We start from the raw sequence: 57,671 nt of genomic DNA, 5'->3' as shown, positions 1-57,671 counted from the left end.
TTAGAACGGACTATGTAACATTTTTGATTTTATATAGTCAAGATGAATGCAGCCGTTTTTTGTTTGCCAAAAAATATACATTTAGAGGCGGCAGCAACAATCCGTTCGATTACGGATTCAAACGTTCTGCCAATTTCGCAGCCAAACATAAACAGAATCTTATTGGCTGCTTTTAGGCTTTTTAAGCCAGGGAAAACATGTATTTTTTTTCACAGGACTTAACCCAATATTTTCTTAACCCGGCAGATAATCCGATATGATTTGAAAATCATGTATATTCTTTAAATATTTGTACAAACATATGTTGAGCAATGCTGATTTTTTCAGATTTTGCAAATGGTACAGGATTCCTTAATTGATATAATATGGAATAAACTAAGCGAAAAGAGCCAATGTTCACATATTTTTCATTCTCTATATATACATTTGTCAAAGAGAATTGACAAAAGCACATTTTTATAAAGTAAAATGAAATTATATTGTATTGGTTCATCCTGATCATATACTCATGACCGGTTTCAAAGATTTATCCCATTCAAAAGGAGGAAATAAAATTGTTATTTGAAGACCCCGTATTCAGCAGTCGAATGCTGACTATCCTTACACTTTCTTTTCACGCTATTTACGCAACCATTGGGGTAGGCGTTCCGTTGATGATCATGATTGCCCAGTGGGTTGGGATCAAAAAAAATGACGAACATTATCTTTTAATGGCTAGACGTTGGGCGCGGGGGTATGTCATCACCGTAGCTGTCGGCGTTGTAACAGGAACTGCGATTGGACTCCAGCTGTCATTGCTCTGGCCGAATTTTATGGAACTTGCCGGAAATGTGATCGCATTGCCACTTTTTATGGAAGTATTTGCTTTTTTCTTTGAAGCAATCTTTCTCGGAATTTATATGTACACTTGGGAACGATTTAAAAACCAGCGGAAGCACCTGCTCTTTCTGATTCCTGTCTCCCTTGGCGCCACCTTTTCTGCCTTTTTTATTACCATCGTCAACTCTTTTATGAATGCGCCACAAGGGTTTGACATTGTAAATGGTGAACTCATCAATGTCAATCCGCTGGGTGCGATTTTTAACCCGGCCATGCCGACAAAAGTCGCACACGTAGTCGCATCCGCCTTTATGACAGCCGCCTTTACGCTGGCATCTATTGCAGCATTCCAATTATTAAAAGGCTCCAACCATGTTTATCATAAAAAAGCCTTGTTTTTAACTATGAAAATAGGACTGATTTTCTCCATTGCAACAGCTGTTATCGGAGATTTTTCCGGCAAATATTTAGCTGAGTACCAGCCAGAGAAATTGGCGGCAGCGGAATGGCATTTTGAAACAGAAGGAAATGCTCCTCTAGTCATGTTTGGTATTTTAGATGACGAACAAAACATTAAATATGCACTTAAATTCCCATATTTGCTCAGTATTTTGGCGCATGGAGATCCAAATGCAGAAGTTATCGGACTAGACCAATTTTCAAATTTTGAATCTCCTCCGCTTTATATTCATTATTTTTTTAATATTATGGTATCCATTGGCGTTTTCATGATTTTATTAGCACTTATCTATTGGATTGGAGTGAAGCGCGGATGGGCTTTCATCAACCAAAAATGGTTCCGCATGCTCATTGTGCTCGGAGGGCCTCTATCTTTTATCGCGATTGAGGCTGGCTGGTGGTTGACTGAATTTGGCCGTCAGCCTTGGATCCTTCGCGGAATTATGACAACGAGTGAAGCAGCAACTTCAAGCGGCCATGTAGGTCTTATGCTCATTCTTTTTGCCATTTTGTATTTGATTTTAGGAATCGGCACGATTGTGATTCTTCGCCGGTTGTTTAAAAATAATCCGGTGGAAAGAGAGCTTGAAAATCGATTAGGCGGTGAGCAGTCATGAGCTTGGAGATTATTGGGATATCCGTCCTTTGGATCTTTTTGTTCGGCTATGTGATCGTTGGATCCATTGATTACGGCGCTGGATTCTTTAATGCTTACAGCATTTTGAGCGGCAAGCAGCATATATTGTCCAAAATTATTCAACGCTACCTGTCTCCCGTTTGGGAGGTAACCAATGTATTTTTCGTTTTCTTCTTTGTTGGGATTGTCGGTTTTTTCCCAAAAACCGCATTTTATTATGGGACAACTCTCCTTGTTCCGGGAAGCATTGCGATTATTTTGCTTGCCATTCGCGGGTCTTATTACGCATTTGAAACGTATTCATCAAAAGGGCATAAAGGGTATGCCTTTATGTATGGATTGTCTGGATTATTGATCCCTGCATCATTATCTGTCGTCTTAGCCATTTCTGAAGGCGGATTTGTCTCGATGGTGGATGGGCATCCAGTTTTAAACTACGTAGCATTGTTTAAAAGCCCATTATCTTGGAGCATCGTCGTTTTAAGTATTACGGCCGTCCTTTATATTTCAGCTGTTTTTCTTACATGGTACGCGAATCAAACTGGTGATACAGACGCAACGAATTTAATGAGAAAATATGCTCTTTTCTGGGCATTTCCTTTAATCATAACAGCTTGCGGCATCATTTATGAACTGAGCTATCACAACCAAGAGCATTTTGAACGCATCCTTAATTTATGGTGGATGTTCGCTTTATCGTTTCTTTTATATGTCGGGACTGTCTGGCTCATTTGGAAAAGAAAAAATTATGGATTGGCATTCGGATTGTTAGTAGGTCAATTTCTGTTAGCTTTCTTTGGATATGGAATCTCCCATTATCCGTACTTGCTTTATCCATATTTGACCATTTATGACAGTTTTACAAACGAAGCTATGGCCATTTCCCTGATCATCGTTTTTATTTTAGGATTAGCCCTTTTGCTCCCTTCCCTTTATTTACTAATAAAACTGTTTCTGTTCGATAAAGATTATGTGAAAGGGCAAAACGCAAAATAAGGAGTGTGGAACGATGAAGACTTTTTTAATTACGTTTGCCCCCTTTCTCGTGCTATTCGCTGCTGTAGCTTTATCATTTTGGACAGCAGTGAAAGATGAGCTCATATCCAAAAGAGGATAAAAATTGAAGCAAGCTTAGAAATCAATCGAAAAAAGCCGACAGTTTGCTCCATGTCGGCTTTTTTTAATTTGCTGTAAAGACACTTTGTTCAATTTGCTTCATTTGATAAAAGTATCCTTTTTTGTTCATCAATTCTTTGTAGGTTCCCGCTTCTACAATAGCTCCTTCATCCATAACGATAATTTGATCCATGTTTTCCAGACCGGCCAGACGATGACTAACAAGGATGACGGTATCATTTTTAGCAGCTTCAAACAGATGATGATAAATAGACTGTTCCGTTAAAGCATCCAAAAATGATGTCGGTTCATCAAGTATCCATAGCGGAGCTTTTTTCAACAATACCCTGGCGATCGCCAGTCTTTGCTTTTCCCCGCCTGATAAATTTCCTCCTCTTTCTAACAACGGATCGGCCAAAGAAAGATAGTCAAGCTTCACCTTTTTCAGCACATCTTCCAAGTCTTCGTCATCCACTACATCTTTAGCAATCATTAGGTTATCGCGAACGGTACCGTAGAAAAAGTGGTTGTCCTGCAAAATAACGTTCGCATTTTTCCAAAGGCTTTCTTCATCTAATTGATCGACCGGGATGCCGTTGATCCGAATCACCCCTTGATAGTTTTTATAAATTTTTAATAAAAGGGCCAGCAAGGTCGATTTGCCCGAACCACTAGGTCCGACAATGGCTGTTTTCGATCCTGCCGGAAATGTAATTGAAACATTTTTTAAAATTTCACCAAATAAATGAAAGGTGACATTCTCCATGACAATTGATGGAGCTTGTTGACCGGGAAGCTCCTTCATTTCTTTCTCATCAGACGTTTTTACAGAAGAGTCTTGATGCGTGGCGTCTGATAGTCTTGCAGCAGCTTGGCGGCTGTCCTCTAAATAACTTGGAAAAGCAGCCATCGGTGCCGCATGTTCAAAAACAGTTAATGAAATCATTACAAGCATGGCAAGAAAAATACCATCTAATTGACCGCCTGCAACGAAATAGACGCCAAGCAAAAGAATAATCCAAGAGACAATTAAAGATACAAACGTATTGACAGATTGACTGAAGAGGTTATAGATTGCTTCACGTTCCTGTTCTTTCAAATAAGCATCGGAGCGTTGGGTAAGCTTCTCTTGTTTATGCTCAAGCTGTTGATAAATTTTTAAATCGCGAAACCCATAAAAAAACTCCGTCACTTCTGTCGATAAATTCCCGCGGCTTTGTCGAACATGACGCTCTACTTTTTTTAGTCTGAAAGCAAAGTAAGCCGGAATTAGGACAGTGGTGAAAATCAAACCGATACATAACACCAAGGCAATATAAAAGGAAAAGAACGAAGTGAAAAAAATGGTCCATAAAAATATGAGAGTGGATACGATCGGCGGATAAAAAACACGCAAAAAGAAGTTTTGCAGCGTTTCCACATCGCCGACAATTCTGGAGAGGAGATCTCCGCTCCGATATTTAAGAAAAATCGCGGGCACCAATGGCTCCAGCTTTTCAAAAAAAGAAACTCGCAACCGGCTTAATATATTGAATGTGGCGCGATGAGAAAAATAACGCTCCCCGTAACGGCTGCCTGCACTGATAAACCCTAACAGTTTTATACACGCTATGAAAACAGTCAGCGTGTAAATTGGCGGTGCAAGAGCTGCTTTAGAAATCAAATAGCCGCTTGAAGCAAACAAACTCACTGTTGCGATTCCTGTTATAAATCCGAAGAGAATGGACAAAAAAAGATCTTTCTTTTCAGTTAATGTCAGCTTTGTAATAAATAGCAAATCTTTCATTTTGCCATGCCTCCTTGTTGGAGCGTTGTCATTTTCCTGTACGTTTCAACTGATTCCAGCAATTCTTTATGTGTTCCGGATGCGATGAGTTCTCCATTTTCCAAAAAAAGAATTTTATCCGCATTTATAATGGTATGAAGCCGATGAGCGACGGTAATGACGGTGGAAGATTGAGCTAATTCCTTTATGGAATCCTGCAAAATTTGTTCTGTTTGAAGATCCAGTCCAGTCGTCGGCTCATCAAACAATATAATGGATGGTTTTTTCAAAAACGCTCGTGCCAGTGCAATTCGTTGTTTTTCTCCTCCGGAAATTCCCCTTCCTCCTTCTCCAATAGGTGTATCAAAACCATTTTCAAGTGATTGGACAAGCTTTAAAATCCCTGCCTTTTCGGCTGCTTGTTCGATTTCCTCTTTCGTTGCATCGAGTTTTCCTCCCAAAGCGATATTTTCCGCAATCGTTCCAGAAAAAAGATACGGATTTTGCGAAATATAGCTGATTTCATCGAACCAGCTCTTTTCGTTCAAATCAGACCGCCGAATTCCGTTCACATAAATTTCCCCTTCAGTAAGCGGAACAAGACCTGCAATCACATGTAATAAAGTCGATTTCCCAGCGCCGCTCTTTCCGACAATTGCCACTTGCTCAAACGGGCGGATTTCAGCATTTATATTTTTTAAGGCAAACCTATCTCCCTCGTAACGAAATCCCGCTCCTTCTATGCGAATGGTCGGCGGTCCTTCACCTTTTGGCAAAACTGCCTTCCCCCATTTTACTGGCTTTCCGATTGCGTTTAGCTCCTCTTCAATCTTTCTTGCCGCCCCCATACTCCCCCTGCCTGCATGAAAGGCGCTTCCTAAATCTTTCAGTGCATTATAAAACTCAGGAGCTAGAATCAGCATGAAAAACGCGGTAAAAAAAGAAATGTTTTGAAAAATAATTAAGCGAATCGCCACATCAAGGGCAATCAATCCCATACTAAGCATGGAAATGAACTCCAGCATAAAAGAAGAGGTAAAAGCAATTTTCAATACTTCCATCGTCGCATCCCGAAAGCCATGGCTGCTTTTTCTGATCGCTTCTTTCTGCTGTTTCGCACGGTTGAACAGCTTAAGGGTTGTCAGCCCTTGCAAGGTGTCAAGAAAATGTCCCGATAAAGCGGTCATTTTCTCCATTTGCTCCTCCGATTTCTTTTTCGTTTTGTAGCCAATGATGATCATGAATATCGGTATAAATGGCGCTGTAATCACCATGATTAATCCAGTAAATGGATGGCTAGCAAACACAACGAAAAGAATGAGAAGAGGTATGATCGACGTTTGAACTGCCTTTGGAATATAAATGCTAAAGTAGCTGTCGATTTCATCTACCGCATCCAGCAATACACTTGCTTTTTGTCCTGTTTTCCCTTGCAGCGATACTTGCAGCGGGTTGCTTGAAAATTTATTTAATAAAGATTGGCGAAGATCTTTTTTCACTTTGGACGCTATTTTAATTCCTGTTAAACCGCTGAAATAATGGGATGCAGTTCTGGCCAAAAGAACAATGAACAAACCTAAAAGCAACTGGAAAACATCAGCAAAAGACTGTTTCTGTAAAAAAATGCGATCGACAATCGCCGCAAAAAAATAAGCTTGTCCAATAATGGCAGCACCAGAGATGAAAGCAAGCACGATTAGCAACATCAATTTTGTTTTCTGCTTAAAAGCCAATTTTTTTAGCTGAACCATCCTTTCATGCCTCCCAAAAAAACACGTCTATAGATACGTTTGATGAAACTTGAAGAAACTCTTTTAACATGGCAGTCCAAACGTTTTACAGTTCGCAAATACTTTCAAACAAGTATACATGATAAAATATATTCAAGTAAAACAACGGCCTCACCATTTTTTTAAAGTCTTCTATTCTTAGTTTACAGCATTGTAATAGTTGAATAACATGCTTAGATGAAAGAAAAATTTTTATTCGTTTATATAGAAAAGATATCAAATCGTGAAACTAATTTGATTTTCTATCGTATATAACATTGAAACTGAGTTCACAAAAATACAAATACTTTCATACAGGGGGAAGTCGAAATTGAAAAAATTATTAGCAGCTTTGTTTGCTTTCGCGCTTATTTTTTCACCTGTTGGAAATGTTGTTTTTCAAGATCATCCAACGATTGTAGAGGCGAAGTCATACAAATCAGGGAAAAAAAGCTTCAATTTGAATAAAAATACCACAACGAACAGTTCGAATTTCCAAGATAAAAAGGCAAACACTCCAAAAAATCAATCTGCCGCCTCCAAAGGCACATTCTCATCAGGAGGATTTTTCAAAGGCCTTATGTTAGGAGGGCTTGCCGGATTATTATTTGGCGGACTGCTAGCAAACATGGGTATATTCGGTTCAATTTTAGGTTTATTCATTAATTTGCTGGCAATCGTTATTCTCATCTCGATCATTCGCAAAATTTTCGTCCTGATCAAACATAAAAAAGAAAAAGAGGCTGCAAATCCATGGAAAAGCTGATCATTCCGGAGCAAGATATTATTAATGCCATCTGCGTGTACATTTCCCGAAAAAAACAAATAAAGCCGGAAGAAGTTGTTGTGGAGCTGATGTATGACGACGATTACGGCTTTTCTGCCGAAGCGTATGTAAACGACCGAAAGCAAGTACTTATTACCGCAAACATCATCGAAGCTCTGCGTCTTTGGCTCGATGAATTTTTAAACGAAGACCCGTACGCTGGGATTGAACTTGTGTTGGATGATGAAGAAGGAATTATTGCCATCGTCAAAGGAAGATAAACGAACAATCTTTAAAAATAATCAGCACAAATTCGGCTGACTATGGATTGCGCTGGAACATTATGAAAAATGTTTCGGCGCTTTTTCATGTTTCCAATTAAAATCCACTCTGAACTGTAGATGAGCAAATTCACTAACATAAATTTACATCCGAACAAAAAAGGAGACATGAACCCGATTCCTTGATTAGAATAGATGTGTCACCAAACCATTCTCAAGGAGGTTCATGTCTCATGAATAGACTACCACATCACCAAGGAATCGACAAGTTTTTCGCAATGTTGGGGCTGGCCCTTTATTTCTCTAAGCCGGTCATGAAGCATCTCGTTCATATTATCGATGCGCTGACAACGAAAGGATTTGTGGGAACCTTGACCGATCTGCATCATGAGAGCTTTCATCCCAACCATCGAACGACACTGAGCCATTTTTTCACGAAAAGCCCTTGGGATGAAGAAATCTTGCTTCGCAAACTCCAGCAGTGGATGCTTCGTCATGTGGAACGAACGGCCAAGCGAGAGAATCACCCCATTTTTGTTTCGATCGATGATACGATCTGCCGAAAAACGAAGCCTTCGTCACAGGCGAAACACGCTATTGAAGGGTGTAATTGGCATTATTCTCACGCGGACAAAAAGTCGATTTGGGGACACTCTCTCGTCTGGCTCATGGTTCATACGATGACGCAAGCCTTTCCCTTTGCGTTTCGCCTCTACGACAAGGCGGATGGGAAAAGCAAGGGTCAATGGGCCATCGAGATGCTTTCTTCTTTGGATGTGCACGGTTCTGTTTATGTGCTGATGGATTCTTGGTACCCATCGAAAACACTCGTGGAAGCCTGCCTGAAAAAAGGATTCCACGTCATTGCGATGCTCAAGACGAATCGGGTTCTTTATCCAAAAGGCATCGCCATCCAAGCCAAACAGTTTGCCCGCTATATCGAACCGAACGACACCCATCTCGTCACGGTGGGAGAAGAGCGTTATCGCGTGTATCGCTACGAGGGAGCGCTGAAAGGTCTCGATGATGCCGTTGTGTTGTTGGCTTGGAAAGCCGATCAGCCGATGACACCTGAACATCTTCACTGCGTCTTGAGCACCGACCGGGAGCTAAGCGATGAAGAGATCTTGCGCTACTATGCCCAGCGTTGGTCGATCGAATGCTTTTTTCGACAAGCGAAAGACCAGCTGAAGCTCGATGGGTACCGCGTTCGCGGGCGTCGGGCGGTGAAACGGTATTGGATCTTGGTGCAACTCGCTTATGTGTACAGTATGGTCGAATCCAACAGCGATTTCTCTACCGGGCTTGACTTCCTTCGAAAGAAGAAAGGACATAGCCTCGTGGAGTTTATTTACGATGCAGCGAAACAAGATATTCCCATTGATGTCGTTAAAAAACAGCTTCATGTGGCATAAGGGGTACTCCGTTTGTCTCTTTTTACATGGTAATTATTGTAATGAAAATTGCTCAACTACAGTCTGAATTTAAAAAAACTCTATTTTATTGATTTTTTAAAATGCGATGAATCTCTTTAATCTCTACCCCGTATTCAACTGAACGTGCTGACAATTCCTCAATCACACGCTGCTGACGTGCTACAAATTGTTCTAAATTCTCATAAGTTTTAGGGATTCCTGTAATTTTTCGTTCGATATTTTCCATTTTTACTTCTAATCGGGATTGTCCTTCTTTTAGTTCTTTCATCCCTACTTTTAGCTCTTTCAACTCTTCTTTTACACCTTGTTGTTCGACTGCCAAACGGTGTTGTCCTTCTTTTAGTTCTTTCAGCTCTTCCTTCATATCTTTTTGCTCAACTGCTAAACGAGACTGACCTTCCTTTAGCTCTTTCAGCTCTTCCTTCATACCTTTTTGCTCAACTGCTAAACGAGACTGACCTTCCTTTAGCTCTTTCAGCTCCTTCTTCATATCTTTTTGCTCAACTGCTAAACGAGACTGACCTTCCTTTAGCTCTTTCAGCTCTTCCTTCATACCTTTTTGCTCAACTGCTAAACGAGACTGACCTTCTTTTAGCTCTTTCAGCTCCTCCTTCATACCTTTTTGCTCAACTGCTAAACGAGACTGACCTTCTTTTAGCTCTTTCAGCTGTTCCTTTACACCTTGTTGTTCGACTGCTAAACGGGATTGTCCTTCTTTCATTTCTTTTAGCTCTGATAATATTAATTTTAACGCTTCTTCCATCATATGAAACCTCCATCATGATTCATTTTATAATAACAAATATCTATCCTCTAAACGTTTCTATATAAAATAATAGAACAAATGTTTGGTTTTGTGAAGAAAAAGTTTCGTTTTAACTTCTGCTTTTATGATGATTATAATACACTTTTCTCTGACAGAAAGGTCTTAACACCACCTTTTTTCCTCGATTAATCTTTATTAGGAAATTTTCGAAAGCACCGATAAAAAATAAAAAAATTTCACATTTTCTCAGATCATTCATTTTTTTCCCTTTTGAATACTAAGTTTGATTTTTCCCCATTCCGATACATCAGCTCCTCCAGGTTTTGTTTGATTTTTTCTTGTAGTTTGTTCGATTCTTCAAATTGTTCGAGCAACCGTTTCGTTAGTTCGGCTATTTTTTGCTCAAAAGGAATGTCTTCTTCTTCTGCTGCCTCTGTTCCGACGTACATGCTTGGTGTCAGTTTGTAGTCGTTTTGTTGTACTTCTTCAAGTTTTGCAATTTTACAGAAACCTTCAATATTTTCGCAGATTTTTGCATGTTCATATTTAAATGCTCGATAAACTGTTGCGATTTTATCAATTTCTTCTTTAGACAATGCTTTTTGCTTGCGGCTGACGGGCTTTCCCATTTTTCGGGCATCGATAAACAAAATTTTGTTTCTTCGAGCACGGTAACCGTTTTTTCCATCGCGATTTTTACTTAAAAAGAACAAACAGCACGGTATGCCTGTTGTGAAAAACAGTTTTTCCGGCAATTGGACAACGCAATCGATGTACCCTTCATCCACCAATATTTTCCGCACTTCCTTTTCTTCCTTAACATTCGTTGTCATTGCGCCATTTGCCATCACAAACCCTGCTGATCCTGCATCATTTAAATGGTATAAGAAATGCTGCATCCACATATAGTTTGCATTGCTGTTTGTAACAGGCCCGATCAAGCGCGGATCGCTTTTCGATATTCTGTCCGCCCCCCAATCTTTTTGATTAAACGGCGGGTTGGCAATCACATAATCAGCCTTTAATTCAGGAAACTGATCGTTCAACAGCGAATCTCCCAGCCGTATTTCCGCATTGATGCCATGAAGCAATACGTTCATTTTTCCAAGACGTACTGTCGTGACGACATTTTCCTGTCCGTAAAATAAAAGAGACTTTTTATTCGGCGCATACCTCCCGCTTTGAATAAACATTCCACCGCTTCCACACGCTGGATCAAACACGATACCTCTTTTTGGTTCAAGCATCTCCACCAGCAATTCCACAATACAGGATGGGGTAAAAAACTCGCCGCCTCTGTTCCCTTCTGACGAAGCAAATGAACTAATAAAATACTCATAAGTACGACCGAGTATATCTATGCTGTCTTCCGAGCTGCCACTAAACACATCACGTGAAAAAATTTCAATTAATCCAGCAACATTTTCTACCGGTAAGTTCAAGCCTTGATAAATTTGCGGCAGCACCCCTGTCAATTCTGGGTTTTCTTCCTCGATTCGCTTCATCGCATTATCGAGAATTTCTTTAATATTCGGCTGTTTAGCATTTTTCATTATATAGTGCCAGCTTGCTTCCTTCGGGACGACAAACACATTTTTATCTCTATATTGATGAGAATCTGAAACGAAACCTTGCTGCATTTCTTCATTTTCCGCAAAAATTTGCTCCAACTCATTGCAGCTCTGTTCATATTTATTCGAAAGATAGCGCAAAAAAATAAGCGGCAGTACATAATGTTTATAGTCAGCTGGAGCCACGCTTCCGCGCATTTTATTAGCTGCTTCAAATAATTCTTTTTGGAAATCAATCTCTGCTTTAACCGCCATGGTTTTCCCCCTCTAAATCTTGCTGTCGATTCATTGTATTTTAAAAATATTTTAGCATAATCTGTCTTCCTCTTTTTCAAAACAAAAGAGCGGCCGCATGCTTTGGCCGCAATAAGAAACAAAATAAATTTTCGAATTTCCACAATATGAACTATCGATTGATATCCTCTTCCTGCAAACTTTTGGGCATTTATGTTCTTCATCAATTCTGAATTTGGTTGAAAAAATAATATCCTTTCTACATATGCTGCTTTAATCAAGAAAAACGTGCCAGTGCTTTTTGCTGAAGGGATAAAAAAAATTCATTGACAAAATCTCACTAGCATTGCAGTAATTAAATCTGATGATTCAAAATACTAAGAATGTTCAATTTTTTATTGATTTCGAAACAAAAAAATCCTTTACAATGGAAGTACAGGTGGTTCCTGTCCAAATCCAATCGTAAAGGATAACTGTTATGGACAAGAATACACTAATTTCATCATTTGGTAAATGGGTTTCACCCATAAATATTCAAAAACTTAGCGAACAAGTCAAAGAATTGAAACAGGACTATTACACAAAAAAGCTGACAACAGAAGCCTATATTAAACTTTTATTGGTAGCCCAACTGCTCGAATTTAAGAGCTTAGAGGAAATGAGTGATGCACTTGTAGACGAAGATCTTCAAAAAGCACTCGGATTTGAATCGATAAGTGCCTCTCAGCTATCCCGAAAAAACAATCAGATCCACCCACTAATTCTTGCCAATTTGTTCTTGGATCTTGTTTGGAAAATTCAACGGTACCATTATCAAAACGGAAAGAATATGCCACTGAAAATCATTGATTCAAGTACACTCCCGTTGAATTTGACCCATTATAAATGGGCAAAATTCCGTAAAACAAAAGCTGGTGTAAAGCTACACTTACGGCTCGTTTTCATGGATAAAGACACCGTCTATCCTGAAAAAGCAGTGATTACGACAGCAAAAGAACATGACCGAAATCAACTCGAAGTCCTAGTGGATGATCAAGAAGCCATGTATGTGTTTGACCGCGGTTATGTGGACTATGAACGTTTTGATCGGATGACAGATGATGGCTATTTCTTCGTTTCAAGACTGAAGAAAAACGCAGTCATTCGTGAAGTCTATACATTTTCACTTCCTGATGATTGTCACGTTCTATCCGATAAAATGGTCTACATTGGTACCACACAAAATCGTACTGAAAATGTCTTTCGTCTACTAGAAGTTACGGACACAAAAGGGAACTTACTTCGTTTCATCACCAACCGATTTGATTTAAAACCAGAAGAGATAAGTGATATTTACCGATCTCGCTGGGCTATTGAGCTCTTTTTCAAATGGCTCAAGCAACACGTGGAAATTAAGCACTTTTATGGGATGAGTGAAACAGCTATTCAAAATCAAATTTTCTTAGCCCTTATCACGTATTGCTTACATGTTCTCATTCAATTGGAGATGAAAAGTAAGAAATCCCTACTTCGAATTACTCGTTGGTTAAAGAGAGCTCTGTGGAAACCAGCTTATGTTTGGTTGCGAAAATTTGATGGGCGAGCCAGTCCATAATCTCCCTTTTGTCGTTGTCGCTCTGGTTTAACTGTATATATTTACTAAATGGGCAGTGCCACCTTTCTTTAGGTTTTGTCTTTTTGGCACAAATTCACAAAAATTAATTAACAGAAAATTCTAACTATATTTATGCAATGCTAATGGTAGTAAATAATAAAATAACAACGACAAATCCACTAATAATCTTTAATCGCAGACTTTTCATTATTGTCCTTACACTGATTTATTTTTGTAATTTTTACCAATCTCAAACAAAACTGAATCAATTGGATAATTTTGTGATTTAACAAAAAATTTTTTTATAATTTTTGGGAATAGTAGGTGTAGGGTTGGAGTTGCTCTTCGTTGATGTCGATTACTTCTTTTAATGCATGAAATATTTCCTACATCTACTTCCTTAACTATTACTACCACTAATCTGTTTAATCAGTAGATGAAATTCCGGGAAGGCGTTGAAGTAAATCAATTTCAGGAATATTCCCTGGGAAATTCATACTCCCTTTTGACATAGAGGGTTTAGAACGATTGAGATGTTTTTACAATGGGCCAATAGAACGAACTTTGCCAAATATGTATTTTTATTTTACTCCATCACCAAGCCTCCTTTCCTATGTAAAAATAAAAAAACTGCCCTTAAAAATTCTAAAGAGGGCAGTTGAATAGACAATACATCCGCTAATAACCTTCTTAAAAAGAATCAAAACCATTCTTTATAGGAAGGGCAGCTGGCTGGCATGTCTATCAAAATAGATTTAGCCCCTTTAGCTTTGCGTCCTACCCTTTCGAGTAGTTTGCCGAAACAAAATTATATTTTTGTAGAAATTTGAAGGAATTTATCAAATAATATCTCTTACTTAATTGTATAACAAATTTTATAGTGAAAATGGTATAGTTAAAATGAACTATTTTTGAAATTGATAGGTAAAAAGTTTTAATTGAATGCATGACAATTGACCTGTTAATCATTAGAAATTTAGGATCAATTGATTAGTAACAAGCCGACGTGTAGTAGTCAGCTTCTTGATTTCTTTATTGGTGAAGACAAAAGACCTATGGAAGGTAGTAAATTTTTCAATTTATTCTCTACATGACAGAAGCTATGACACAAAGCCAACCACTTTTAATAAAAAACAATACAAAAAGCGGACGAAGAAAACTTGTTCTTTTTCTTCCGTCCGCTTTATTTTTGTGGCTTATCGGGTAAAGCTTTTCCAGAATATTGATGATTTACATACAGACGGGGAATGACCTCTGATTATGGACTTATTTTTGTACCACTTAAAATAGAAAAATATACTCTGTTTAAGAAAAGAAAGGCAGAGAAAAATGGAACATAAATTTTTGCCTTAACCTTAAGCTTGGTACAGTTATGAATTTTAATCTATACAGGGCATATCCCAATAGAATAAGATGTCTTTCTACATCAGGAACAGTTAAAATAGTTGGACATTTTTTTAATGAAAAGCATGTAGCTGCTCTTTGAAAAGAAATAAGAAGGGCTCTTCGATGCTTTAACTTATTTCCAATGGTGACGAAATGGCTGGTACAGATAAAGCCCTCAACAATTCCTAGGAAGCCGCTCGTAAAACTGCGGAGAATTATTTTAAAAAAGTTGATTTTAGCTGAAAAAATGAACTATTACCCAAGTCAACTTTCCGGAGGACAACAACAGCGCATGGCAATTGCACAAGAGCTTGCTATGGAACCAAAAGCGATGTTATATGATGAATCGACATCTGCCTTTGATCCCGAATTACATCTTGCAATCTGCGGATAAAAAAAGCCGTCTTAAAGTCATTCTAAAATGACCGTTTAAGACAGCTCGTCGAAAAAATTTTCGTTTACCAATAGCGCGGATAACCGCCATAAAATCCTCCGTAATACGGCGGATAAAACGGATATGGCCGCGGTCCTACCAGTGCACTACCTAAAAAGCCACCGAGCAAGCCACCAAAAAACGGCGCACCGAAGAAAAAGGGGTTCCGCCCTTCGAAGAAAAAGGGTCTCCTTCCGAAAAATTGACGTTCCGGGTACATTTTCCATACCTCCCGTTGTAACAATTTACATCTCAATATTTTTTATGCATTCGCCACGGCTTTTGTATGGGCATATGTTGGATATCCGGCAAACGTTAAGATTTATTTTAAATAGATGGAAGAAAGAATCCCTCCGCTCTCAGCATTCTAAAGAAGCCTCTATGAAGATACGTCATGATTTTTGGGTTCCGCAAAAATGCCCGTTTCCGGGAGAAAAATGCTTTTGGATAATAGACAGGCGTTATTCCCAGTCTGGAAGCGAACAACGGATATGAAAAGCACCGTGCGGTTTTCCCGTTCCGCTAATGAATCAAAAACGTTGGGGCAGCGACAAACACACCAGCATTCCCTCTCCATAAGCGAATTAGGGAAAAATCTTGGGGCATCTCGTCTTCCCTGTCAGCTAAATTTTTCTTACGATAAAATTGTCCGAAACGAACTTCCCATCCATAGCAAAACACCCTTGAGGAAAGGCGATTGTTGCCTTAAGCCATTTTTATTGCCTGGCGTCGAATAAATAGGGTAAGATAAATCTAACATCGGTATGAACGAACAGTAATCAAAGGAGGGGCCAACGGATGGAAATCGGCATTTACACATTTGGAGAACGGACGGTTGATCCGGAAACCGGTCAATTGATCAGCCCGGGGGAACGGCTGCAAAACTTGATGGAGGAAATTGAACTAGCCGATCAAGTCGGACTGGATGTGTTCGGCATTGGTGAACATCATCGTCCCGACTACACCGTATCGGCTCCAGCGGTAGTGCTTGCCGCTGCCGGGGCCCGCACCAAACGCATTCGGTTGACCAGTGCAGTAAACGTCTTAAGCTCTGACGATCCGGTGAGGGTGTTTCAACAATTTGCCACCTTGGACCTGCTCACTCAAGGCCGCGCTGAAATCATGGTCGGCCGCGGTTCGTTTATCGAATCCTTTCCCCTTTTTGGCTACGACCTGAAAGATTATGACGAGCTTTTTGAAGAAAAGCTTGATCTGCTGCTCAAGCTGCGAGAATCCGAACGGGTCACATGGGCGGGAAAGCATCGTCCGTCGCTGGACAATCTAGGGATCTATCCGCGGCCCCTGCAAAATCCGCTTCCGGTTTGGATAGCCGTTGGAGGAACCCCGGAGTCGGCCGTCCGTGCAGGCATGCTCGGTCTTCCGATGGCACTGGGCATCATCGGTGGTCTGCCCGAACGGTTCGCGCCCTTTGCTCAATTACACCGGGAGGCAGCGCAAAAGGCGGGGCACGAAACGCCACACCTCAGTATCAATTCACATGGTTTTCTCGCCGATTCGTCGCAGGAAGCAGCTGACATTGCATTTCCAGCGTTTAAAACGATGATGGATCGGCTGGGACGGGAACGCGGTTGGCCGCCATTGACCCGGGAGCAGTTTGAATTCTCTCTTTCCTTACGGGGCGCCAATTTTGTCGGCAGCCCTGAGCAAGTGATCGAAAAAATCTTGTTCCAGCATGAAATTTTCGGCCACAATCGATTCCTTCTGCAATTGACCGTCGGCACGCTGCCGCACAAAAAAGTGTTGCGTGCCATCGAACTGCTGGGTACTAAAGTGGCACCGGTCGTCAAGCGGGAAATTGCCCGCACAAATCGGAAACCGTAACCGATATCCACTAAAAGAAGCTAGCAGCAACGAAAAGGTTTCGGCTGGGCAACAACGGGTGCTGAATCAATTTAATCGGTGGACCTTTTCATACTTGTTTCCGCAAGGATCCTGAAAATAAACCGCATAATAAGTCGGGCTGATCGGGAACTGCCAGGGGCCGCTGTCGATGGTGCCCCCATATCGAACAACAAGCTCTGCAATCCGGTCCACCTCCTCCCGGTCATGCGCCCAAAACCCGATCAAATTCTCGTTTGGCTTATGATTGGGATCTTCCGTGATAGCGAAATAAGGAACGCTCGGAAGCTCTCCCTCCGCTGCAAACACTTTCCATTTTTCCGAATGGAAAGTGCGGGTAAAACCCAATGCAGGAAGAAGATTCTCATAAAACGTGCACACTTTCTCCCATGAATTTACTCTTAAATCGATATGACTGTATCTATTCATTGCGCCCCTCCAAATAATTTTTAATTTGCTCCAGCTTGTCTGCCCAGAAGCGTCTCATCAATTCTCTTACATAGACATCATCCAGCATTTCCTGATGGATGGCGATCGTCGTTTTGCCTGAATCCGTGGGCAGCAAATACAATTGAAGCCGGGAAGGCTTTTCCCATTCCGGAAGTTTCCATTTCATGCGGAGCTTTCGAAATGGCAAAACTACCGTAAGTTTCCCGCAGATACCTTCCTTAGATTTAAATTCGTAACCCTTTTGCAGTCGAAACTCGGAGACGTCCCCGATCCATAAGGGCAAGCCTTGCGGCGAAGTCAAATAGTCCCAAACCTTTTCCTGCTCCACCTTTATCGTTTTTCGGACGCCGATTTGAACGCCCGCATCTTTGGTGACACCAACAGGAATCCTGCCGAGCAGCTGTCCATACTTGACGGTCAGCCATTCCCCCATTCATCCGACACCTGAAATTGTTCGCATATGTGCTCCTTCATATGTTCGTGAGACCAAGAAGGATCCACAGCCTGTTTCAAGGTGGCAACCCATTCTTCCCAGGTAATTCCCGTCGCATCCTGAACAGCCTGTCGAAAAACGGCCCCTGGCATTTTCATTCCTCCCCTCTTTTCAGTGAAAAAAGAAACACGATAGGATCAAAATCTTTTTGACGGCATCCTGAGCGGCATGGATACTGCACGACAGGTTGTACTTCGCAACTATGCAAATAAGTCAGTTGGATGAGGCCGTTCATTTGTATTGGATGCAGCCAGCTTTTTCGTCATTATTTGAGGATAATCACTCTATTAAATGATCAAACCTTTTTCTTTCCATCAGACAAAATGAACGAACGGATGCTCTGCATTTCTGCCATCACCAACCTCAAGGGACAAAGAGTCCAAGTAGGAATCGTAGCCCCTTCAAACTTCACAAAATATACAGAATCAGGATTATCGAGATAGACTTATAACTCATGACAAAGAGAACCGATAGAAATCCTTGCCCCTGCAAACTTCGTAAAAACAAATCAGAATCATCGAAATAGACTTATAGCATACGACATTGAGAACCAATGGAAATCCTCACTCCAACTAACTTCGTAAAATAAACCGAATCAGGATTATCGAAATAGACATGTAACTCACCACAAAAAGGGCAAGTGGCAATCGGCTCCCCTGTAAACTTCGTAAAACCGGATCAGGTTTATCTAGAAGATCTATAACTTACGATTTTGAAAGACTTCCATCGATTTGTCGCTTTCAGCTATATTTTCAGTAAAGCTCCCCGTTTCAATACCTCCACCGATTTCAATATGGATCGGCAATCTGATGTTGAGCCCTCTCCTTCAAAAAATTTTATGAATTGCTCACCTACATTTTAACAGAAAATTCAGAATATTAAACCGTTGTTTTGGAGTATTTTTTCCTCAATTTAAGAACTTACCCCAGATCCCCTGTCCTTATGTGAATGTAACAAAAACTGTTTAAGAGGACAAAAAATCTCTATCATATATAAAAAAAACACGAAGCATCATAGGTTTATCTAGTTTAGGGAAAGAGAAAATAACTTTTTCATGAGTTGAACAACAGGGGCAAACTATTAAAAAGCTAAAAAGAGGAGTTGACTTGTAAGAATTTTGATTGCACGGCCTTATCTATGATAGGCGCGACAAAAATGATAGGAGGCGTTCACCTTGTTTAGCAGCACAGGCATAAGATTTGATTTACATTTCTGATGCAATTATAATGGTGGGCAAGAATGGCCGAAATACATAATAAACAGTCATTCCTCAATCCAGTCTTTAATTGCGGCCGCCTTCGTTTATTTTTGGCTTCGCCACCTAGATGATGTTATTTATTCAAAAAATCTTTAGAAAAAAAGGAGAAATGTTTATGTCAATTGCGGTTACTGGTGCTACTGGTCAACTCGGTGGGCTTGTGATTCAACATTTGCTCAAAAAAGTTCCCGCCAGTCAAATCATTGCCATCGTGCGTAATGTTGAAAAAGCCTCTACTCTTGCCGATCAAGGCGTGGAAGTTCGCCATGGCGACTATAATCAACCGGAATCTCTTCAAAAGGCTTTTGCAGGTGTCTCCAAGCTGCTCTTTATCTCAGGTCCGGATTCTGATAATACGCTTCGTATCGTTCAACATGCAAATGTCGTAAAAGCTGCCAGAGATGCTGGAGTCAAACATATTGCTTACACAGGGTATGCCTTTGCTGAGGAGTCATTAATTCCCCTTGCATACGTTCATTTAGCAACGGAATATGCCATCCGTACGACCAATACCCCGTATACTTTCCTGCGTAATGCCTTATATACGGACTTTTTTGTAAATGAGGGGCTGCGCGCATCCATAGAATCTGGAGCAATTGTTACGAATGCGGGAAGCGGGATCGTTAATTCAGTAACACGCAATGAACTTGCTTTGGCTGCCGCAACGGTGCTAACAGAGGAAGGGCATGAAAACAAAACGTATAACCTTGTTTCCAATCAACCGTGGACCTTTGATGAACTTGCCCAAATTCTCTCCGAGGTTTCCGGCAAAAAAGTCGTGCATCAGCCTGTCTCATTCGAAGAAGAGAAAAATTTCCTCGTAAACGCTGGTGTCCCTGAGCCGTTTGCTGAAATTACGGCAGCGATCTATGACGCGATTTCCAAAGGAGAAGCGTCCAAAACATCAGATGATCTGCAAAAACTGATCGGATCCTTGACCCCTCTGAAGGAAACCGTAAAACAAGCCCTGAAAAATTAAAAATTGACCAAATGACATAAAATGAAAAAACAGAACATCCAATGGCTGCAAACTCATGACCTGCTTTATCTTAGTTCGGTAGCAAAAAAACAAGAGATGTCAAGAGTGACATAGCTTAAACTTTTAGGAATCAAGCTCAATTAAAAACTCGGGACGGACATTCCGTTTCGAGTTTTTAATTGAACAGGATAAAGATGGTTGCAAGTATAATCATATTTGACTTAGTGTTAACAGAAGATGTTGTGATTAGGTATTTCAATATAATTCAGATTTCGAAGTCAGTGAATCTTTACTTCACCAATTGCTAAATGCGGAATGAAGAGGAAAAAGATCGGAATTTTAAACAGAATTTTCTGAATATAAATCAAAAAAAGAGTCGGATGATTTTATCAAAGGCTCTCTTTACTGATATCTACCGCACTTTGACATATTTCGGATGATGCACAGTGGCACGAATTCTTTTTTGAATCACAGACACCTATCCTTTATTTTGGACCGGAACGGTACATTTCTAATTTGTCTAGGTCTAGAACAAGTCCAGCGTCTAGCAATATATCTAATCCTAACAAACCGTTAATCCCTTCATAGTCCATCCCACTAAAATCAATCTCATACTCTCTCAGTTGAAAAGAACCTAATTTAATAGAGTCCAATTTCTTCATAAATGCGTGCTCTTTTCCTCCGATTCCGTAATAAGTAACAATATGATCGCCCATCTCTACTCGTAAATTAATATCCTCTACTACATTTTGAGAAATCAGTGTTTTGACAGCACCAGTATCAATGACCATATTATCAATCAACTTATACCTTCCTTGATAAACAATTTCTATCGATGTAAACAACAACCCATCACGATATTCAATCTGCATAACGAAAATTTCCCCTCAGACCAATCGTTCCACGAACTTTTAAGACAATCTCCTTGTGACTAGTGTGATAAACAAGCTGATCCCCTTTTGATTGCAGTAACTCACGAGTTGCATCCTCATCCGAAACCGTTTCAATGACAGCCACCTCTTCAATAATCTCCTGATCACCCTGTAAATGAGACTTCAATACCTGTAATTTCACAAATTGGTTCGGATACAGTGAACGCACTTCCTGCCATTCCATCTCCATCACCTCAACTTGTTCTTTTAATTGATTATATCACTACCCGAAAACTGAAAAAAGAATAGGCACCTCTGATGCAATATGCATCACTAGCGGAAAGATAAAAATTCATTTCGCCGAATGTTTTACATTTATGCATTTAACGATCGTACATACTACTTGTAGGATTCGATGTTGGTCAAAGAGTCGGAGTATATTGATAAAACCAGCGTTCTGCTGTTGTGTAAGCGAGTTATAACAAGCGAGCGACTTCTTGAATCGTTTTTCCGATACGTAACTGGGCGACCCACAATATTGAAACGATTCCGTTGCGATACTGTGAGACGGAAGACCCGGATAGGAAACAGTAACTGTAAGGAAACAGGCTTGGCAGCGATGTCTTTCTATGGAAAGCTCAACCCAGTATAGCCATGAATCCATTGTTTTCGTTTCGATGACATGTTAGTTGTCCGTCCGAAGCAAGTCGGGCAGATCGGACAATGAGGAGGGGAAGTTCAAAAATCCAGCGTTCTCCCTATTTTCGTTCTCCTTGAATAAGAAAGCCTGTAAATTATATGCAAAAGAAGTTTGATTTATCAAGGTTTTTTAGCTGTTGAAAATTAACTCCGTTCATTAAATTTAACTTAAAAAAATAATTACGTTAGCAAATGTGTTAGCAAGAAAGTAAGTATGTGGTCTGTTGTAGTTAATATGCGTAGTACAAATAACAGAATGACGAAGACAATGTTGAATGAGTGTACTATCCCGCTTCACAACTTTGCGCAATGAAGAGGGGCTGTCCAGAAAGTCAAATCCCTATTGATAACAAAAAATCATAAACATCGATATATCAACGTTTCTAAAACATAAAAGGGGGGCCGTCAATAAGCCAAAAAACGACTTATTAGACAGCCCCTCCTACATAAATATTTTATTTAGATTTTAACACTTCCTTTAACAACTCAATCGCATGTTCATCGGTTGGATCGTTCGTACCGAGCTCGCCACGGAAGGCTTTATATAAAATCGAATTTTTTAGTGAAATCAATTCCGCTTCCAATTGTTCAATTAAAGTTTGTTCTTCAATTAAATTATATAACATTTTATCTAAAATTTTAACTATTCTTTTCCACTCATTCTTTGGTGGAAGCGGGAAAGGGAGATCATTCATTTTTTTTGGTGATACCCTTGGAAGATTAATACCATTACTATTTGAAACTGCATAATCTATAGTCGATGGAAGTCCCAAATAGTAGTCTAAAAGTTGATTAAGATATTTATGTTCAGTCCTTAATACAAGTATATCCGTAGAAGCTACACCATCGAAATCAACAACTGCATGCTTATTCAAATAAGGACGAAGCTTTCCATATAATACATCTCCCTTTTTAAAAACAACCTTTTTACTCTTAATGTCTTTAGCTAACTCAGTATGAGATATACCTCCACCTTTTATTAAATGCTCTAAACCTACATAGGTTTCATTTCCAACTGGTAGTACCTGTTCTTTAATTTGTTCAAAAATAGCACCTGTTTTTACCCACACCCAATTCTTTGGCACTTCATATGGTTGCTCTTCTTTTGGAATAAGATCCTTTTCTGTCAACTCATTAAAAGTTTCGAACATACTCTTCTCTTTAGGATCATTTGTACCTAATCGTCCTCCAAACGCCCTATCCAAAATCGCTGCCCGTCGAAGCTCAAAAGATTCTTTTACTTCCTCAATTAACCGCTTCGCTTCATCAATTTTCCCAAAAAGCCGCTCGATTTTCTCAGCAATGCGTTTTTGCTCTGAAAGAGGAGCAATTGGTAGGGGCGTTTCTTTCAAATATTTAAAATGCCTGCTATATCCTTTGTCTGGAAGATTAACATTTTGTAAAAGATAATATAGATATTTAGGATAGATAAGTTCTAAAGGTTTTAATATCTTAGTACCGTCTGCACCTTGAACAAAATCAAAATCAATCCATTTAATGCACTTTGTATGATCACCAAAAATAATGACTGGAAGTTCATCAGAAAAACGTAGTTCAAATTTATCTGTATAACCTGATATTAATTGCTGTCCTTGATCTACTACAGGCAATAACCCATTTTCTTTGTAATATTTTTGAGGAATTTGTTTTTTACCATTACTGATACTTTGAACAACCTCTTTAAACCAAACCCACACCCAATTCTCCGGCACTTTATAAGGCTGTTCTTCTTCCGGTACTAATGCTTCTTCCAGTAGTTCTTCCATCGATTTTTGTTTCTTTTTGCTCATTTTTTAAGCACCTCAGATGTTTCTGCGACTTTTAGCATTTCTTTAGAATCTGTTTGGTAGGTGTTCGGTTGTTCGACAGCTTTTAACTCGGCAATGACTTCGTTTAGTAACGAAATCGCTAGTTCTAATTTTTCCACCGCTTCTTCTGCAGATTCGATTGGGTCTGGCAGGTTTTCGTAGACGGACAAGGATTCATCAGCAATTAAACCAATATCCAAGCTGTCACCTTTTTTCGCAATTTCTTCACGTGTGAACACATTCCAGCGCTCGTCTTTGACTTGACTGCGATCTTCTGCCGTATAAGCCTTGATAAATCCTTCAAAATGTTCTTTCGTTAGCGGATTCCGTTTGCCGAAGGAAGGCATATTCGTGCGTAAATCGTACACCCATACTTCTTTTGTGTTGCCGACATCTGATGTCCCGCGGTTGAAGAATAAAACGTTCGTTTTCACTCCTTGGGCATAGAAAATGCCAGTTGGCAAGCGTAAAATCGTGTGCAAGTTGCATTTGTCCATTAAATCGCGGCGAATGTCGGCTCCTACCCCGCCTTCAAACAAGACGTTATCTGGAAGGACAACCGCGGCACGAGCTTTGCCGTTTGCCTTGAGAGCGCGGTAAATATGCTGCAAGAAATTCAACTGTTTGTTCGATGTTGTAAAGGTGAAGTCAGTTCGTGTTGCCCGCTCGCCGCCTTTTTTTGTTCCAAAAGGCGGATTCGTTAAAATCACATCAAAATTTTTCAAACTTTCACCTAGTGAAGAGAGGGTATCGCCTAACAAGATTTCCCCATGAATATCATGAAGCAACGCATTCATGACCGCTAGACGATGCGTGTCTCTGACAAGCTCCACTCCTGAGAAAGCTTTATATTTTTGGAACTCTATTTCTTCTTGTGACAAATCAAAATAATCATCCGTTTGCTCACGAATATGACGATCCGCCGCAATCATAAAACCGAAAGTTCCAGCAGCCGGGTCGTGACAACGTTCTCCCGGCTGTGGGTTCACAAGTTCTACAATAACATCAATAAGGACGCGAGGCGTAAAATATTGCCCCGCTCCCGATTTCACTTCGCTCGCGTTTTTTTCTAACAGCCCTTCGTATAAATCCCCTAACCCTTCTTGCTTTGCATTGTACCAATCTAAGTTATTGGTCGATTGAATAATTTTTTCTAGGTTCTTTGGTTCTCTAATATTAGATGTCGCATCTGTATAAATTTGTTTTAATAATTCATTTTCCTCTTTTCCTAAATCAAGCAACAGCTGTTGATAATGCTCTTTAAGTTCGATCCCGTCTTTTTCTACTAACGAATCCCAGCGATATTTTTCAGGAATCATATATTCTTGACCGGTTTCTTTCATCATTTTTAAGAACAGCAAATATGTTAGCTCTGTCACATATTGGTGATACGTAATGCCGTCATCACGAAGAACGTTACATAAATTCCATAGTTTTTGGACGATTTCTCTGTTGTTCATCTACGCTTGCTCCTTCTTTTGGTGATAGTTATACAAATTATCATTAATTTCGCGAACAATTTGTGCTAATTGTCCATCGAAAATTTGATTTAATTGTTTAAAGCCTCCACGGCTCTTAAAAGGTTCATATTCAAAAGCCTTTTCAGGGTCCGGATGAAGAACGGATTCTTGCAGCAACTGCTTTTCGATTCGCTCTAGCCATTTCTTTTGAACAGGCGGCCACGCTTTCATTTGGTAAATTTTCTTCATGGCGTGTTTAATTCGTTCTTCATGACTAATAAGCGGATCGCCTAAAGCCTGCTGGCGGATGAAGGCGATGATGTCCGCTGCGATGTCTTCATTTTTCGCCTCGCGCCAAGCTGCTTGTAATTTTTTCTCAGAAAAACCTTTCTGGTCCAGTTCAAGCAGCAATTTCTTTAACTCTTCTCTCGTTAATTCAGTTGGACGTTGACATACAATCATTAACGCAGGGATTTTGTTCATATTGTTCCGGATAAACTCCCCGAATGATTGTAAATAATCATCCGGTTTTTCCGCATTTCCATATCCGCGTTTAACTCCAATAAGTTCATCTTCATGCGTGGAAATATATTGTTTATTTTCCCGATAGCGATTTTCATCGATATAACGGAACATCGATTTGTACTCTTTTAACTGTCCAGTTAATTCAGCAGGATTCAAGTTTTTTACCCAATCTATAAATTCATCAACTGTTTTTCCACCAGATAATACTTTAAAGTCTTGGTGCTGCTTCTCTGACCATTGGCGTTTTTTTCGTTGGATTTTGGCAATAATTTGTTCTTGTTGATGTTGAAGGTGTTCTTCTTTTTCTAAACCTTCTAATTCTTCTACTAATTGAGTCAGTGAAATATTTGGTCGAGTGACAACAGGCTTCATGCTTGTATATGGTTTTAAAGACTCATAGATTCCAACCGCATCGAAAATATTAAAGTGATCTTTTCGGATTTCTTCACATCTTCTCGTTGCTCGGCCTAGCATTTGCTCATAAAGAATCCGAGAGCGAACGCGGCGCAAGAAGACGAGATTTGTAATTGCTGGAACATCGACACCTGTCGTTAGCAAATCCACCGTCACAACAATAGTTGGATATTTTTCATTTTTAAAGCGTCGAATCGCACCTGATGGATCCTTAATGGAGCCTGTAATTTTCATAATCGCATTGTCTTCGACTTCACCGTATACTTTTTCAAATTCTTCTTTTAAAAGACGTACGACTAAGTCTGCGTGATCATCTGTCGCTGCAAATATCAATGTTTTGCCTTCATCGTCCGGAGAAATATAATTCGTCAACTCTCGTATAATAACACGATTAAAGCTTTCTGTGATAACTTTTGTATTAAAATGTGCAACCTCAATATTCACTTCATCTTCAAGGTACTCTTGTGAAATTGTGCCGGAAACCGTATCATATACGTCGACTGTTTCACCTTTGGCCCAAGTGATTCCTTCCTTTTTTAATACCGTTTCAAATTGATACGGTGGTTCATGGTCGACTAAATATCCATCGACGACTGCTTTACGATAAGAATAAGTGAAAACCGGCGGTCCAAAAATTTCTGTTGTATGCAGCGCAGGAGTTGCTGTTAAACCGATGCGAACGGCATCAAAGTAATCAAGTACTTTTCGATATTTACTTACATAGTCATTGTGATCTCTTATTTCAATTTCTATGTTATTCATCTCTTTATCTAGTGTATAGCCTCGATGGGCTTCATCGACAATAATGCAATCATATTGATCAATCGATGGAATGTCTTCTGTTTTCTCGTTGTAGAAAATGCGTTTTAACATTCCTTGTACGGTAGCGATATGTACTTTTGTTTCATCATCTGGTTTTTGATCGTATAACGATTGTAAGCTATAAATTTCAGTGAACGTATGGAAATTTTCCAGCTTACTTTCTTTAAAAGCGCTTTCCGCTTGTTCTCCAAGAGCTTTTCGGTCGACAAGGAATAATATACGATTAAAACGCTTTGCTTTGATCAATCGATAAATGAGACCAATCGCCATTCTTGTTTTCCCTGTTCCGGTTGCCATGGCGATTAAAATGCTGCGTTTTTTCTCTTCCAATGCTTTTTCGACCGCTTGAATAGCTTTGACTTGATAGTCTCGTAATTTAAGATAATCAAATTTTTCATCACGCAAAAATTGTTCCGAACGTTCCGTATCTTTTTCTAATAGATTTTTCAGTCCTTGAGGAGTGTACCATCCTTGAAGTGGTCGCGGGTGATTCGTTGATTTCCGCGCATCTAAAAACCAAATGCCTGACTTTTGTTCTAGCTGTTTTAAAAAGGGGCGGCCATTGGTTGCGAACAAAAATGGAACATAGTAATCTCCCCATGGTTCATGGATCACTTCATGGCCATGCCGAACAATAAGTTTTGCATATTCTTTTGCTTGCTCAATGTCAGATGGGATATCTTTACTAGCACGTTTCGCTTCAATGATCCCTACTAGCTCGAGGCCAATAAATAAAGCATAATCAGCGTAACCATGTTTTAAAGGCCACTCCGCAATCGCCATGTTTTTTCCTTTTTCCGGACGAACTCCTTTTGAGAAACGCAGCTTTTCTGAATCAGCCTCCCAGCCAGCATCTCGTAATTGCTGATCAATAAGAATACGGGTTTCTGCTTCCGTCAATTCAAAGTTGGCAACGGCGCGTTGTGAGTACTCACGTCGTTTTTGTTTCTCTTCACTGCTAATATATAGCTGTTCTTTGCGTATCTTCTCAAGCTCTGTTTCCAAATGAGCAAGCTTTTCTTCGTATGACTTAACTACATGGTTCAATTCATCTTCTGATATAGATGTTTGCGGTGTCGGTTCGATATATTCTGGAGCTTGAAATGACCAATCGCCATACACTTCCATAAACCAAACCGCAATTCGAAACGCCATATGCAATAAAGCTTTTGCCTCATTTACTTCACCATAGCTCGGATTATGTACCGCTTGATTCCCTTTCAAACGAATGACCGTAAATAAGTCATATATTTCCTTCGGCAGAATTTGCTCATAAAAAAGAATTCTCAGACGCTCCTGTTGATCAGTTCTGCGTTCTTCCTTTATTTCTTCTAACGCTAAAATATATTTTGTTATAGTTTCAGCAAATTTTCTAAGCTCACTTATCGCCACATTTGGATTTTGATAGACATTTCGTTCAGCTGTTTCCCCAACACGGGCGAGAACTTCCCATTTTTCTTCTAAAAAGCGAAAATTGTGCGACATATACACACCTCACCCATAAGAACATGTATATAGTGCTATTTTAGCATAAATTTTACAATATATATTATTTCCAGTCATACATCTATTTAATAGAGTTATGTCCGTATAATTGTGTAAAAATGAATGGGTCTAAAAATACTAGCCAATTTCAAATCCGATCCTTTCAGATGCTTGAACTTGTAAAATCTGGTTTATTTTAACCGCAAATTTTTTGAATTTCCTTGAAGGAGTTGATGCAAAATTTCTAATTCTAGGTTAATCTTGTTTTGGTACATTCAAATCTTTTCTCCATTAAAGTTTGGCGGTCCAACTTAATTTCAACTGAATGTTTTTATTTCCTTTGGGACATTTGCTTTTGCTGGCATTGGTATTGAATTGTAACTTATTAAACATATATGATAACTTCTTACAATTATCGCATTTATAGAAACCATCCAAAATTTCTTTCAATTAATAAACCCCTCTAGCTTTATATGAGTATAGGAAGAGCTTCCACGGCAATATTAGAGCAGCTGCAAAATAATTCGCTTTTCTTTCCATTTCAACATAGGAATTATTGACCACTTGCACCAAAATGAGCAAGCTCATCATATAGAAAAAGAAATAGACATTCGAGTTAATTTAAAACCAACAAAAAGCTTAAAACCTCAAATAATGAAATATGATCATATAAACTCGAAAAGTAAGTACGTCTATCCAAACGTGTATTTTCTTTACTATGTAACCACCTGTCCCCATTCGCACATTGTTAGCAAATCGAATGGGAACAGACTCGCAAATCATGTTTCCAGCCTAATCCCACATGTGGCGACAAATACCTTCATAAAGCTTCTTCAGGATTTCTTCTTGATACCCAGCTTTTTTTATTTTCCGCATTTTCTCTTTGATCGGCTGCAATTCTTCGATTGTAACAGTTTCTAGTTTCGCTACTCGGTCATCCGACAGCAAAACCTCTGGAGATGACGCTAAGTAATCTTCTAATTGGAAATGCCATAAATGAATATGCTCCTGATTCCGCTCCTTTAATCGCTGCGCCATTTTTAGTCCTTCAGGATCAAAATCTCCAGAATAATATATTTGACAACCTTCTTGGATGATTAAGTCTATTAACATCAGTGACGCTAGTTTAAATTGCCCATTTGTGCAAATCAGCGGCGGGAAAGCGTCAGGAAATAAATCCAACAAAGCGGAAAATACGCCTGAGTTCTCAACGACAAATACGGTCTGCCCCTTAGCAGGATATGCACGTTTTAACTTCAATATTTCCCGCAATGGCACATTGAGTACTGTATTGGTTTTTACAGCAGAAGCAAACACAGAATGAATTCCCTGTTCCGTTTCTGTCAAAATTCCCGCACATGTCACAAAGTTTAAAATATCTTCCCGTAAAATGCCAAATGATTGCAGGAGCTCATTGACTTCCTCGACTGAGGATAAGTCATAGTCTTGATCAGAGTAAAATTGAAGTGCATGAAGAAATACTTTTCCTTGAAACGTATGCAAGTCAAATGCGTGCGGATCTTTTAGCACTTTTTGTGAAAAAATTGAAAGACGTTCATAATCACCTTTTTTCGGCAAATGTTGAAGCGCAGTGCACACATTCTTTAAAACAGTCTCCAAATGTTCCCGATCTTGCGAATAGGCGATATGAATAAAGCGGTTTTGGGGAGCTGATTCAGCTATAAAAGACAGAAGCCTTGCTTGTTCGGGATATTGATGAATAAGGTTTTGAAAAAATTCTTCTTTTTTCTTCCGATCTGTTTCCCTCTTCTCTTGATTGGTTGTAATGTCTTCACCAAAATAATTCTCAAGTAGCGTAACGAGCGGTATACCGGCAAAGCGCGTTTTCTCTAATTGTTCGGCAAACATTTTTAATGAAACCGAAGGAGTAGATTCTTGATGAAAATCCTTCCCAAAAAACGCCCCGAGCGCTTCTTTTTCTTCAAAGGAAAAACCGTCTAATTTGACCGTTCCGCCGATTCTCCCGAGTGATTGATATTTCTTTTTCATCAGCAAAAAAAGGCGGTGAAAGCCAGGTTCACCGCGAAAAAACTCAACAGCATCCGCTACTTTTTGTTCCAACATGAACCATCCTTCCTATATGGATGATGTAAAAGTAAATTCTTCGTCCGGATTTGTCGCAAGTCGTTTCACTTTTCCATCCCAATGATATCGAATAACCGTAACGTACGGCGCATTTTTCGGGCGAACTAGCTCGCAAATAGAAAGCGATGGTACCGTGTCGTAGTCTCCCCAAAGCGCCTGAGAGTTCATGATATAATTGAAACCAAGCTCTTCGACTAAAGCAAACATATCACGAATGTTATTTTCATCAACACCGGCAAACGCTTCATCTAACGAAATAATATATGGAGCATCCTCTGCAGCCTCTTGATAACGTGAATATGCCGCAGCAAAAAGTGGAATATACATCGCCATCGCTTTTTCTCCACCGCTAAATTTATAAAACTTTTGGTTTGTTAATTCCCGCTTTGGTTCATTTGTTTTTTGGTAATAAAGCGTAAACGAGAACCACTTTCGGTAATCGAGCACTTCTTTAATGACTTGGTGCAACGTATTGCCTTGCCCACGTTCTTCAAGCATTTCTCTCGCTCGGTTGATTTTTGAGCGGAAATGCATCGTAACCCGCTGCAAATCTTCTTCCTTTAGCAGCCGCGAATTCATTCGCAACAATTCGACTAAATCTTTCGTGTCCATTTCTTCTTCGGTTTCCGCGGTCTTCGGCTTCCATTGAATTGAAAATGTCAGACCTGAAGAAGTATCACGTTTTTCCATTAATGCGTTCATATCTTTTACCCAGCGTTCGGCACGCTGTATGCGGCTTCGCAATATTCGCCCGATCGTTTTCAAAATAATATCTTCATACAATTCACGGTCCTGTTCGTTAATATATTCTTTTTGCAGCAATATATCTTTTTCAATCTCTTTTAATACATAATATGGTGTAACGCGTTGTCCTTTGTAGTCTAGTAAAATGATGATACGTCCTGCTTTTTCCTTCCAATCGTTCGCTTTTAGCTCAGATTCCTCATCTAATGAAAGCTCGACGAACGGATTTTGTTTGTTCCAATCGGCAGGTTCCTGTGTCGGACGATATTCGATTAAATTCGGTTGTTCTTGGAAAAATATTCGGTTTAATCGTTCGGTGACAGAAAGTCGTGTATTCTCTTTTAATACAGAACCATATTTCTTGGAAATGTCTATTGCTTTGTCCAAAAGTGAGCCTATTTCATTTTCGTCAACAAACACTAGCCCTCGTTCCAATTCTTTGGCAAATAGCTCTTCCCATGCTTGGACAAGAACCTTTGCAAATTCCAGTTTTCTCTCTAAACTGCTTAATTTGTTTTCCATGTTTGAAAGCTGATTCCCGATGTCTGCTTGCTTCTTAATTTTCTCAGGAATTTCCGTTTTTAAAAACGTTAATCGTTCTCGAATCTGTTGAATCTCTTGGCGAATATGTTCCGCTCCCATTTTCGTTAACATCGATTCGATATGCTCAAGTTCAAGTGATACCCGCTGTTGTTGATCGAGAAGAACATTGATTTCGCCTTTCGCTTCGTCTATTTCGTTTTGTAATGTTTCAAGCTGATCATTTAGATTTTTGATCATTTCATCGGTGTGCACAATGTTTCCATGAGTAATTTGTACGTCATTTAACTCTTTTAAATATGATTTCATATAAGACAAAGCATCTTCGTACCCTTTTTTTGAAAACTTAAGGTCCAGTCCTTCTGTCTTGTTGCACAAAGTATTTTTCACTTGCTGCCATTCTCTAGCGATTTGTCCGAGTTTTTCATTTTTCCTTACTGTTTCTTGTTCTTTGCTTGCTGCCAGGAGTTTCGTTTGCTCCCACTGGTCATAGGCATATTTGACATTTTTGTCAGTTGGAAACAATTGAAAGCCTTCCGTAATGTGGCGGATTCGTTCATCAATGGCTACCAGCTGCTCTCGTTTTTCTCTGAGTTGAGTGTTTAAAAGCTGTAATTCTTCCTCAAATTGCTGAATTTTCTCAAGACGCAGCCGTTTCCGTGCGGCTCTTCCAATATACTTTGCCTTTTCCCTTTCAGGGGCATGTCCTTTTAAAAGTCCTAGTGAATATTGTCCGGATTCGTTTATGACAAAATAATCCTTTTCTTGCGGTTCGTCCGATACGATAATACTGCGCAATACCGCTTCGATTCGTTCCTTAGTAACACCTGAGTCATTCTCTACATCAGGTTTTAAATAATCCTCTAGCGTGTGTGCCATCATTGCCGGGTTTGGCATGATTACTCGATCATATTGGATATCTAAATCCGCTTCCACAATTAAAGCGTCGAGCAATCCAGCATGATTTAATGTAGATTCGATCCGTTCCCGCAACTCTTCAGAAACGTGCTCCTGAAATTCCACAGCTGCATAAAACGGAACGTAAGGTATTCCTTTCTCTTTTAACAAAACCCTTGTTTGCACCGTTTGCATGTCTCGTTCTGGTTCAGGATCTTTTTGTTCCTTCCAATAGCGTAATTTTTCTTCCGTTTCACGAATTTCATTTTCTATCAATTTCATTTCATGTTGTTTTTTAATTTTTTCCGCTTTCCACGATTCTAAAGATTGATAATATTGATTTGTAAACGGTTGTTTCACCTCTTCGAAATGATAGCGCTCATATAGCTCATTCAACCTTTGTAAAAATACTTGAAATGCTTCGTCATCCACCTTTATATCCGGATACATTTTGCTCCATTCAAACACGCTTTCCTGCAAACGGGATTTTTCGTCTTCAACCAGTTCATACCATTTTTTCTCTTCATTTTTTAGTTGGTCTAATTCCCTATTTAATTCGCCGAGCTCTTTATACGTTTCTTCATAACGTAATTGAATTTCATCATGTTCTTTCCAAAGTCCGTTAATTTGCTCCAGTCGATCAAAATGTGCATTAGCTTCCCGCTTCCATACGGTAAAATCAAATTCATATTCTCGGTTCCGCTGAAAATCTTCTTCGTTGATTGTATGCTCGGAAAAAGAGCTTTCTAACGCATCGTTCCGCATCATTTCTAACTGTTCTGTTAGCTTTTTCAATAACTGTTCGAAACGTTCTTCATACATGTTTAAGTTTTGTTCAATTTTCCGTTCTTGCTCTCGTTTTTCATCTATAAATCTTTCTTTCTTTTTGAGCTCTTTGTTTACATTCTGCAGTTTTTCCGCTGTTTCATTACGCTTTTCTTCTGCCTGAAACACTTCATGATTGGATAAATCAAGTTCCCGTTTACGCAGCACTTCTTGTTCAATCGATAATTGTTGAGTCTCTTCTTTCAATGTCGCAAGTGTTTCCTCATATTCACGATGTTGTGCGACAAACTGTTTCTTTTCTTCAGCTAACTTTTTAAAGCTTTTTTCCGATTTTACATATTCATTCGCTTTCTCAGCCAACATATACTCATTGTAAGTCGAATAATGCTGGCAAAGATGCTTTAGAGCCTTCTCGTCTTTTTCAAGCTGTTCTAATTGTTGTTTTGCTTGATCCATATTTTCTATCGTTTCTGACAAGTGTCGCAGCTCTTCATCTGTAAGTGCTGGCAGCGAGCTTTCTAATATTTCGTAGATCACAGTTGGCTTAAAATCTTTTGAAAGCTTCGGACTGCGTAATTGAATGAGTAATTCAATCAATTCGTGGAACGCATCAAGCGACTCAAATCGAAAAATATGTTTATTCACTAACTCCATATATTCACGTTGCGAATCAACAACCGTACCGCCTTCACCAATAACAGTGATCAACTCCCGTTTCGTTAAAGGAATTTTTTGCGTCTTCCCGTCTGTCTTTTCTTCTTTATATAAACGCAAGTCTTTGCCGATGCGCCGATTGTCAAAAACGACAAATCCCCAAAAATCCATATTTTTCTGCCGTTTTGCCCGTAAGCCGATACCCGTTGTGATATATTGTTCAGAGTTTTTTCGCTTATATTCTAAAAATAAATAGCCTGTTCGTTCGTCCCTGTCGACGAGTTCTTTTTCCCCAAGTAAGTAATCTTCCATTCTTCTAGCTCGGGAACCGAACGGATCGAGGCGATCAGGACTCTTTTTTCCATCAAGCAGAACCGGAAGAAAACTTTGCATCGTCACCGATTTGCCGGAGCCGTTGCTTCCACGCAATAGAAGTTTTCCGTCTGCGAAATGAAAAAATTCTTCATCATAATACCAAAAATTTAACACTCCCGCTCGATATAACTCCCATTTACTCGTCATCTTCATTCGTTCCTTTCATTAGAAAATCATCAGGATATGTTCCGACTAATCGACCTAAAAGGGGGTAGAGAATAATCATCCCAGTCTCCGCTTCACGTTCTGCCATTTTCCACTCCTTTAATGCACTCAATACTTCATCAGAAAGCTGAGAGATTGTCATGTCGCGGTATGTTTTACTCCATCCTTCGGAAAATTCGTCACGGCATTTTTTTAACAGACCTAAAAAATCATTTGGTGTTAAGCGGATTTGTCCATATTCATCAGGCATGTGAACATCAAGATGCTGGCGAATAATTTTGGAAAAATGAAGAATAATCTCCGAAGTACCTTTTTGATCTGGAAACAGCGTATAGCGGCTTTGACGTTCCGGTAAAGTTAAAAGTGCCGCATTTTTAAAAAGTTCATAGTGATAATCAGTATGTTTTTCAATATCTTCCCGCAAGCGATGGCGAAAGTTTCTTAAATAATAAAAGTCAGGATCGTCTTTTTGTCTTCGATAAATGGCTGGCGATAAAAATAGTTGCCGATATATCCGATGGCGGCGATAGTCTTGCGGGGACGCTTTCCATTCTTCTTCTAAAATCTCCTCTATCGTTTCATATTGAAACAAGTCTTTCGGATATGATCTCATAAAATAGCGGGATACAACGGGAACTTCATAGAGTGCTTCATGGTCTTCTTTATTTGCAAACCCTTCAAGATCCCCATCGACGCGTTTTACGATACCAATTTGCTCCGACGTCCTCAGCACCCGAATGAGCGACTTCCGATGTTGATAATTCGTCCAATCGATTGGCAGTTCCCCGGGATACATCGCTTGAATCTCTTCACATAAATCGGACAGAAGAAATTTCTCATCGACGGCTTTGCTCTCTAAATATGCTAATAAGCAGCAAAACAGGGCATAATCTAATATATCTTGAAAATCTTGAATACCCATCCACGATTCTGGCTCAGCCGGGATTTTCTCCAGCTTTGCAAAATAGCGGTGAATGATTAGCCGATATCCAAACTTTTCTTGCAAGTAACGTTTCAATACTTTTTCACGTTCTCTAATCTTTTGATAAAGCTCTGGTTCCTCTTCCCGGACAATCCAGAAGTTTTCAAACAGGGCTGTCATGGCTTCTTTCGCTTTTTCATCAAACCCTTGCTCCGTCTTTTCCAATGTTACATCTCTCCCTTTTCGAGGACATAAAGTTCATAATTCGGCATCGTAAGTGTACCGTCAGAGGCTTTCAATTGAATCGAGGAAGAATCCTTTTGCAAGATTTTCACTTTCCACCCGTTTTCCGTTTTTACGACTCCGTCTTGTTTTGTCATTGATTTTGCTATCCAGCTTAACAATGTTTTTCGAATGTGCGGTTCGATCACCGGCAACTCTCGTAATACGATTTTATTGTCTTGAATGAGGTTCTCTAACTCTTCTTTCTCACGTTTTTTCTCCAGCAAAAATTTCTCCTTCATCTCCTGTTTCTCTTTTTCATGTGTTTCGATCGCTTCCGGCTTTTTCTTTTCACGGTAATGGCGAACGCGAGGCTTTACCGTCCATTCTGTCGGCTCTTCTTCCCAAATATCGCGATAAAAGTTTTCTGTTGCATCGTTCTCTGTTATGAGATGCTTTGTATGGAAACAGCCGAAAACAACAGAGGATAGTCGGTGGGCATCTACTAAACTCGGAAGCTCGGAAAACCACTTTGCTAAATGGAGAAAATCTTTCTTGCGGCTGCGGAAATTGTGATGACGTTCCCCCAGCCTTTGCACGACCCGGGTCATGCGGCGAATGGCTTCATTCGTTTGGTGCTGAAGAAAATACAATTCACTTTCACGTCCTTCTCTGCCTAAAAACCATTCTTTTAGACCTCTCCACTTTTCGAATAAATCTTCTTCAAGTTGTTCTTTCGTCACTTCCATTTCTTCTAATCGAGGAATCGTCATTTGATAATCAGCAACAATTGCGACTAGTTTGTGAACATCATCTTCTCTGATATCTTCCAACAACTTTTCAATTTTTAACGATGTTTTCTGTAAGGCAACGATGAAATCGCGTAAATATGTCGTAAATTTTTCTTTATATACAAGAAAGGCTTCCGACATCATTCGTTCTTCCGTGTTCTCACTGTTAAGGTAAGCGATGTAATCTGCAGAATTTTGAATGATTTTTTTGAAATAATCGAATGTTTCTTCCCAAATTTGATTAATCTCTTCTCGTTTTTCTTGAAAATCGTTTTGTATAATATTTTCTATTCGAACGAGTGAAGAGTATAAACGGTCAAAACGCGTTTTTTCTAAAGATCCTCCGAATGAATCCCCTAGCTTCTCTAACGTGCGGATCATCCTCTCAATTTCAACCGTGTAAGGACCGCATTGATAACGAAACCGTTTCTTTTTAAATTCTTCGATTGTGCGAATATTCACCGTCTCTTGCCGAGCAATTAAGTTTTTCCATTTGACAAGCTGATCTAAATCCTGCTGGAGATCGTCTTCCGTATAGTTCTGAAACTCCTCATGTTCTTTTAAAAATGCAAATACTTCTTCAGGAAACAAATATTGCCGCATTCGTTCATGCTGCATATAAAAATATCGTAAAATCGCCCGATAGCGATAAGCATTGTCCGTTGCCAAATACTTTGCCTCAGAAATCGGCTTCAGCCATGAAGAATCCATTATGCATCACCTTATAAATTATGTTTTTATTTCTATTGTAATAGATTTGCAGAGAGATTGAGACAAGATTTTGATGGGGATTTTTTTGCTGTTTTGATTTTTTGGGTATATTTCGTTTTTACGATCTGTTTTGTAAGCGTTCGCCAACCATCTCATCCTGTTTGTACGTGCCTCTTTTGTTTTTTTAAATCCTTTCAACACTTTTAATGCTTTTAAATCGGTGTTCCTGCCGTTTTCCGAAATACTCCCGGCAAGCGGTGATCCACGCGGTTCTATCTCCATTCAGAAAGCCAGTCCATCATCGGGTCATAGCTGTATTCTTCCATCATAAACCTTTCAAGCCCTTCCTACACCGGCTCATTTCGTCTGATGCACATAGTGACGTTTGTTTACCAAGGGCACTCATGATCGATGTACTCCAACACCTGTTGAAGCAGTTCCCCGAAGGTTTCTTGAATCATCGAAAATAATTCCATTTCGATCTCTTTTAATGTTTGCCCACCTCTCTTTTCTCCTTGTGTTTGGTTTGTGCACTTATCACAATACAGGAGGAGAGTCCTTTTTGCATTTATTTTGCCTTTCCCCTACCATTTAAGAGAAACTCCTGCTTCTAACGGAAGGATCTTATCTTTCTCCAACAAACATTTTACTCATACAGAGCGAAGATGCATATGAATGCTAATTTAATAAATGTACCATTTTGATTCTCGCATGAATACTGAACTTGAGGGAAAAGAGGATGCATGCGAAATGAACAATCACAAAAGAGATGAAGAGACCAAAACACTTTTTCTTCTTTTGCTCTTCCTCTTTGGCCACAGTGATCATTTTGCGTGTCTCCATGGATTCCTTTAGAAACCGCGTGAGAAGTTCATCCCTTTCCTTTATGTATTTCTGTTGTTGATCTAACCTCATCATGAGTACTTTAGCAGATCGTTTTGTTTGGCACCATCACTTTTAACGTTTGTATATTATCGTTATAACGATCTAATTCCCGTTTTGTCTTCATTTCGCAAACTGCTACGTTTGATTGTCGAACACATGCCATTACTGCTTCTGCCGCTTGTTTCTGGCGTCATATCGCTGCTCTGTTTTATCTCCATAAAACGCTTCAAGAGAATATAATGTCTTTTCTAAATAGCCTCGCTCCCACCCGCGTCTTGCTTGGAGAATGAGAGCATACTTTCTTAAAGCAGATTCCTTCATTCTTAATTAGGTACACACGTCTCTCGATTCAATCAATATTAGTCCTTCGTCTATATCACTAGTCAAAACACCGATACATTCTGTTATTACACTGTTATATAATCATTCTATTGCTGTTTCGGCATACCCTGCAAGCGACAAAATGATGGGAATGTATAGCGAAAAAATATTGAAGCTTTAACAAACTTTAAGATCATGACGTGATACAATCATGAGTGTAACGGTATAAAACAAAGGGAAAGGGAGAAGAAGATGGAATCAGATGCAGTAAAACGTGAACGATTACGTTTAAAAAAAGCTAAACTAGACGAATGTATCCCAATAAGATCACATTAGCTAATGAATGGATTGAGAATGAGCAAACGCAAATGAAACGACTGATCGTTCAAGGGGCCATTTTCACTTGTGAACTCGGGGAAAATGTCGGCACAGAGCAAAACGGAGAACGACCGGTGCTTGTCCTTTCTAATAACAGAATTAACCGTACATCCGGTAATGTTAAGATAGCTCCGCTGACTACAAAGTTAAAAACCAAAACTATAACAGATCGGAAAGGAAAAACAAAGGTATCGCCAAAACTTGCGACACATTATTTTCTCAAAAAGGAAGTCTATCCGTTTTTAACGCAGACTTCCGCCGTAAAGGTGGAAGAATTAACGACAGTTAACAAAGTAAGGCTAAAGCAACATATCGGCAATATAAACAAGGATGATTTAAATAAGATTATGAACCGTGTAAAATGGGTATTTATCTGTAACGTATTGACAGTGTATTGATCATGTATTGACATTTCCCAAGATTTTTCTATACTTAGAATACAAAATAAGTTGTCTGTCTCGTCACAGACCATTTCACACGTGAAAAAACGTGGATTCGTTTGTGTTTTCAACGGAGAGGAGCCCTAAATGGTTCCTCTCCTTGCATAATATCAACAATAAACTCATAACTTAATGATAAGTTGCCTGCCGCGTCGCAGGCCATTTCACCCCGTCAGCGGGGGATTCATGTTTTTTTGCCCCAGTACTTAGGTGCTGGGGTTTATTGTATTTATTGGAGAAGATGTCTCTCGAAGAAAATCTCCATAAAGGTCTGCGATGTTGAACGATTCCGCATCAAAGCGGCTGAATGACTTGTGTAATTCAACATAATTAATGTACGTGTTCACTTACAAGGGGTAGAAAAGAGCATCCGTTGATTTTGCTGCCAGCTGCCTAATAAATAGAAAAAGGTATTTTTGCCCAGCAGATCAACGAACAAGAACAATACAAAGGGCAATAAGTTAAAATTTCTTTGTTATATACAAAAAAGACTTCTAACATCATTCGTTTTTCCGTGTTCTTTCCTGTTAAGGTAAGCGATATCATCCGCACAATTTGAAATCATCGAACGTTTACTCTCAAATTTGATTCATCTCTTCCAGTTTTTGTTCACAATCGTTTTGCCAAATATTTCTATTCAAACGATTAAAGAATAGAAGCCGTCAATACACATCTTCTAAAGCCCCTCCAAGTGAATCTCCCAGCTTCTCAACGTGCGAAGCATCTGTTCAATTTCTTTATACCTTCCTATGGTATAATGTAGTAAGTTTTTTGATCATGAAAGGAGACGAAATGAATTTTGCAGACAAACCATGATTTATTTTCCATAGAAGATGTCGAGCAATTTATTAATAGTCATCATTTGGCATTTTTATATATATCCAAAACAAATTGCAGTGTTTGTCATGCTTTGCTGCCAAAGGTGGAAAAAGTGCTGGCTGAGTTTCCAAAGATTCAAATGGGCTTTATCAACGTCGATGATATTCCGAGCATAGCCGGTCACTTATCCATATTTACCGCACCTGTTTTAATTTTATATGTCGATGGAAAAGAGGTTTTGCGAGAAGCACGGTTTGTTCATGTTGAGCAGTTTAAGGAGAAAGTGAAGAAAATTTATTTTTTAGCGGAGCAATCGTAACTTGTTTGCGGGTGAAGGCACCTTTTGGCTGAGATGTTTCACAGAGGCGGAATGCTAACTAATGTATTCCATGAGCGGAGTCTTCTACACATAGGGGCTGTCTAATAAGTCGATTTTCCGGCTTATAGACGCCCCTTTAATATTTTTGAAACGTTGATATATCAATGCTTATGATGTTTCATTCTGGACAGCCCAAAAAATATTCTTGTTCTAAAAGGGAATGAATCTGCTTAAAGTTAGACTGGATCATCAAACGAAAGCAAACTTGCCAACGCCGCAAGAAAAATCTCCAATGATAAAAATGAGGTCTGGAATAAAAAGAGATGTTTAGTTTTTTCATGGAAAATCTAAATGTTTTGCCAACCGTAAAATCTATCTTGATGGCGGTTGAAATAACGGAATGCATGCGCGGTACATTCCGTTTCTTTTCTTCATTTTATGTTGAATTTAACTTAAAATCAGATACAGATGCTTCCGAAGGTCTGAGACACTTGAGTAGAAGCTACTTCAAACAAGTCCGTTTCTTAGAGAAAGTACTCCCCCCCCATAATCATCTGAACAAAAAACTGCAGCTTAGCAATTAACCATTCACATTAAGTTTCAAAATTACAGCAAATATAGTGCTTGTTCGTTATTTCGCTGCTTCTAACAATAGATCCACAATATGAACAACTTTTACATCCTTTAATCCTTCTCTTTCAATTCCTAGCTTCATTTGCATGAAGCATCCTGGATTAGCTGTTACTATTGTAGTGGCACTGGTTTTTTTCATTTTTTCCATTTTCTGATCTAATATTTCCATGGATGTTTTCGGTTCGACAATGTTATAAATGCCTGCAGAGCCACAGCAGCTATCGGCATTTTCCATTTCTGTGAATGTTACTCCTTTAATTGAACGAAGCAATTCTCTAGGAGCTTTTGACGTTTTCATGACGTTTCTCAGGTGACAGGAATCTTGATATGTGACGACTTGTTCAGGAAGTGAAAGGCGAAATTGTTTGTGAAAATCAAGCTCATATAAAATGGACGTAATGTCTTTTATTTTTGCAACAAATTTTTCAGCTCGCTCTGACCATTGCGGATCATCTTTTAATAAGTGATCATATTCAATCAAGAAAGCGCCGCAGCCACCTGCGTTTGTTATAATATAATCTACTTCGTTTTTTCCAAACGCTTCAATATTTTGTTTTGCTAATTCTTTCGCTAGTTCTTTTTCTCCGCTATGACCGTGCAAAGCTCCACAGCATGCTTGTGTTTTAGGAATAACAATTTCACACCCGGCTTTTTGCAATAATTGAATGGTTGCATGATTTGTTTCGAGAAACAACGTGTCCATTAAACATCCGGAAAAGAAAGCAACAGTTGCTTTTTTCTCTCCTTTTGGCGGGAAATATTCAGATCGCTGTTTCAGTGTCTTTCTCTCAGGAACATCAGGCAATATTTTTTCCATTTCGCGGAGATGATCTGGAAACAGTTTCATAAATCCTATTTTACGTGCCGCTTTTTGAAGTCCAGATTTTTGATAAAATCCAACTAAGCTAGTTATGTTGATTAAATTACTTTTTTTAGGAAATAGTTGTTTAAAAACCACATTTCGAACTGCCCGCACAGGTAAAGAATGCTTTTTATTTTGGTTAATTATGTCTCTTGCTTCTTCTAATAAATGTCCATAATTCACACCCGATGGACAAACCGGCTCACACGCACGACATCCTAAACATAAGTTTAAAGACTTTTCAAATTCATCATCCGGTTGAAGGACCCCATCATAAACTGCCTTCATTAAGGCAATTCTTCCTCTTGGTGATTGGCTTTCTTTATATCCAGACACAATGTAAGTTGGGCAAGATGGCAAACAAAAACCGCATCTCATACAATTTAACAGCTCATCTTCGTCCATGCGTTCCTTGAAATCTCTTTGGATATTTTGCTTTTCTGATTCTGTCATCATTTTGAGATCACCACTCGTTTTCGTGTATCCTTTGCAAATAATTTCCCAGGATTCATAATATTGTTTGGATCCAATGCAGCTTTGATCGACTTCATCACATCGATGCCAGATTTCCCTAGCTTCCATTCTAAATAAGGCGCTTTCATGGCTCCTACTCCATGTTCTCCAGTAATTGTTCCTCCCAGTTCAATGGCCTTTGCAAATATTTCAGCAAAAGCTTTTTCCACCCGTTCCATCTCATCTTTCTTCCGAATATCTGTCGTGCAGGTAGGATGAAGGTTTCCGTCTCCCGCATGACCAAACGTGCATATTTTTACGTTATGTTTTGCGGCTATTTCATTAATGGCTTTGACCATTTTGGCAATTTCTGATCTTGGAACAGTCGCATCTTCTAAAATGGTAGTTGGTGCCAGTCTGGCTAATGCGGACAAAGCGGTGCGTCTCGCTGTTCGTAAAGCTTCAGCTTCTTCTTCTGACTGGGCAATTTGTACAGATACGGCGTTTTCACTCCTGCATATTTCTTCCATGACCTTCATATCTTTACTCACATTTTCAGGCGTTCCATCTTGTTCAATCAGTAATACGGCTTGCACGTCTGTTGGCAGTCCGATTTGTGAATAGTCCTCCACTACTTTTAGCGTCGGCTGATCTAAAAACTCTAAAGTTGCCGGAATTACTTTATTGGCAATAATTTTCGATACGGAACGCGCAGCAGCTTCTAAATCTTGAAATAAAGCAAGCATTGTCTTTTTTGATTCAGGCAGTGGGATCAGCTTTAATGTCGCTTCTGTAATCACTCCTAACGTTCCTTCAGAACCTATAAATAAGCGCGTTAAATCATACCCTGCCACATCTTTCGCTAGCTTTCCTCCTGTTCGAACAATTTCCCCATTAGGAAGAACCGCCTCTAGCCCTAGCACATAATCACGAGTTACTCCATATTTCAGTCCTCTTAATCCTCCAGAATTTTCGTTAATATTTCCCCCAATTGTAGATATTTTCATTGAGCTTGGGTCTGGTGGATAAAACAAACCTTTTTGTTCCACCGCATGGATTAAATCAAGTGTGATAACTCCCGGTTGACATGTGACGGTTAAGTTTTCCTCATCGATCTCTAAAATTTTGTTCATATGTTTAAATAGAAGAACGATTCCTCCTTCAACAGGACAAGTGCCGGCGCATAAGTTCGTACCAGAGCCCCGCGGAACAATCGGTATTTTATTTTCATTACATAATTGCAATATTTTAGATACTTCCTCTGTATTTCTAGGCGAAACGACCGCATCCGGAATCGATTGAAAATTTGGAGTCGCATCATACGAATATACTAACCTTTCAACTTCCGAATCTTCAAAATTTTCTTCTCCTACAATATTTATGAATTCCCTCTTTATATCAGGAGCAATCATTCAAACCCCTCACTTTTATTCTTTTCGTTTTATTATAAAGAATGAGAGTCATATTATCTATGTATGATGATATAATTAACATAGCAAAAATGCCTATTTTATTGTCTTTTTAACCAAAAGGGTGGTGATACGAGTTGCAATTATCCCCAAAGCTGGCTGCTAAAATTATTTCAGAGGTTCAGGACGTAGTCAAAGAGGATATCATATTAGTTGATATTAATGGGATCATCATATCCTCCACTGATGAGAGTCGGATTGGCTCTTTTCATGAAGGAGCTACGATTGTTATTAAGTCCAAACAAAAGCTTTACATTGATCAAATCAAAGCACAAGTGCTGAAAGGCGTCAAAGCAGGAATCAATATGCCCATTATGTTTCATAACAAGGTAATTGGAGTGATCGGAATAACTGGCGAACCGAAACAAGTGGAGCCTTATGCGGACTTAATTAGAAGAATGACAGAGCTCATTATACAAGAAGCATATTATACTGAAAGAAACGAATGGGAAATAAGAGGAATAGAATCGTATCTTTATGAATGGATCAATGCTTCATCTGTGGATAAAGATTTTTTAGAGCGCGGGTTTATGTTAGGCATTCCTGTGTATGACACTCATGTTTGCACACTCATGGAATTGGAGATACACACATTAAATAATTACGATATTCATCGAATTCAAAAAGAAATCATAGAATTGTTTTATTCTATCTTCGGGAAAGAAAAACATTTTATTGTTCGATGGGGGCAAGAGCGCTTTTTAGTATTAAAAAAGATGGATGCTTCTTATAAACAAAATTATTTTTACAGTCAGTTAAACGATTTTAAAAAAAGAATCGAAAACAGATACAAAAGCACTTTAGCTATTGGCATAGGAAAAACAGCTTGCAAACACATGATCAATAAATCTTTTAAAGAAGCACAAAAAGCATTAAAGGTAGCGCGAAAAAATAAAGGCATTGTATTTTATGAGGATCTTATATTAGAAATCATCTTGGAAGATATCCCATCAGAGATGCAAAAAGATTTTTTGAAGCAAACCATTCATATGATGGAAAAAGATCAAATTCTAATCGAAACGTTACAACACTATATGAACAATAATCAATCGATCAAAAAAACAGCAGAGGAAATGAATATCCATATTAATACACTGCACTACCGTTTAAATAAAATCGAAGAGCTGACAGGAATTAACCCTAAAACAACAGAAGGAATTGTCATATTTTATATATCGTTACTGTTATTAAATTCTTTAAACCGTTAAGTCCGGATAATTTGATCGAAACGGGAGTGAATGAAAAAAGACAATCGGCAAATGTTGTTCGGGGAGACGACCGTCAGGAAAAATTTGGGATTGCTGCTATACGCCAAGTATTAAGTCCATAGTGTCTTTCAATGGGCAATTTCCTTTTAGACAAGTAATTAAGAACTGCTCTAAATGTGGAGAACGTCTGGACACATGTTTGACATTCCAATGATTTTCTCTAACTGTCTCATTTGAACGTCACTCAAAATCATCCTCATTGGATTTCCTCCGCTTACATCTTGGATTCGATGATAAACGTATTTTTCCTGATGAAACAAAAAATCCCGAATATCGAACTTTTTTCAAGTATCCGATATTCGGGTTGCATTTTCAAATAGATCAGCCCTTTTATGTTTTAAACAGCAGACTTTTCTCTTACATTCAACAATTTAAAGAATTCTCTCATGAATCCCGGTAAATCCGGCCAAGCGTGGCCCGATACAATGTTACCATCCACATGAAGCATTTTTTCCACATAAGTAGCGCCTGCTGCTTCCACTTCTGGTCTACAAGCAGTGTAAGCTGTCATCTCTCTTCCTTTGATATATTCTCTTACAGTTGTTAAGACTAATTGTCCATGACAGATCACCCCAAGAGGTTTATTTTCTTTTAAAAAGTGAGCAGCAATTTCCTGAACCTTTGGATTCATACGAATATATTCAGGCGCACGCCCTCCTGGGATAATTAATCCATCATAGTCGGCAGGATTAATCTCATCTACTGATGCATGAGATTCGATTTTATATGCCCATTTTTCTGTAAAAGTCTCCATTTCAGGAAGGAAATCATGGACAACCGTCTGGAGCTTCTTTTTAACAGGTGAGGCAATTGTACAATTAATATTTTCTTCAATACAACGATAATAAGGATAAAACACTTCTAATGCTTCAGCAGCATCGCCAGTAATAATAAGAACATTTTTACTCATCTTACATCACCTTTCCTTTTATTATGAAATTATTTGTACGCTGTAAAAATTATGAATCATTTTGCCAAACTGTCTTCATAAGCAGCAGACAAATTATATCGTGCCTCCAACAATCCCCGGCAATAATGCGCATTAAACTCCATGCTCAACCTTGTCAGCTTGGCGCCTTTCAAGTAATCTGAAAACTCTTCTTCAGTCAATGGTTTCCCTTCTGGAGTTGTTATGGCAAATGCACTTGAGTGGTGGAATACTTTTTTCTTCTCCAAATATTTTTCTCTTAACTGCCTCCCTTCTTCAGGCAGGGACAGTTCATTCAGTTCTTGTAGAGATAAAGACGTAATTTCTTTCTTTGACATTCCTATTTTTAGTAGATATTTCATCAGTTTCTCTTGCCTTGCATAGTAGGCTTTTATATCAAAAGTTTTGCGCAATTCTTCAAGATCTCCGTCAGATACATTATGGAAGACTTCGCGAAACGATTTTCCTGCTGATGCTCCGTGATTAATTTCATCGGATGCACAATGATCGAGTAAATGAACTTGAACCGTTTTTACCCATTCAATCTCAGATACATATTTCCTTATATCTTCAGCCATGATGTAGGCAAAGTTAGGAGAGCACCAATAAGTTGGAAGGCGAAAGACTACTTTAACATGATTATCTTTAACGATGACTTGATCGATAAATCCCAATTCTGTTAACGGCTGATCCAGTTCAGGATCATACACTTTTTCAAGCATGCTATATACTTGCTTTTCTTTATCCATTACCTCGCTTTCACCTCCCTTTTAAGTCTTTTCATCAACTATTCTCTATTCGTCACGCTATCCGTTTGGATAATTGACAATTTTTTAATTTTTCTTTTTGCTTTTCGATATCAATGTTATATAATCTCGCTGCATTTCCTGCTAAAATCTTTTTCTTCACTTCCAAATCAAATGTAACTCCAGTCTCTTCTTGTATATCCTCTGGAAGCTCAAATTCAAGAAACTTTTCAATGATCCATTTCGGTTCCCATATAGCATAGTCACTTCCAAAAATGATTCGGTCTTCATCAAGCCAATACAACAATTCACTTATAATGTGAGCAAAATAACGAGGTCGATCATGGATTAAAGCAATGGCAACTGCCAAACCTGCATAGACATTTTTCTCTTGTGTAGCAATCCAGCAAAAATCTTCTAATCTTGGAAGCCCTACATGTTCGACAATAAAGTTCAGTTCAGGGAAACAGCTTGCTGCATCATCAACATCTGCTACGTCAAATGCATCCCGATTTAAAGGAGTGATCGTCGGCCCCTTATGAATGTGTATGTTTCTTATCCCCAGTTCTTGACATTTTTCAAGATATCTTTTTGACCAATCATCAGATAGTTTATAGCCCTTTGAATTACCATACCAATCAGCTGTATATAACTTGACCCCTTGCCAGTTGTATTTTTCTTTGTTTTCTTCTAATTTTTCTAAGCCTCGTTCGCCATGCCGGGGATCGAATGTTCCATTGCAAATAAAGCGATTAGGGTACTTTTTTGAAAGCTCCTCATTTGCATCAAAATTACCAAAGCCATTTTTATAAAACTCTTTTAGAAAAACTGGCTGAAAAATCGCCATATCCACATATCCTTCCATAAACACGTCATTCACAAGTTTTTCTGGAGAATATTTTACAAACTCATCTTTCGGCCACCAATATTCTTTCGGACTTAGATTTTTGTGATAATCATAAAAACAACTAATAAATTGTTCTCCGTGGATATTCAATTGATTCTCCTTGCTTCCATCCCATAAGGCAATGTGTGCATCAATAATAAAAATTTCTTCACCATTAGATGCTTTAAACAATTTCATTCCCCCTCACATGAGATTAATTAAATAATTGAAAACGCTATCATTTTTCACGAATATTCATTGATGTTTATCAGGTAATAATACTTTATTTTCTTTTTATTCAGAAAATTTTAATCAAATTATACTTGGTTCATCCTCAATTTGATATATACACTTAAACAAAAAAACAACCATTTCTCCAGCAATTTTTTGGGTGATTAAACAAATTTTTTATAATCAAAAACAGACAGCGAAACAGCGTTTAAATCTAATGCACCAAATCCTTATCCTGTGAACGATGGCGTAATAAATCTCATCTCCTTCGGCCATTGCATAAACGATGACCCAATACGGTCACGCTCTAAAATTCCGAAATTTTTCATTCCTAATTGTTTTAATAATATCCCCATTCCAATCCCGACAGAACCCGCTCCTACGATTAGAATAAAAGGGTTCATCTCTTTTCCACTCCTTGAAAATAGTAAAAACTATACCATCTAAAACGGAATTTGTGAATGGATAATCTTTTTTCCATTTATAAAAGCATTGTGCACATTGATTTCAAGCTTCCAGAAATTGTTCATGATGTGTATTGTACGATTGTTTTGTAGAAGACCTTTCTCTGAAGTACTTTTTGGCAGCTATGGATGCGTTCTGCTTTTATGTATATCGTTTAATATTCGGCTTGCGGCATTCTAAATCAATACTCCCACAGTTTATTTTGCATTTACGAAAAAAATATGTTTAAATATTATATAAATCGTAATGATTACGATTTATATAAATTGGTTTTCAATTATCTCGAACCAATCTGAGGTCAAAGAAAAACTTTAATTGTTGAAAGGAAGATGACAATGGATAAAAAAATACCTGTGACCGTTTTAAGCGGCTACTTAGGAGCAGGGAAAACTACCATTCTGAATCATATTTTACAAAATCGCCAAGGGCTCAAGGTAGCCGTTATTGTGAACGATATGAGCGAGGTCAATATTGATGCTGAATTAGTCAAACAAGGCGGAGAGCTTTCAAGAACTGAGGAGAAGCTAGTCGAAATGTCAAACGGATGTATTTGCTGTACATTAAGGGAAGATCTATTAATCGAAGTAGAAAGGCTCGCTAAACAAGGAAATATCGATTATATCATTATTGAATCGACTGGAATTAGTGAGCCAATCCCAGTTGCTCAGACTTTTTCATATATTGATGAAGAACTAGGAATCGATCTGACGCGCTTTTGTCGATTGGATACGATGGTGACGGTTGTAGATGCCAATCGATTCTGGAAGGATTACCAGTCAGGTGATCGGCTATTAGATAGAAAGCAAGCGTTAAGTGAAGACGATACTCGTGAAATCGCAGACCTTCTTATTGACCAAATTGAATTTTGCGATGTGCTCATCTTGAATAAGTGTGACTTGGTGTCTGAAGAAGAATTGGCAAAGCTGGAAAAGGTATTAAAAACATTGCAGCCAAAAGCGAAACTTATTCGTACTGTCAAAGGTGAGATTGATCCTCGAGAGATTTTAAACACTGGACTATTCAATTTTGAGGAAGCAAGCTCTTCAGCAGGATGGATCAAGGAGTTAGAGCAAGGGCATGATCAGCATACACCGGAAACTGAAGAATATGGAATTTCTTCCTTTGTTTATTCAAGACGTTTGCCTTTCCATTCCGAGCGCTTTTACAATTGGCTTCACTCCATGCCCGAAAATATTGTAAGGGCAAAGGGAATTGCATGGTGCGCAACTAGAAATAACCTTGCCCTTTTGATGTCTCAGGCAGGACCTTCTGTTAGTATTGAACCGATCTCTTATTGGGTCGCTTCTTTGCCGAAAGAAGAGCAGCAGCAAATTTTAAAAGAAAACCCTCATTTGCTGGACGAGTGGGATGATCAGTTCGGAGATCGGCAAACAGAATTAGTATTTATTGGAATGGATTTACGCCCTGAAGAAATTATAAAGGAATTGGATAAATGTTTACTAACCGACGCTGAGTTTGATCAAGACTGGTCTACTCTTCCAGATCCATTCCCTTGGAATTTACAAAAAGTGTAACTGGAGGAAGGAAAGAAGGAATGATTTTATCTGGAAAAACTATTCTTGAGAAAATTCAACATAAAGAATTGGTCATTGATCCTTTAACAAAAGAGCAAATTCAACCTGCTTCAGTAGATTTGCGCCTTGGAAATCATTTTCTTGTGATGGATGAACACACCAATGCTCATCTATCATTAGAGGCGAAAGCGAAATATAAAGAAGTAGTGGCTGAAAACGAGAAAATTGTCATTCCCCCCTTCTCTTTCTTGCTTGCTACTACTATAGAAACCATCGAGCTACCGGAAAATCTTACTGCTTTTGTAGAAGGAAGAAGCTCGATCGGCCGCTTAGGGCTATTTATTCAAAATGCCGGTTGGGTTGACCCGGGATTTAAAGGACAAATCACGTTGGAACTGTTTAACGCGAATCGCCTACCGATTGAATTAACGATAGGAAGAAGAATTTGTCAGATTATCATTTCTAAAGTTGATCAAGAAGCAAAACCATACAGCGGAAAATATCTATTTCAAAAAGGAGCGACAGAAAGCCGAATTTTTCAAGACGATGATGTCACGCAATAATGAGGAATTTTCAATAATAAATGATATGACAGGAAGGACGAACATTGGCTAAAAAATCAAAAATAGCGAAAGAAAGAAAAAGACAAGAATTCGTTGTTAAATATGCTGAGCTAAGACGAGAGCTAAAGTAGAAAGAGGACTATGAAGCACTTCAAAAGCTCCCCCCTATCCGTCTAAAAAATCGTTGTGAAATTACCGGAAGGCCAAGAGGTTATCTCCGTAAATTTAAGCTGTCGCATATTGCATTCTGTGGGTTAGCCTACAAAGGACAAATTCCAGGCATCAAATAAGCAAGCTGGCAGCTAATTTTCAAGAATTTGAGTCAAAAATATTTCACCAATGTCTAATAGTCTGAGGAAATAAGAGCAAGCGTAAGCAAAATTGAGCTCTTTATTTCCTTATGCTTTTTTATAAATAAAAATTGGAGTTGATTTTCATAAAGAACTTTTTTGTTGGCGAGATCAAATTTATTCTGAACATATATAATATAATAACCCGTGGTGCTAGTTGAGTCTTAACGCTCAACTAGCCCAAGAACAACAAGGGAGTAAGCCAGTAAAATACCATCCAGTGCCGTTTCAAATCCAGAAACCGAGTTCGCTCGAATCTCGGTGATCCGATACGAATCGACTAAAATCGAAAACACGGTTTCAATCACTTTGCGTTTTCGTTTCATCCACTGTTTCCATGCGTCGGATTGGAGAATTCGCTGATTTTTTCGAACGGGCGTCCAAAAAGCGACTCTATGCTCTTCGTACAGCTTCTTTTGCAGTTTTTGGCTGATGTACCCTTTGTCACCTAGGTTATATGGATGTGGAATTTGCGTCATGACGGTTTCAGCGGCCACCCGGTCGTGACAAGACGCTTCGGTGACAACATATCCCATCGGAAGCCCTTGGTCGGTGACCTGCAGGTGAAGTTTCAACCCATAGAAAAGTGATCCTTTTGGAAGCACAATAGCCAATATCCGCAATTCCACGAAACCGTTTGGCGCGATACATTCGAGCTGAATGACACAGCTCGATCGGCAAACTGTCCACGACCGCATACGCATGGTGTTGTCCACGCTTGGCCAGCTGGTGCCGCATCCACTTGATCGCAAAGCCAAGCGCTCGGCAGCGACGGTTGTATCGAGAACGTTCAGGGAACAAGTCCTTGGAAAACAAATTCCCGATCACAAACCGGTGCCAAGCCCGTTCGGAAGTGAAGCCTAACAACTTTCCAAGGACATGGACGGCGATGATGACCTCGTCCTTCTGTTTCAACAAATGAAGATTTCGACGTTGAAGATGAATCTGGATACTCGATAGTTGAGCTGATACAAAACACAAAATCGATACATATTGTTTTTGAAGTTTGGCTCGATCTGTTGTAAAATGAAAGTGCTCTTGCATGTGAATTCTCCTTTTAAATGTTTGGTCGCACTTTCATTTTAAGGAGATCCTCATGCAAGGGCTATTTTTATGCTTGTCTGATTTTATCTAGCACCACGGGTATAAAGATAGAAGAAAGCAAGCATCAAAAGCGCTTCGGAAAGAAAACCAAACATTCCTTTCGAACGCTTCAAGATAATCGAAAAAATCGTACCTACCATCCCTGTGGTGACTACAGTCGTTATAAAAAATGTCAGGATAATTTTGAGCGAAGAGAAGGTTCCAAGTGAATGAATACGCACATCAATTGTCAACGAAATAAGATGCATGACTGCATAAAAAAGCAGGAAAGGAAATGAAATAATAGCTAAGCACATGAAGAATACAACAGTTATTGCAAAGATGTGATCGGAAACAGAATAGTTCTTTCCCCTTTTTCTTTTCTTTATTACATACAACCCCTTTTTGTAAGTTTATATATATTGGATAATAGATGTTGCAACTATTCAGCCTCATAAGAGGAACGAGATCTTCATATGATGAAAGGCGAAGAAAATAGTTCGGACACAATCCAGCGAAACATCGTACCCACACTCATGAAACACGAACAAAACGTTTGGTGTCTACTGTTGATGGACGAAACAATAGTGCATATTCCGTCTAGAAACGCCCTTTTTGTGCTAGGCTTCTTTAGCCGCTGTCTTCTCTCATTAAGCTCAAGGCGCATGAGCATGCGCAAAAACCCTTTTCCCCTTCCATTGCACTTAACAAAACAGCAGCCACCGATGATTTTAATAAATATACTAGCGCCACGGCAGTTGGTACAATTAAGGATCGTTAGCAATGGATTGAAATAAATGAATAACAGGGCCGGACAAGCCGCCCCACGTTCCTTACCTCACGGATCTTCGCCACAAACTCAACGTGGCACGAGCTAATGGATTATCTCTTAAACATTGCGTTTGCGGGAACATAGCAATGGTTTTTTCTCATTTTCGAGAACTTGTCTGTTCATAGAAACAACTCAAATTTTAGAAGATCACCTTTTCTTCTTATTTAGCATTTGAATCGTTCGTCCGTGCTAAGATTTCCTGCACGATTGATGTTTTCGCATCTGCATAGTGCTGAACGTGCCGCCATTTATTCTTTGCCAAACTTCGCTTCACTTGCGCATATTTGTCACGGTCGCTCTCGTTCGAGCGCAACCAATCTCGAAATCGTAACATTTTATCGATTTCAGACGTTCCCTTGCTGAACACATATAAGTTAATGTCAGTATCCGGTCCTTTAAATAAACGATGCTCGAACCATTCAGGTTCTCGAATTCGCAGTCGATAGCCAGCTGCTTCCAATGCCGGAACATATGATGGCTCGTCTGCAGAATCCTCCACAACCAGCAGCATATCAATGATTGGCTTGGCACAAAGTCCTGGCACCGAAGTTGAGCCAACATGTTCGATTTGCAATGCTTTGCTGCCGAGTACGGAACGAATCCGTTTTGCTTCCCGTTCAAACAATTCAGGCCAACGCGGATCGTATTCGACAAGAGTAATCGGTGCATTGTGCGGTTTCAGTTCACCCACCGTAAGCTTCTGGAGTTCCTCATCACTCCTAGGTGTAAAGCGATTTTCCAATCGCATCATGCCACACTCCTTTGCTGTTTATTGTTGAGGGGACAGACTGAAGCGATCACTCATGATGATCCAGTCTTATGTTCCATCAGCAGTAAAAACAAGATGTTCAACCGTAAACATCAAATTACCATCGGACTTCAGCATTCTTCCCCTCATCTCAACAGTGATTTATCTCCGATACAAGTTGTTTCACTTCATTGTAAAGCTTCTCCGTCATGTCGCAGCATTCCATAAGCGAAGAACCAAGTAGTTCAAAAATGCGATTCACCTTTTGCGCATAGTTCTCAGGTTTATGCTCAAATGTTTCAATCAGCTTGATTGCCTTCTTTTCGTTAATGCAATAAGCATGATTGCATGCAAATATTACTTGATTTAAACATGAAATCATACGAAAAACATGGCCTACAATATAATATTTATCATTTGCTTTTACATTTTTCTTTACAAACAATAAAGAAAATTCTGCTTCAAACATAAAAAAGTCAATTAAACTTTTCCGCAAGGCAGCGGGATAAGTTTCTGCCCGTTTTTTTAATTGGCAGAAGGTTTCATCCTTCGCATATAGTATTTTGCTGATCGCCAATTCCCCCCGATACATGGCACTGATATAACCATGGGGATGCCCGGTCTGATAATCGGCAGTGACCATTCCTTGCTCGGTTTCTTTGATGATTTGTTCCACACGTTTGATATCACGTAAAATGAAATCGACATGATACCCGTTGATGACCAGCCACCCGCCTCCATTCACCCACTTCCCCCATGCTCCGGGAGGGAAAACAAGGTTGCTTCTACGCTCGTCGTCCAATTCTGCAGCAACCTGGTTCATCGCATTGAGATCAAATAATTCTGCGTTGTAATAGATACCGATATCAATATCCGAATCCTCTTCATGAGTCCCCCTTGCACGAGAGCCCCCCAACACAACGCCTTCAATAAAAGGAAGACAGGATAACTTTTCTGCTACTGATTGAATCATATGATTGACCATCCAAGCCCGCACCTTTCGTCAATGACCTTCCATAAAATTCCCATCAAATCTTTTTCCATTATACCTCATAAAATATAATACATAAATGGTAATAAGGCATCTTGCAAGAAAGAAATAGCTTAAGGGCTTGCAACCAATTTGTTTTAGTCTTCTCCAAAATTTTGGCCAACAAAACAATTTCATAATAAGTATATTTTGTTTTTTGCCTAGACAACAATTGCTTGACCGAGTTTCTTTTTCTTTATTTATTATTTTTTGATGCCCATTTGAGAGATTTTTCAACCATCTCATTGACAAACGATTCTTTCCCCTTTTGATATTGATGAGTATGATCTGGAAACTGTTTTGCTAATTTCATTTTTAATTCACCATATTTTTTAGCTTCATCTAGATTTTTTATCATGTATTCTTTAAAAAGCAAATGTTTTTCAATATTTTCGTGGCCAATTTGATAAATATGTACATGGTGTGTTCGGTTATCTTGTCCTTTTGGGAAGTATCTTCTACCAGATATCCCATTTTCCCCTCTCGCTTCATATCCCAATTCCTTCATTTTTTCATTGTATAAATCAACCTTTTCAATATCTTTAACAACAATCAAAATATCGATAATTGGTTTTGCGTAGCCGATTGTCGGGATAGACGTGCTTCCTATATGGAATATATCAACGATTTCATCTTTAAAAATAGCTTTAAGTATTTTCGCTTCTTTTTTATACGATTTTTCCCACTCTTCTGTCCACGGAAGTATTATCGTTTTTCTCATATGTCACCGATCAATTAGATTTACTTTTTATAATTGAACATAAACATGATAAAGGGGAACCAATTCATCTCGCCTCGCGACAGCACAAATTATGTAAAACTTCTCCTCTTCCATGAGAGCTTGACAACATTTCTGCAGTTTAAAAAGATTGGTGATCCTCATTATTTTTAACTTTTTTGCAGTCCCCTTGAAAAAAATAGCAGCTCACGAAATTTTTCTGCTTCCTCCACTCTCTTCTAAGTATAAACCTCTTCCGCATCAAAATGAATATTGTAAATCTTTATGCTTTACTTGGACTTAAACTTAGTTCCCTTTTTGACCATTTGAGCTGCGAAATTTTTGTTGTTCCTTCTGCTGAAGTATTTTGTGCTGATGAAATGTATAACGGCGCATGAAAAGTTAAACTCATAACAGCTGAAGGAGCGCGATTAGTAGAGATTTGAAAACGGAGAAGTTACATTCAAAACCATTAGGACAAGCATATCTAGCGATTGATGAGTTAATCACGAATAGTTTTAAGAAAAATTTAACGGCCTTTCCCCGGTTGAATTCCGAGAAAAGACCGCAGCTTATTACACTCTTTTTTTCACAGTCTTCTTAACAGGGAGATGTGCACTTAATATACTCTTTTTTCACTGTCTACTTGACAGAGACATGGGAACAAAAGGCTCTCTTTTTCTTTTAGCCTACCATTCTTCAACAAACTTGGGAACATGCCAGACATCGAACCCTTTTGTCAGTTAGTATTCTTCATAAACGTACGGTTGGTCTGGTACCTCGATCATTTCTATAGCGGGTTGTTCAATGACTGGAATGGTTGTTTGATGATACGTTGTTTTATGAATGGTACCTGTTACTTTAATCCAAGTGTCATCCTTCAGCTTCGCAACATTTTCTCCCTCCACCAGCATGCCGTAAACACTCGCATCGGCGATACAACATGTAACACCAAAACGAGCCACAACGAGTTGATTCGAACGAAAATCTCGTTCGCGAAAAACAAAGCCCGTAATTTCGACTCTTTTTCCAATTAATTGTTCGACATTTTCGCTAATCATATTAATGGTAGAAATATATTTTTCATCTGTCACAACAATTTTATCCGTTCCGATTAAATCGTTTTTCAACCGCTCATTTTCCTTTTCTGTACTTTGAACAGCCGAATTGTCCTCTTGCAAAATCTCATTTACTCGCTCGTCTACCTTTTTCATATAACCTTCTGGATCACGCAAATATTCCTCTACTAAATCTTTCTCTTCCGTTTGAATCTGCGAATTGGAACTCTCCGCTAATGGCTGTGCACCGAATTGGACGCCTCGTTTCGAAGCGACAGAACTGTCCAACACATGATTGGACAGCATTAATCCGATCATTACTGGCAACAAAAAGAGCGAATAAATAAACACCGTACTAGCAGGCGTCTTCGGCATATGATGTTCTCCATCGCAATGACAATGACTCTCCGACGTATTCATGCCGCTCCGCAATATTTGCATTCCTCCTAATATAAGCAGCACAAATAACGCAAAATATATAAATGGATGCATTTTCGGCGATACATAATTCGCTAATTGAGAAGTCAATAAAAGCTTAAAAAGCAATAGCGCATATCCTGCTAATATAATCCCTCGAATGAACATATGAAAAGAACGCATACGTCTCCCTCCCTCTATAAAATGTTTAATGATTGCAGAAGAATGATACTGCCATAAATCACAACCGTTACTACGAAAATGAATACAGCTACAAATTTCGGTTTAAAATAGGCAAACAGCATAAACGTATTTTTTAAGTCGATCATCGGACCGTAAACAAGGAAGGCAACAAGAGAACCGATCGTAAACGTTGAACCGAACGAAGCTGCGACAAATGCATCCGCTTCAGAACATAATGAGAGAATGTACGCTAATCCCATCATGACTGCAGGTGCTACAGCCTGATCTCCTCCGATTTCCAGCAGCGTCGTTCGATCAAAACCAGCTTGAAAAATACTTGCAACAAGCGCACCAACAATTAAATAGCGCCCCACATCGAAAAACTCATCACTGGCGTGCAAAAGTGTTTCAAGCCAGCGATTTTTTGAATGATGATGATGTTCATGCAAATGATGCTGTTTTTTTAATGGTAAGCTAGTGCGAAAAAAGAAATAAATGATTGCACCGATAACGATCGAAGCGACAAAAGCTAGTCCCATTCGGGCATAAACGACATCCATATTGGTTTGAAAAGCGTAATATGTAGAGGCAAACACAACCGGATTTAAAATAGGTGCCGTCACCATGATAACGACGCCTAAATGTAGCGGCATTCCCTTTAAAACAAGTCTTCGCACGACCGGAACAATCGCACATTCGCAAATAGGTAAAAATGCGCCAACAATTGCGGCGGGAACGAGAGCGAGAATCGGGTGCTTCGGAATGAAGCGTTTGAGCGTATCTTCTGAAACAAATGTTTGAATGAGCGCTGATGCAAATACACCAAGTAAAATAAATGGGATGGCCTCTAAAATAATGCTTAAAAACAACGTACTTACATTTAAAACTTCTTTTGGAATGAAACTCGGATCAATAAGACGATCCCCGAATAAAAACAGCAATAAAATCCCGCCAAATAGGGCCGTACCGGCAACATCTTTT

42 protein-coding genes, 6 pseudogenes and 1 riboswitch (2 of these 49 only partly in view) are annotated in these 57,671 nt (G+C 39.0%); of the genes and pseudogenes, 17 read left to right on the top strand and 31 right to left on the bottom strand.

Features of this window, described 5'->3' with window-relative positions:
- The 4 genes from NSR00_RS01300 to cydS all read left to right on the top strand — a co-directional run.
- Positions 1 to 176, top strand: partial view of a hypothetical protein gene (locus tag NSR00_RS01300; RefSeq protein ID WP_130156745.1) — the 3' portion only. It extends 7 nt beyond the left edge of the window; 176 of the gene's 183 nt are visible here — the last part of the coding sequence; its start codon lies beyond the left edge, outside the window; it ends in the stop codon at positions 174 to 176.
- 411 nt (positions 177 to 587) lie between these two features.
- Positions 588 to 1,895 carry a cytochrome ubiquinol oxidase subunit I gene (locus NSR00_RS01295; RefSeq protein ID WP_445659570.1) on the top strand — a complete coding sequence of 436 codons (1,308 nt, stop codon included), beginning with the start codon at positions 588 to 590 and terminating at the stop codon, positions 1,893 to 1,895.
- The gene (locus tag NSR00_RS01290) at positions 1,892 to 2,911 is read left to right on the top strand and encodes a cytochrome d ubiquinol oxidase subunit II (RefSeq protein ID WP_340786457.1); all 1,020 of its coding nucleotides are present in this window, start codon (positions 1,892 to 1,894) and stop codon (positions 2,909 to 2,911) included. The genes NSR00_RS01295 and NSR00_RS01290 overlap by 4 nt, the downstream gene beginning before the upstream one ends.
- A gap of 13 nt (positions 2,912 to 2,924) precedes the next feature.
- Positions 2,925 to 3,032: a cytochrome bd oxidase small subunit CydS gene (gene cydS / locus NSR00_RS17980; RefSeq protein WP_431520658.1), complete on the top strand. Its 108-nt coding sequence runs from the start codon at positions 2,925 to 2,927 to the stop codon at positions 3,030 to 3,032.
- Between the two features lie 63 nt (positions 3,033 to 3,095).
- On the opposite strand, the gene cydC is transcribed toward cydS, so the two are convergent.
- Together cydC and cydD are read right to left on the bottom strand one after the other, a co-directional pair.
- Complete coding sequence (cydC, locus tag NSR00_RS01285; protein ID WP_340786455.1) at positions 3,096 to 4,817, bottom strand: thiol reductant ABC exporter subunit CydC; 1,722 nt, start codon at positions 4,815 to 4,817, stop codon at positions 3,096 to 3,098.
- Entirely contained in the window at positions 4,814 to 6,547 is a 1,734-nt protein-coding gene (gene cydD / locus NSR00_RS01280; protein ID WP_340786453.1) for a thiol reductant ABC exporter subunit CydD, read from the bottom strand. The genes cydC and cydD overlap by 4 nt, the downstream gene beginning before the upstream one ends.
- A 349-nt stretch (positions 6,548 to 6,896) precedes the next feature.
- Between cydD and NSR00_RS01275 the strand changes: the two genes are divergently transcribed.
- The 3 genes from NSR00_RS01275 (at position 6,897) to NSR00_RS01265 (ending at position 9,027) form a co-directional block, all read left to right on the top strand.
- Positions 6,897 to 7,331, top strand: a complete 435-nt coding sequence (locus tag NSR00_RS01275; protein ID WP_327874009.1) for a hypothetical protein — start codon at positions 6,897 to 6,899, stop codon at positions 7,329 to 7,331.
- Positions 7,319 to 7,612 carry a YxcD family protein gene (locus NSR00_RS01270; RefSeq protein WP_063386402.1) on the top strand — a complete coding sequence of 98 codons (294 nt, stop codon included), beginning with the start codon at positions 7,319 to 7,321 and terminating at the stop codon, positions 7,610 to 7,612. The genes NSR00_RS01275 and NSR00_RS01270 overlap by 13 nt, the downstream gene beginning before the upstream one ends.
- A gap of 233 nt (positions 7,613 to 7,845) precedes the next feature.
- Positions 7,846 to 9,027: an IS701 family transposase gene (locus NSR00_RS01265; protein ID WP_340786448.1), complete on the top strand. Its 1,182-nt coding sequence runs from the start codon at positions 7,846 to 7,848 to the stop codon at positions 9,025 to 9,027.
- 85 nt (positions 9,028 to 9,112) lie between these two features.
- Here the strand turns inward: NSR00_RS01265 and NSR00_RS01260 are convergent, their stop codons facing one another.
- Both NSR00_RS01260 and NSR00_RS01255 read right to left on the bottom strand, forming a co-directional pair.
- Entirely contained in the window at positions 9,113 to 9,814 is a 702-nt protein-coding gene (locus tag NSR00_RS01260; RefSeq protein WP_340786444.1) for a hypothetical protein, read from the bottom strand.
- A gap of 251 nt (positions 9,815 to 10,065) precedes the next feature.
- On the bottom strand, positions 10,066 to 11,640 hold the full coding sequence (locus tag NSR00_RS01255; protein WP_340786441.1) for a type I restriction-modification system subunit M: 1,575 nt from the start codon (positions 11,638 to 11,640) through the stop codon (positions 10,066 to 10,068).
- A 457-nt stretch (positions 11,641 to 12,097) separates the two neighbouring features.
- On the opposite strand from NSR00_RS01255, the gene NSR00_RS01250 reads away from it, so the two are divergent.
- Together NSR00_RS01250 and NSR00_RS17975 are read left to right on the top strand one after the other, a co-directional pair.
- Entirely contained in the window at positions 12,098 to 13,213 is a 1,116-nt protein-coding gene (locus tag NSR00_RS01250) for an IS4 family transposase (protein WP_340786439.1), read from the top strand.
- Positions 13,214 to 13,933: 720 nt separating this feature from the next.
- A riboswitch (cyclic di-GMP riboswitch) is annotated at positions 13,934 to 14,022 on the bottom strand.
- A gap of 818 nt (positions 14,023 to 14,840) precedes the next feature.
- A pseudogene (locus NSR00_RS17975) lies at positions 14,841 to 14,972 on the top strand (ATP-binding cassette domain-containing protein); the annotation flags it as partial.
- An 85-nt stretch (positions 14,973 to 15,057) separates the two neighbouring features.
- On the opposite strand, the gene NSR00_RS01240 reads toward NSR00_RS17975, so the two are convergent.
- Positions 15,058 to 15,252 (bottom strand): hypothetical protein, encoded by a 195-nt coding sequence (locus NSR00_RS01240; RefSeq protein WP_340786434.1) that lies wholly within the window; start codon positions 15,250 to 15,252, stop codon positions 15,058 to 15,060.
- 578 nt (positions 15,253 to 15,830) lie between these two features.
- Between NSR00_RS01240 and NSR00_RS01235 the strand changes: the two genes are divergently transcribed.
- Positions 15,831 to 16,874 carry an LLM class flavin-dependent oxidoreductase gene (locus NSR00_RS01235; RefSeq protein ID WP_340786432.1) on the top strand — a complete coding sequence of 348 codons (1,044 nt, stop codon included), beginning with the start codon at positions 15,831 to 15,833 and terminating at the stop codon, positions 16,872 to 16,874.
- A gap of 66 nt (positions 16,875 to 16,940) precedes the next feature.
- Here NSR00_RS01235 and NSR00_RS01230 read toward each other — a convergent pair whose 3' ends face one another.
- From NSR00_RS01230 to NSR00_RS01220, 3 genes are read right to left on the bottom strand one after another with little or no spacing between them, the layout of a single operon-like run.
- Positions 16,941 to 17,321: a VOC family protein gene (locus NSR00_RS01230; RefSeq protein ID WP_340786430.1), complete on the bottom strand. Its 381-nt coding sequence runs from the start codon at positions 17,319 to 17,321 to the stop codon at positions 16,941 to 16,943.
- On the bottom strand, positions 17,314 to 17,775 hold the full coding sequence (locus NSR00_RS01225) for an SRPBCC family protein (protein ID WP_340786427.1): 462 nt from the start codon (positions 17,773 to 17,775) through the stop codon (positions 17,314 to 17,316). Before NSR00_RS01225 ends, NSR00_RS01230 begins: the two co-directional genes overlap by 8 nt.
- On the bottom strand, positions 17,760 to 17,933 hold the full coding sequence (locus tag NSR00_RS01220; RefSeq protein WP_327859218.1) for a hypothetical protein: 174 nt from the start codon (positions 17,931 to 17,933) through the stop codon (positions 17,760 to 17,762). Before NSR00_RS01220 ends, NSR00_RS01225 begins: the two co-directional genes overlap by 16 nt.
- Before the next feature lie 1,275 nt (positions 17,934 to 19,208).
- Here NSR00_RS01220 and NSR00_RS01215 point away from each other — a divergent pair.
- Positions 19,209 to 20,072 (top strand): SDR family oxidoreductase, encoded by an 864-nt coding sequence (locus NSR00_RS01215; RefSeq protein WP_066249957.1) that lies wholly within the window; start codon positions 19,209 to 19,211, stop codon positions 20,070 to 20,072.
- 485 nt (positions 20,073 to 20,557) lie between these two features.
- Here NSR00_RS01215 and NSR00_RS01210 read toward each other — a convergent pair whose 3' ends face one another.
- The 11 genes and pseudogenes from NSR00_RS01210 to NSR00_RS01160 all read right to left on the bottom strand — a co-directional run bounded on the left by NSR00_RS01210 (position 20,558) and on the right by NSR00_RS01160 (position 38,118).
- A complete protein-coding gene (locus NSR00_RS01210; RefSeq protein WP_340786423.1) occupies positions 20,558 to 20,944 on the bottom strand; it encodes a retropepsin-like aspartic protease in 387 nt (128 codons plus the stop codon).
- Entirely contained in the window at positions 20,934 to 21,188 is a 255-nt protein-coding gene (locus NSR00_RS01205; protein ID WP_327848799.1) for a hypothetical protein, read from the bottom strand. Before NSR00_RS01205 ends, NSR00_RS01210 begins: the two co-directional genes overlap by 11 nt.
- Before the next feature lie 910 nt (positions 21,189 to 22,098).
- On the bottom strand, positions 22,099 to 23,433 hold the full coding sequence (locus NSR00_RS01200; protein ID WP_340786420.1) for a restriction endonuclease subunit S: 1,335 nt from the start codon (positions 23,431 to 23,433) through the stop codon (positions 22,099 to 22,101).
- Positions 23,430 to 24,911 carry a class I SAM-dependent DNA methyltransferase gene (locus NSR00_RS01195; RefSeq protein WP_340786418.1) on the bottom strand — a complete coding sequence of 494 codons (1,482 nt, stop codon included), beginning with the start codon at positions 24,909 to 24,911 and terminating at the stop codon, positions 23,430 to 23,432. The genes NSR00_RS01200 and NSR00_RS01195 overlap by 4 nt, the downstream gene beginning before the upstream one ends.
- A complete protein-coding gene (gene hsdR, locus NSR00_RS01190) occupies positions 24,912 to 28,157 on the bottom strand; it encodes a type I restriction-modification system endonuclease (protein ID WP_340786416.1) in 3,246 nt (1,081 codons plus the stop codon).
- A 792-nt stretch (positions 28,158 to 28,949) separates the two neighbouring features.
- Positions 28,950 to 30,242: a TIGR02679 family protein gene (locus NSR00_RS01185; RefSeq protein WP_340786413.1), complete on the bottom strand. Its 1,293-nt coding sequence runs from the start codon at positions 30,240 to 30,242 to the stop codon at positions 28,950 to 28,952.
- 12 nt (positions 30,243 to 30,254) lie between these two features.
- Positions 30,255 to 34,406, bottom strand: a complete 4,152-nt coding sequence (locus tag NSR00_RS01180) for a TIGR02680 family protein (RefSeq protein WP_340786412.1) — start codon at positions 34,404 to 34,406, stop codon at positions 30,255 to 30,257.
- Positions 34,396 to 35,526, bottom strand: a complete 1,131-nt coding sequence (locus NSR00_RS01175; RefSeq protein ID WP_117017513.1) for a TIGR02678 family protein — start codon at positions 35,524 to 35,526, stop codon at positions 34,396 to 34,398. Before NSR00_RS01175 ends, NSR00_RS01180 begins: the two co-directional genes overlap by 11 nt.
- Positions 35,527 to 35,573: 47 nt before the next feature.
- Positions 35,574 to 37,070, bottom strand: a complete 1,497-nt coding sequence (locus tag NSR00_RS01170; RefSeq protein WP_340786410.1) for a TIGR02677 family protein — start codon at positions 37,068 to 37,070, stop codon at positions 35,574 to 35,576.
- 229 nt (positions 37,071 to 37,299) lie between these two features.
- Positions 37,300 to 37,399: pseudogene (locus tag NSR00_RS17970) on the bottom strand (UPF0236 family transposase-like protein); the annotation flags it as partial.
- 596 nt (positions 37,400 to 37,995) lie between these two features.
- Positions 37,996 to 38,118, bottom strand: coding sequence for a hypothetical protein (locus NSR00_RS01160; protein ID WP_261308773.1), 123 nt, complete (start codon positions 38,116 to 38,118; stop codon positions 37,996 to 37,998).
- Between the two features lie 410 nt (positions 38,119 to 38,528).
- Here NSR00_RS01160 and NSR00_RS01155 point away from each other — a divergent pair.
- Both NSR00_RS01155 and NSR00_RS01150 read left to right on the top strand, forming a co-directional pair.
- Positions 38,529 to 39,052 (top strand): annotated as a pseudogene (locus tag NSR00_RS01155) (type II toxin-antitoxin system PemK/MazF family toxin).
- 841 nt (positions 39,053 to 39,893) lie between these two features.
- The gene (locus NSR00_RS01150) at positions 39,894 to 40,232 is read left to right on the top strand and encodes a thioredoxin family protein (protein WP_144597540.1); all 339 of its coding nucleotides are present in this window, start codon (positions 39,894 to 39,896) and stop codon (positions 40,230 to 40,232) included.
- A gap of 631 nt (positions 40,233 to 40,863) precedes the next feature.
- Here NSR00_RS01150 and NSR00_RS01145 read toward each other — a convergent pair.
- Together NSR00_RS01145 and glcD are read right to left on the bottom strand one after the other, a co-directional pair.
- Positions 40,864 to 42,180 carry a (Fe-S)-binding protein gene (locus NSR00_RS01145; protein WP_340789102.1) on the bottom strand — a complete coding sequence of 439 codons (1,317 nt, stop codon included), beginning with the start codon at positions 42,178 to 42,180 and terminating at the stop codon, positions 40,864 to 40,866.
- On the bottom strand, positions 42,180 to 43,592 hold the full coding sequence (gene glcD, locus NSR00_RS01140) for a glycolate oxidase subunit GlcD (RefSeq protein ID WP_063386437.1): 1,413 nt from the start codon (positions 43,590 to 43,592) through the stop codon (positions 42,180 to 42,182). Before glcD ends, NSR00_RS01145 begins: the two co-directional genes overlap by 1 nt.
- A gap of 134 nt (positions 43,593 to 43,726) precedes the next feature.
- On the opposite strand from glcD, the gene NSR00_RS01135 reads away from it, so the two are divergent.
- A complete protein-coding gene (locus NSR00_RS01135) occupies positions 43,727 to 44,857 on the top strand; it encodes a CdaR family transcriptional regulator (RefSeq protein WP_340786404.1) in 1,131 nt (376 codons plus the stop codon).
- 397 nt (positions 44,858 to 45,254) lie between these two features.
- Here NSR00_RS01135 and NSR00_RS01130 read toward each other — a convergent pair whose 3' ends face one another.
- The 4 genes and pseudogenes from NSR00_RS01130 to NSR00_RS01115 form a co-directional block, all read right to left on the bottom strand.
- On the bottom strand, positions 45,255 to 45,827 hold the full coding sequence (locus NSR00_RS01130) for a DJ-1/PfpI family protein (RefSeq protein ID WP_063386439.1): 573 nt from the start codon (positions 45,825 to 45,827) through the stop codon (positions 45,255 to 45,257).
- A gap of 56 nt (positions 45,828 to 45,883) precedes the next feature.
- Positions 45,884 to 46,594, bottom strand: a complete 711-nt coding sequence (locus NSR00_RS01125; RefSeq protein ID WP_340786400.1) for an iron-sulfur cluster assembly protein — start codon at positions 46,592 to 46,594, stop codon at positions 45,884 to 45,886.
- Between the two features lie 52 nt (positions 46,595 to 46,646).
- On the bottom strand, positions 46,647 to 47,669 hold the full coding sequence (locus NSR00_RS01120; RefSeq protein WP_063386441.1) for an amidohydrolase family protein: 1,023 nt from the start codon (positions 47,667 to 47,669) through the stop codon (positions 46,647 to 46,649).
- A 272-nt stretch (positions 47,670 to 47,941) separates the two neighbouring features.
- Positions 47,942 to 48,112, bottom strand: a pseudogene (locus NSR00_RS01115) (NAD(P)-binding domain-containing protein); the annotation flags it as partial.
- Positions 48,113 to 48,508: 396 nt separating this feature from the next.
- Between NSR00_RS01115 and NSR00_RS01110 the strand changes: the two are divergent.
- From NSR00_RS01110 to rpsN, 3 genes and pseudogenes are all read left to right on the top strand, one after another.
- Positions 48,509 to 49,708, top strand: a complete 1,200-nt coding sequence (locus tag NSR00_RS01110; RefSeq protein ID WP_063386442.1) for a GTP-binding protein — start codon at positions 48,509 to 48,511, stop codon at positions 49,706 to 49,708.
- A gap of 20 nt (positions 49,709 to 49,728) precedes the next feature.
- The gene (gene dcd, locus NSR00_RS01105) at positions 49,729 to 50,271 is read left to right on the top strand and encodes a dCTP deaminase (protein ID WP_066249898.1); all 543 of its coding nucleotides are present in this window, start codon (positions 49,729 to 49,731) and stop codon (positions 50,269 to 50,271) included.
- Positions 50,272 to 50,315: 44 nt separating this feature from the next.
- Positions 50,316 to 50,561, top strand: a pseudogene (gene rpsN, locus NSR00_RS01100) (30S ribosomal protein S14).
- A gap of 224 nt (positions 50,562 to 50,785) precedes the next feature.
- Here rpsN and NSR00_RS01095 read toward each other — a convergent pair.
- The 6 genes and pseudogenes from NSR00_RS01095 to NSR00_RS01065 form a co-directional block, all read right to left on the bottom strand.
- Positions 50,786 to 51,665 (bottom strand): annotated as a pseudogene (locus tag NSR00_RS01095) (IS982-like element ISGth1 family transposase).
- A gap of 1,031 nt (positions 51,666 to 52,696) precedes the next feature.
- A complete protein-coding gene (locus NSR00_RS01090; RefSeq protein WP_100660514.1) occupies positions 52,697 to 53,287 on the bottom strand; it encodes a GrpB family protein in 591 nt (196 codons plus the stop codon).
- 148 nt (positions 53,288 to 53,435) lie between these two features.
- Complete coding sequence (locus NSR00_RS01080; RefSeq protein WP_100660515.1) at positions 53,436 to 54,269, bottom strand: nucleotidyltransferase domain-containing protein; 834 nt, start codon at positions 54,267 to 54,269, stop codon at positions 53,436 to 53,438.
- A 241-nt stretch (positions 54,270 to 54,510) separates the two neighbouring features.
- The gene (locus NSR00_RS01075) at positions 54,511 to 55,035 is read right to left on the bottom strand and encodes a GrpB family protein (RefSeq protein ID WP_340786383.1); all 525 of its coding nucleotides are present in this window, start codon (positions 55,033 to 55,035) and stop codon (positions 54,511 to 54,513) included.
- A gap of 740 nt (positions 55,036 to 55,775) precedes the next feature.
- The gene (locus NSR00_RS01070) at positions 55,776 to 56,690 is read right to left on the bottom strand and encodes a TIGR03943 family putative permease subunit (RefSeq protein ID WP_340786381.1); all 915 of its coding nucleotides are present in this window, start codon (positions 56,688 to 56,690) and stop codon (positions 55,776 to 55,778) included.
- Between the two features lie 14 nt (positions 56,691 to 56,704).
- On the bottom strand, positions 56,705 to 57,671 hold the 3' portion of the coding sequence (locus NSR00_RS01065) for a permease (protein WP_340786379.1). Its footprint extends 26 nt past the window's final position; 967 of the gene's 993 nt are visible here — the last part of the coding sequence; the start codon falls outside the window, past its right edge; it ends in the stop codon at positions 56,705 to 56,707.

The organism is Aeribacillus sp. FSL K6-8394 (genome assembly GCF_038008865.1).
GTDB lineage: Bacteria > Bacillota > Bacilli > Bacillales > Aeribacillaceae > Aeribacillus > Aeribacillus composti.
This window is presented reverse-complemented; position numbering and strand designations above follow the sequence as displayed.

Bases quoted from the DNA above. Each gene is read 5' to 3' on its own strand.
- NSR00_RS01125 (WP_340786400.1), bottom strand. From the start codon at position 46,594: ATGGATAAAGAAAAGCAAGTATATAGCATGCTTGAAAAAGTGTATGAT.
- NSR00_RS01080 (WP_100660515.1), bottom strand. From the start codon at position 54,269: ATGGTCAATCATATGATTCAATCAGTAGCAGAAAAGTTATCCTGTCTT.
- NSR00_RS01130 (WP_063386439.1), bottom strand. From the start codon at position 45,827: ATGAGTAAAAATGTTCTTATTATTACTGGCGATGCTGCTGAAGCATTA.
- NSR00_RS01195 (WP_340786418.1), bottom strand. From the start codon at position 24,911: ATGAACAACAGAGAAATCGTCCAAAAACTATGGAATTTATGTAACGTT.
- NSR00_RS01070 (WP_340786381.1), bottom strand. From the start codon at position 56,690: ATGCGTTCTTTTCATATGTTCATTCGAGGGATTATATTAGCAGGATAT.
- NSR00_RS01210 (WP_340786423.1), bottom strand. From the start codon at position 20,944: ATGCAGATTGAATATCGTGATGGGTTGTTGTTTACATCGATAGAAATT.
- NSR00_RS01260 (WP_340786444.1), bottom strand. From the start codon at position 9,814: ATGATGGAAGAAGCGTTAAAATTAATATTATCAGAGCTAAAAGAAATG.
- NSR00_RS01185 (WP_340786413.1), bottom strand. From the start codon at position 30,242: ATGTTGGAACAAAAAGTAGCGGATGCTGTTGAGTTTTTTCGCGGTGAA.
- cydC (WP_340786455.1), bottom strand. From the start codon at position 4,817: ATGAAAGATTTGCTATTTATTACAAAGCTGACATTAACTGAAAAGAAA.
- NSR00_RS01175 (WP_117017513.1), bottom strand. From the start codon at position 35,526: ATGACAGCCCTGTTTGAAAACTTCTGGATTGTCCGGGAAGAGGAACCA.
- NSR00_RS01295 (WP_445659570.1), top strand. From the start codon at position 588: ATGCTGACTATCCTTACACTTTCTTTTCACGCTATTTACGCAACCATT.
- cydS (WP_431520658.1), top strand. From the start codon at position 2,925: ATGAAGACTTTTTTAATTACGTTTGCCCCCTTTCTCGTGCTATTCGCT.
- NSR00_RS01215 (WP_066249957.1), top strand. From the start codon at position 19,209: ATGTCAATTGCGGTTACTGGTGCTACTGGTCAACTCGGTGGGCTTGTG.
- NSR00_RS01250 (WP_340786439.1), top strand. From the start codon at position 12,098: ATGGACAAGAATACACTAATTTCATCATTTGGTAAATGGGTTTCACCC.
- NSR00_RS01220 (WP_327859218.1), bottom strand. From the start codon at position 17,933: ATGAAAATGCCAGGGGCCGTTTTTCGACAGGCTGTTCAGGATGCGACG.
- NSR00_RS01200 (WP_340786420.1), bottom strand. From the start codon at position 23,433: ATGAGCAAAAAGAAACAAAAATCGATGGAAGAACTACTGGAAGAAGCA.
- NSR00_RS01230 (WP_340786430.1), bottom strand. From the start codon at position 17,321: ATGAATAGATACAGTCATATCGATTTAAGAGTAAATTCATGGGAGAAA.
- NSR00_RS01075 (WP_340786383.1), bottom strand. From the start codon at position 55,035: ATGAGAAAAACGATAATACTTCCGTGGACAGAAGAGTGGGAAAAATCG.
- NSR00_RS01225 (WP_340786427.1), bottom strand. From the start codon at position 17,775: ATGGGGGAATGGCTGACCGTCAAGTATGGACAGCTGCTCGGCAGGATT.
- NSR00_RS01160 (WP_261308773.1), bottom strand. From the start codon at position 38,118: ATGGCATGTGTTCGACAATCAAACGTAGCAGTTTGCGAAATGAAGACA.
- NSR00_RS01235 (WP_340786432.1), top strand. From the start codon at position 15,831: ATGGAAATCGGCATTTACACATTTGGAGAACGGACGGTTGATCCGGAA.
- NSR00_RS01145 (WP_340789102.1), bottom strand. From the start codon at position 42,180: ATGACAGAATCAGAAAAGCAAAATATCCAAAGAGATTTCAAGGAACGC.
- NSR00_RS01205 (WP_327848799.1), bottom strand. From the start codon at position 21,188: ATGGAATGGCAGGAAGTGCGTTCACTGTATCCGAACCAATTTGTGAAA.
- hsdR (WP_340786416.1), bottom strand. From the start codon at position 28,157: ATGTCGCACAATTTTCGCTTTTTAGAAGAAAAATGGGAAGTTCTCGCC.
- NSR00_RS01090 (WP_100660514.1), bottom strand. From the start codon at position 53,287: ATGATGCGATTGGAAAATCGCTTTACACCTAGGAGTGATGAGGAACTC.
- cydD (WP_340786453.1), bottom strand. From the start codon at position 6,547: ATGGTTCAGCTAAAAAAATTGGCTTTTAAGCAGAAAACAAAATTGATG.
- NSR00_RS01170 (WP_340786410.1), bottom strand. From the start codon at position 37,070: ATGGATTCTTCATGGCTGAAGCCGATTTCTGAGGCAAAGTATTTGGCA.
- NSR00_RS01265 (WP_340786448.1), top strand. From the start codon at position 7,846: ATGAATAGACTACCACATCACCAAGGAATCGACAAGTTTTTCGCAATG.
- NSR00_RS01290 (WP_340786457.1), top strand. From the start codon at position 1,892: ATGAGCTTGGAGATTATTGGGATATCCGTCCTTTGGATCTTTTTGTTC.
- dcd (WP_066249898.1), top strand. From the start codon at position 49,729: ATGATTTTATCTGGAAAAACTATTCTTGAGAAAATTCAACATAAAGAA.
- NSR00_RS01255 (WP_340786441.1), bottom strand. From the start codon at position 11,640: ATGGCGGTTAAAGCAGAGATTGATTTCCAAAAAGAATTATTTGAAGCA.
- NSR00_RS01110 (WP_063386442.1), top strand. From the start codon at position 48,509: ATGGATAAAAAAATACCTGTGACCGTTTTAAGCGGCTACTTAGGAGCA.
- NSR00_RS01270 (WP_063386402.1), top strand. From the start codon at position 7,319: ATGGAAAAGCTGATCATTCCGGAGCAAGATATTATTAATGCCATCTGC.
- NSR00_RS01240 (WP_340786434.1), bottom strand. From the start codon at position 15,252: ATGTACCCGGAACGTCAATTTTTCGGAAGGAGACCCTTTTTCTTCGAA.
- NSR00_RS01180 (WP_340786412.1), bottom strand. From the start codon at position 34,406: ATGACGAGTAAATGGGAGTTATATCGAGCGGGAGTGTTAAATTTTTGG.
- glcD (WP_063386437.1), bottom strand. From the start codon at position 43,592: ATGATTGCTCCTGATATAAAGAGGGAATTCATAAATATTGTAGGAGAA.